Raw genomic sequence first — 57,671 nt, 5'->3', positions numbered from 1 at the left:
ATACCTTGCCAACGGTTCTCCACATCTACACCGTGCAATTCTAGGCGCAATAATAATGAAATTGCTCCTACTTGGTCTTTAGGAGATTGTTTGTTAGCACGTTCCCAAATATGCGTATCGTAGAGTTTGAGAACTTTTTCGTAGTTTTTTAACTGCAAATAATACAGTGCAATGTGCCACCAGTTATGAGTGTAGAGCATGGAGTTGCAGTTTTCCCAGGTATCTGCAAAACTCTCCATCCAAGTTATTCCCTCATCGACTCTTCCCTGAGTTTCCATGACATGAGCGATCGCATGATGCGCCCAAGGATCATATCTATTTAAGGCGATCGCTTGACGAGCTATCTTTTCTGCTGCTTTGAGTTGGTGACATTGTTCTAATCCAAAGGCCACCATGCCATATAAATAATGTTGTTGGGGATTGCTAGGTAAAACCTTCTGGGCAATTTCTAGTAATTTTTCTTTATTACCTGTATAAAAATAGTGATACTGTCCCTGCTGCACAGATATTAAATCACGGGGAAATTGATTGGCAATCTCTTCATGAGTGGCGATCGCTACATCAATTTCTTGATTTGCCCAAGCTAAAATTGCCTGCACATATAGCTGTTCTCTGACGGTAACCTTGGTGCAATACTGTTGTGCAGTTTGTAGATATGGTAGAGCTAACTGCCAAGCTTTGCGATTTTCTTGGGTGAGATAATAAGCAGCCGCATAAGCATAAGCTAATGCACAAGTGGGATCTGCTGCAATTGCTTGTAAAACTGCTGTTTCTGCATCTTTACCATAACCAAGCATCTGATCGATAAAACGGTTAATGGCTGCGATCGCATTGGCTGAATCTGTTGTAACTACTAGTCCTTGTGCATCTTTAAGCATGATTAATTCTTTGCAGCAAGATTTGTGAAGCAACCTATAAACTACGGTAAGTCTATAGGAATAATGTAATTGCAAGCTCAAGTATGTCATAGCCACCACAAAACCGCAAGCATTAAACTACTAAAACTCTACCGACTAACAGTATTTAGTTTTGTAAAGGTATTGCTTTGCTTAACTGGCTGTGCGATAGTCTAAAAGTGAATTAAATAATACGGTAGATTGATAAAATTACCGTATTTAAAGCACCAGGAAATATTGCAGCTACTCTGACATAGATATCATGCAGCTACTTTGGTTTATTCCAACTCACGGTGAAGGGCGCTATCTTGGTACTGCCATAGGCGGGCGGGCAGTCAACTTTGATTACTGGCGGCAGATAGCCCAAGCAGTAGATCATTTAGGTTTTGCAGGGGCATTACTACCTACAGGCCGTTCATGTGAAGATGCCTGGGTTTTGGCATCAACTTTGGTGACACACACCAAGCGGATGAAGTTTTTGGTGGCTATTCGTCCGGGGTTGATGTCACCGGGAGTAGCAGCACGAATGGCAGCAACCTTTGATCGCATTTCTGGTGGAAGGTTGTTGATTAACGTCGTCACTGGTGGCGATCCGGTGGAATTGGCGGGAGATGGATTGCATCTTTCCCATGACGATCGCTACAGATTAACAGATGAATTTTTGGCAGTTTGGCGAGAGATTGCAGCTGGAGAAACTGCTGATTTTCAGGGAGATTATCTGAATATCCAAAGTGGTAAGCTATTATTTCCCACAATCCAGAAACCTCATCCGCCTCTGTGGTTTGGAGGTTCTTCCCCGATTGCTCAAGAAATTGCAGCCAAACACGTAGATGTATATTTAACTTGGGGCGAACCACCAGAACAAGTTGCCCAAAAGATTGCCTCTGTACGTCGGTTAGCAGCAGCCCAAGGGAGAACATTACGTTTTGGGATTCGTCTCCACGTGATTGTGCGAGAGACAGAAAACCAAGCCTGGGATGCAGCTAACAATTTGATTCGCTACGTAGATGAGGATGCGATCGCCAAAACGCAACAAGCCTACGCCCGCATGGATTCCGAAGGACAACGCCGGATGAAAGAATTACACAACGGCTCTCGTGAAGCCTTAGAAATTAGCCCGAATTTATGGGCAGGAATTGGTTTAGTGCGTGGTGGTGCTGGCACAGCCTTAGTAGGCGATCCCGATACCGTTGCTCAGAGAATGCTGGAATATCAAGAAATAGGTATCGATACCTTTATCTTCTCTGGTTATCCTCATCTAGAAGAAGCATATCGGGTAGCAGAATTACTTTTTCCTCGTTTACCCCTAGACAATCAGCCAATAGTAGAACCACAACTACTAAGTCCCTTTGGCGAGGTTGTAGCCAACCAAGAATTCCCCAAACAGCAAATCGCCACCGTAGATTAAAAAACACTCCGCGTACCTCTGCGCTTCCCTTTGCGTACCTCTGCGTTTAAAAACCTCAAAGCCTCTTATCTAACATGACAAATATATTAGCGATCGCCGGCAGCCCCTCTCACCCCTCCAGAACCTACGCCATTCTTGAACACGCTGCTAAAACTCTATCGCAGCAAGGATTAAATCTAGATATAATCTCAGTGCGAGATATACCTGCCGAAGACTTAGCTTATGGACGTTACGATAGTCTCGCGTTAGAAAAACCAAAAGCCCTCCTAGAAAAAGCAAGCGGTGTAATTATTGCAACTCCCATTTATAAAGCAGCCTACACAGGTGTACTGAAAGCATTTCTAGATTTATTACCCCAGAAAGCTTTGGCAGGAAAAGTTGTGCTACCTATAGCTACAGGTGGGACAATTGCTCATTTATTATCAGTAGAGTATGCCTTAAAACCTGTGCTATCTGAATTAGGCGCACGGCATATATTGAGTACAGTGTACGCAGTCGATAAGCAAATTCAAATCCAGCCAGATGGTAGCGTGCAACTCGATGAAGAAATAAACCAAAGATTGCAAGATGTCCTCAAAGAGTTTGCTTTAGCGGTGAATCATTCCCAGAATGCTGCCAAAGAATTTGTCCATGCTGGCTAGTTAATCAGAGTTATCGTTACTCCCTTCTCACTAGCAGCTGGGTGATTTCTACCCATCTGCTATTTTTTATTCCCCACGCCATCCCTGGTTATAGATAAAATTTAAAAATTTTCCAGGTACGCCCCACCGTAGGCAATCGCAGATGCTGAATCATCCACTGCGATCGCTTTTTTATGCCTTTAAGTGCAACTCCTTTGTCTAAAGATATTTAGTGGCATTCTTAAAAATTATGAAAATAACACATTCTTGACCGGGATTATGGTGTTTCCTATTGCTATTTCATCTAGATATCTGTAGTATCTAGTACATACTAAATTTAGATCGACTAACTGTAGATTAAACCAAGGAGTCCAAAGTCAGTATGTGGGCGGATATCTGGAATCGATGGAAACACCATTCTTTGAGAACCTTTGTGTCACTGTTTTTAGTGTGAGTCATTTTGAGTGTAGCGATCGCAGAATATTCTTATGCCACAACAGAAGTTTCTTCAACTCACCCCAATTGACAAAGAGGCAAGGGAGCGGGGAGCAGGGGAGAAGGAACAGAAAGGGGGATTCGACCCCACCTGAACGAGAACCACTTAACATAAGTGGGGGACTCAGACCCATGTTCCGCTCCGCTCCACGGCTCTTGGATGGGGTCATTTCCCCCTGCTCCCTGCCCCTTTCCCCCTGCCTCTTCGTTGATAGCCGCATTCGTTACCTCAGCATTACCAGCGTCAACCTTTGATTTCTCGTTTGGTGTCCCGCTACAGTATCACGGTCAACATCACCGCGGCGATGCTCAAGCCAACAGAAAACTATGGTTGGTTTGATTTAGACCTTTGGGGTAAACCACAGCAACTTTTTTCTAGTTTCAATCACTTAAAAACGCTACAGTTACCACTGTGGTTAGATGCATCTTCTTTGCATGGACATCTCATTTAAATAAAGTGAATGTTTATCTATGATTTTATTTATTAATCAATGTAGCAGAATGAATCAACTGCGGGTGCGTTTATATATTCCTCAATATTACAGATAAGAATGGGTATTTTAGTTGAAAATGTTTCTAAGCACTATTGTTTCTCCCAGTGAAAAAGTATTTCTGCGCCCACACCATATCTTGATTAGGAAGAATCCCGACGAGGATACAACTGCTGCGATCGTTAATCGTTTACTTGGTTGGTAGATAGATGAAAATCAACGTCTAACTGCTAAAATACAATAAATTTATCAATTTACAGTAGTATTATGACAAATAGCTTAAAAAAACAAAACTATACGCTCTTGGATCTGTCTGCGAAAGTGGAATATGCGCTATTGGCACTTTTAGAACTAGCCAACCATTATGTTCACAAAACACCCACAACTATGAGTGACATATCTGCCAAGCATCCAATACCAGAGCGTTATCTAGAGCAGATACTTTCCAGTTTGCGGCGGGCGGGTGTTGTACAGAGTCAACGTGGCTCTAAAGGTGGTTTTGTTTTAGCGCGTGAACCTCGCCAATTAACGTTATTAGAGGTCGTGATTATGTTGGATGGAGAACAGAAAGAAAAAGAGTCTCCTTCTGAAGAAAATTTGGAAAAAATTTTGGTGTCGGAGATTTGGCAGCAAGCAGATGTTGCCGCACAAACTATTTTGAGTCAATATACCATCCAAGACTTGTGTGACCAGCGCGAAGCACGTTTACAGAAGAGTCAGATGTATTATATTTAGCAACATACTAGGTCAAAGTCTAAATCCCGCAAGGGAACAACTAGGAAATCTAAAAAGTGATTTTTAGAGAGCTTTCGTCCTTCAGGGCAAAGAGATGTCACCAGAGTTGGAAATAACTGCATTCAATTAGAAATTTCCAAATTCAAAAATATTCAACAGACATAGGCCAAATTCAAAAATATTCAACAGACATAGGAGTGAAAAATAACTTAGAGACGTAGCAGTGCTAAGTCTCTAAAAAGATTACAGGTAAATCTTTCACTCCAGAATATAACTACTCAAATAATCTAGAGGAACTGTGAACACATAGTATAGTACGCCCCCACCGAGGAGAACCACAGCTAGACTCGCCATAAGTATCCAACGGTCTGGCGGTTGATAGGTATCCTCATCAATATCTCGACGAACAGCGAAATAATGCTGAGTTGAAAGTAATACTGTTAACACACCAACTAAGGCAAATGCTAAACCTAACTTCCAACCATTACCAGGAGGTTGTGGTGCTAATGGAGGTCGAATGATTCGCAATCGCACAATCAAAACACCAAAACCCATGAGCGCAATACCACTCCGCATCCATGCTAGATAGGTACGTTCATTTGCTAAGTGATCCCGAATTCGGTCTGACCTATACTTCTTTTTTTCTAAATTCTTCACTTCTAATTTTTCTGCTTCTATCTTCATGCAATTTATGTGTTCAAATAGTTATTCAAGATTTTCACTGTTTAATTTATTTTACAAAAAATAACAACATTAAAAAAATAATGTGGACTTCTTTCTCAAAAGTTTACATCGAAGTAATTGATTTGCTTAAATTATTTGATAAATTGTTTTTATTGAATTAACAGCAATTAATATATTACTTACTTGCCTATATGTTTAAACATATAATAATATAAATTGAAAACAAAAGAGCCAGAACAATTCTGACTCATAGTTTTTATTCAAGAATCTATCTGAATTTACCTATTCCATCTGTACTAGTCACTTAATCCTCAATTTTCGCAGTAGTAATTCCAGCATCTAGTGCGGCTTTCAAATTTTCAGGAATAAGCCAGTTAACTTCACCTGATTTAAAAACTTTCGCAGGTGGAAGATTGAATTCAATTTCTCCAGTTTCGGGGTTGGTTGTCGCAACTAACCGAGTTCCATGAACAATCTTAAAAGCTTGAGCAGGTGTGGCTGCTTGTTCTTCTGTAGCAGCTTGTCCAGGAATATAAACACCTTGACAGTCCCACTCGTCATCCGTTTCTGCGCCACTAGGGAGCAGATATAATTCATTGTCGTAGGTTGAGGTAGATTTTTTGGGTTTCTCACCGTATATTAACAGTGTTTTATTGGTTTCATTGCGACAAATTCCTACAGGATCTTCACTATTTTCCAAAATATACTTTTGGTATTTCAAATTAGTAATTTTTTGCTCAATTTCTGGTGTAACTCCTTGGGCTTGTTTATCCTGTAAAGCAGATTCTAGTGATTTGGTGATTTCTATATAGTCTGGGTCATTAGCTAATTTTTTTCCTGCCCAAGATGGTTGAGCAATCATTAAGTTTACTAGTAGCAATAAGCAAACAAGCGTAATTTTAACAAGAGAGCTTTTGAAAAATTTCATGTGTTTCTCCTAAGAAATTATTTTTTCGGATACTAACTACCTAATTTAAGGTATTAATTGAGCATTATTTCATCTGTCTGTTGATGCAATTTGCACGTATAAAAGCTCATTTTTGTCTAACTCCAGGTATAACTTCGGCTTCAGATGATCCCAAAGAAAATCCATAATTTTCTCGCCAAATGTTATTGCCTAAAATTAACAGGTAAGAACCAATACTTACACAGGTAGCGACAACTAAGGCTGGAGTTTCTAACGTTTGGCTTTCTATTAAAATAGAAACACCTAATCCCATTAAAATAAAGGGAACTAAAGAATTACCATAGCGAGTAATTGCAGAAGCGATCGCCTTGATCTGAGTTAAGTGATAGGCTGTATAACACCACACACCTACCATCACGAAGAAAACTACCAAAATCACAAGTAAGTTATCCCATGTATTGGTAGCAAACATTGGCATATAAATACTGATATTGTCACTACCATTGGCGATGGTAACTGCCGCTACACCATAGGTTTGGGGTGAAAGGAAATTGCTCCACCAAGCTTGCGAAGATTCAAGAGGATTTAAATCCTCTGTATCGCTAGTCTCTTGATTTAGTAAACGATTGATGCCAATCATGATTGGAACAATACCGAGTAGACCAATCCAAGATTCTGGTAGGATAAACTTGCCAAAGAAGCTGGGTAAACTGGCGACTACTAACGCACTAAAACCTAAATACTGACCGATAACGATGTGACGTCGGCGAAAGCAAGTATTTACCTGTGAGAAAAACAGCGATAAAACAATGATATCGTCGAGATTGGTAGCAGCAAAAGCCGTGAGTGCTGTAGGAATAGCAGTCAGTATTTCTCTCATCGGTGCGTCGTTTCTCCTCAATGGTAGTGACTGTCAAACATCTATATCGGTGAGATAGAGGTTGCGAGTGGGGAAAATTCGGAATTTCAGAAAATCGTTAGTGTAGTTAGCACTTTCGCTAAAGCTATAGTTTCACTCTATGGCTACTTATCAATAAGAGCAAACAGTCTTTTTTGTTATATCCATAAACTGAGTTTATGGATATGCCGATATAACTGCAACCACGTAATTGTGAACATTGACAGTTATCTACAGTTTTCCGCTAAATTTACCGTATAATCTTTTAGGGTGTTCAAAATTACGCCACGTAATTTATGAAAATTGCGAGGATTGTTAATTTTGAATTTTGAATTTTGAATTCGGAGCGAAGCGACGTGACGCTGGAACAGTTGCGAATTTTTTTAGCCGTGGCGGAAATGCTGCACTTTACCCGTGCAGCGGAAGCACTTTATATTACTCAACCAGCAGTCAGTGCTGCTATTCAAACTTTAGAGACAGAATATGGTGTCAGGTTATTTCATCGTATTGGTCGTCATATTGAAATCACAGATGCTGGCAAATTATTACAAGGTGAGGCGCAAAAAATTCTTGACCATGTACAGTTAACAGAACGTGGCTTGAAGGAATTAAATAATCTGCAACGGGGGGAATTGAAGATAGGTGCAAGTCTCACGGTTGGTAACTATTGGCTACCCGAAAAAATTAGCCAGTTTAAGCAGTTATATCCAGGCATTTTTATAAATTGTCAGTTGGGAAATGCGGAAGAAATTTGTGAAGGAACTGCTGTAGGTATGTATGATTTGGGTTTGGTTACAGGGGATATTAAACCATCGTTACAGCAATCTTTAGAGCAAGACGAAGTAGGAAGCGATCGCCTGCAAATTGTTGTGGGTAAATCTCACCCTTGGTATCAAAGTGCGGAGATTTATTTAGATGAATTATTCAGCACAAGTTGGGTGATGCGTGAATCTGGTTCTGGTGCACAGCAGATGTTTGAACAAGCCTTACAAAGTTGGGGAATTGAACCTAGCAACCTGGATGTTGTACTTAACCTCAACACTAGTGAAATGGTAAAAGCAGTTGTAGAAAGTGGTGTTGGTGCAGCTGCACTTCCAGAATCAATGGTGAAAAAAGAATTACAACTAGGAACATTACACGCTGTGCAAATTACCAACCCGAAAAAACAATCTAAAAAAGAATTAGAAATTCTCCAGCCAATTTGGAAACTAAAACACCGTCAACGTTTTCATACACGAGTCATGATAGCTTTTGAAAATATGCTTATGCAAAAGAATGTACAAGCGGCTTAGTTTGATAATGGTTGCTTTTTTACTAAAATTGCTAAACAAATACAACTTGCTAATAGCTTTGTCAAGCTTAAAGCTTCTGTTTTTAAAATAATTATTCCACCCACTATTATTAATACAAAAGGTAAAATATAGCTGCTATACTGACTTAACTGATACGCTATTTTTGTTTGATAAGTAAATTTATAAGCTAGATAGCAGCAAATTGCTATTAATATAAAAAACACTCCAATAATAATTATAAAATCAACTATATTACTACTAGCAAATAATGGCACATAGACGCTGATATTATCACTACCGTTGGCGATGGTGATGGCTGCAACATTGTAAGTCCTTGCATTGAAAAAACTTGTAGTATTTGCATCTTGATATTCTGCTGATGCGAACGCCACCTCTAAAGTTTGATTTTCCTCTCGATTGATCAAACTACTGATACCCATCGTCATCGGCATTAATCCCAGCAGTCCAATCCAGTTGGGTGGTATGATTAATCCACCAAATAACCCAGGAAGGCTAGCAATAATTAACACTGTAAAGCCCAAGTATTGACCAGCAATAATGTGCCGAGACTTGAAGCTAGAATTTAGCTGAGAAAACAGCAGTAATAAAATAAAGATATCATCAATATTAGTGGCAAAGAAGGCTGAGATTCCCACTAAGAGTGTAGTAATTAACTCACTCATTACAGAGTATCCTGATTTGTTTGCTCAATTTTGATTAGTTAATCATTATTTTTGATTATCTCACATCAGTAATATTATCACAACTATTACAGACAGAGTTGTTGCTTTTACTGTCACCAATATTGATAATATTGTTTCCTAATTCTGTTAGGATTATCTATATTGATGAAAAGTGAAACGTATCTGCTATTACCTAGCATTGCCATGTTTTCTAATTAGACAAATGTGAAGCTCTTTGTCTAATAAACCAACTTTAAGCTCACCATCATTAATATAAAGTAAACCATAAACCGCAGTGGTTTTTGCGGCGCAATTTGACATATTTTAGATCCTAGCAATACTCCTGGTACTGAGCCGAGCCATATCGGTAGTACTAAACTCCAATCAACTGTTCCCAAGGTTAGATGTCCAACAGCAGTAAATAGTAAGAGAATTGCGGCTTGGGAAATATCTGTACCAACTAATTTACGTGCATCCAAACGGAAAAATGCAATCAGCGCCAAAGCAAACATTGAACCAGAAGCGACACTTGTTAGACCCACAATACAGCCTAAAAATGCTCCTACACTTACTGTCTGCAAACGTCCTAGTTGAGTGGTTAAGTCAAATTTGGGTAGTTCAGGTAGTTGTAATTGTGGAAAGAAGGTCAATAGCAGCATTTGCACTAATGCCAAAAGAGTGACTGATAAAATCGTCATACCCAACAAATGCAGCATAACGCTGTTCAGGTTATGCTCCGACTTGAGTTTAATCAAGTGCAGTATCCCTACTCCCAACAAAGAACCGGGAACACTCCCTAAAGCCAGCCATTTCACTACTTCTCTATCAAGGGTTTGTTGCTGCCAATGTTTGATGCTACCAACGACTTTCATTAATGTTGCTGCCACCACATCAGAACTTATTGCTACGGCAGGTGGTACTTGAAAAACAAAAATCAACATTGGGGTGATGAGAGAAGCACCACCAATTCCCGTCAAACCAACAACAATACCAACTAGAAAGCTGAAGAGAGGCAATAATAAAAAATCCATACTCCTGTCCTTAACCGGGGTTTTGCGAATGCAGCTTGGTTTAGCTGAAACTAAAAGACTGCTTGTAACGCTGGTGTGCAGAACGTTTCATGTAACTACAAGTTTTGAATGACTGCTGAAAAAACTCAAAAAGTACTAAACACTAATCGATTTACCGTATTTTAAAATTAAAAAGAGTAAAAGTCCACGTTTTAGTAAAGGCGTACAAAGTTACTGTATTAATAGGTACATTTAGGTAAAGATATTTTTTATAAAAACGTCTAATAACAAATATTTTGACTTCAGTAACGAAATTATAATAGTATTTTAAAAAACTACATTAATCGCAGCGTATTACCGTATTTGACATGCCAGAGTTAGAGAAAGTCAACAATGAAAATCAACAAACGCCTAAGCAGCGTTCGCCCATTGGGTTTGTGCAAAAATTGTTAATTACCTATTGGCGTTCTTTGTTGCTGCTGTTCGTAGGAATATATTTACCCCTGCAAATTTTTGGACTGCTGGCGTTAGAGGTGCGGTACAACGAGGGTGGTTTTCCTTGGGATTTACCGATTCTGGTGAAGGTTCACTCTCTAGCACAGCCACAGTTAGATGTATTCGCCACGATTTTGACAAAATTGGGTTCTTTTTGGACTGTGTTACCTGTTCTGAGTGCGATCGCACTTATTTTACTAGTGCAACGTCGCTGGCGATCGCTCACATATTTACTGATTACTGCTGCTGGTAGTGCTACGATCAACCGCACAGCCAAAGAATTTTGGCACAGAGTACGTCCTGATTTGTGGACTTCAGCTGCTCCAGAGTTTGATTATTCATTCCCTAGTGGTCATGCTATGACAAGTATGACCTTGATTGCTCTTTTGGTAGTTTTAACTTGGGGTAGTATTTGGTGCTGGTTAACGGTGATTTTGGGTAGTGTGTATATCTTGGCCATTGGCTGGACACGCCTATATTTGGGAGTACACTTTCCCAGTGACATTATTGCAGGTTGGATGGTAGCGATCGCTTGGGCAATTGGCGTGAGTTTAATTATTCGACCATTATCACAGTCAGCAAATATTACCAGTGAAAAACCAGTGAGTGAAACGAAGTTACTTCCTGAAGAACAGTAACTGCTCAATAAAGAATAAAAATTTTCAGTTGTGTATACAGAGTTCATTCATACAAAACATTTACGTATAATTAAGTATTTTTGTGATTCAAACTTTTGTCTGGCTCTAGACTTTTTGGAATTTTTATTCTAAAGTACGGTTAGTGGATAGAATTACCGTAAAACATGAATGAGATCAAAAAGAGTGATCAAGAGTTGTTATCACAAAGTCCAGAAAATTTACCCAAAACTTTATTGCAGAAGCTCAGAGGTGGATTTTTCTTAGTGATTGGATATTTATTATCACCATTATGCTGGTGGAATGATCTAGTATTCAATTTACCAATTGCTTATTTTTTCGGTTATATTTGTAGTCTTTTTGCTCCTAAATTACTTATGCCTTGCGTCATCATTGGTTACTGGTTATCTAACATTATTGGTATTCTGTTGATGCAAGCAGGTGCAATTGATGTATTACAAAAACAAACTCAAGAGCGTAACGTCAAAAAAGAACTATTGACAGGCTTAGTTTCTTCAACTGCCTATACCTTTTTGATTTTGGCATTAATCCATTTTAAAATTATCGATACTCCTAGCTTTTTTGTCGGTAGTTAATTAAAAACCCAGTTATCAAGACTGGGTTAATTTAGAGAAATCCTATTTTAGGTTAAAAAAATAGTACACCTTGGTTTCTGCTTGCTTATTTCTACTTCATTGAAGTATTCCAGAAATCAAAACGGATTGCTACATCATAGTCAATTATTTTAATTTTAAAATATCATTTATATTTAAAAGCTTAGGAGCATCCTTAGTCATAATCAAAGGTAATCTACCATCCCATTTTTCTATTGCCTGCCTTTCTAAAATCTCATTAGTCAAACTATCATGCAGTAATCTATTTATTTCTGCTTCTCCCTTAGCCAAATTAACCTTAGCTTCTGCTTCTTTAGCAGCTTTTATTGCTATAAAATCTGCCCGTTTGGCATCTTGTTTTGCAATTTGTTTGGACTCTACTGCTTCACCGAACTTATCCGAAAAATTGACATTAACCAATGAAATATCATCAACTGCAATATGGTATTCATGCAATCTCGCTGTTAATGTATCATCAATTCCAGATTTTACTTCTCCTCTTTTAGTAACTATTTCTTCTGCGGTATACCTTGCTATAATTGCTTTTAAAACTTCTTCTACCGCAGGATTTATAATTTTATCAACTATATCTTTTTCATCACCAATTTCTTGAAACATTATATTGGTTTCTTCAGGAATAACGTGCCAGTTTAATGCTATATCTGTAAAAATATCTTGCAAATCTTTAGAAGAGGCTTCAGCAGATATTTCTTGTTTTTGGACTCTCACACTGATTTTTTTGACTGTATTTAAAATGGGAACTATAATATGTATTCCTTCGCTTAATACTGTTTCTTGTACCTCGCCAAACTGCATTAACACCCCGCGTTCACCAGCATTTACAACCACAAAAGGTGTCAGTAAAATTGTAATTAAAAATAAAAATGCAGTTATTTTACCAGCATTATTTGTAAATTTAATTTGTTTCATATTTACCAAGACAATGGCTATACTATTTTGGTAATTTATTCATGAGTATTAATCATACTACATTAAATCGATAAAGATAGTCAAATTTATAAAAAAATATATGAATATGTCATATTGTTCAAGTGTAAATGCTTAGGATTACTTGTAATTGTAATTAAAATTTGTAGTATATACAGGACTTACGCAAAATAATGAAAAAACGAACCGCAAAGGACGCAAAGGACACAAAGGAATAAGAGTTTGAGAGAGTTATTGCGTAAGTCCTAATATATTCAAATACTTCTGAGTCATATCTAAAATAAAACAACCATAGATAAATGATTGGGCAGTATCATCTAGTCTTCTTTGAATAATAATTTCTACCCTGAATCAACGCATCATTCAGCAATTTCCTAATGGACTAAAAAGTGGTAGTGGCATCCGATGACTATTGAGGACGGGGAGGCTAATTTACAAAGACGGTTTGGACAGCAAGCTAGTTAAATAAGTGATTGTCGGTGAAACTTCACTGAAATTAAGCGATGTGTTCACCGACAGCTTGTGAAGAAAATTAACTGAACGGTTTCCAACCTGCTAGCAAATTCGGGTAAGCTGTTGGTGTGGGGAAAATTTTCTGGAAGCCAGTTTGACGCTCTTGGGGCTTTTCTTTGCTCATATTCCAGAGGGTTTCATAGAAAAAGAAAGAGACTCCGGCAAAGTTGCGATCGCGTACTTTTTGCACTTGTGTCTGAATTTGTTGCATCGGCACAGATCGATTTTTCAACCCAGCCAAAATGCCCACACTCACAGGAATATGGCTTTTTGCGGCTTTTACTTCTGGATACTCTAATTCGCTGATAAAGACATTCAAATCATCCCGATATATCTGCAAAACTAAGTCTTCAATGATTCCCATCCGTTCCCACTTCTGCCAGTCTGCTAAAAAGTAGTCATAGGAAAAACGTTGAGGATTAGGAGCAACAGAAACGAGGCAATCTTTTTTAGTAGCTTTAATGGCTGTAAATACCCGCTTCATAAACTCGGTGATTTTATTAGCTCTCCAGCGCACCCATTCTGGATCTTTAGAGTTTTTGGAGGGAGCTTTACCACGGTGTTCTTTTTTGTAAAGTGCGACTGTGTAAGCATCGTACCCTAACTCTGATGGCAAGCCAAAATGGTCATCAAATTGAATACCGTCAATATTGTAGTTTCTAACAATTTCAACGATTAAATCTTGAATGAACTGTTGTACTTCTGGGCGAAAGGGATTTAGCCAAACGCGATTATGTGTGCCTTCTTTGACAATCCGAGTTCCATCGCTGCGACTCGTGAGCCATTGCGGACGATTTTTAGCTAATAAAGAATCCGCTGGTGCCATAAAGCCAAATTCAAACCAGGGAATCACTGTTAAGCCTTTTTGATGTCCCGCATCGACAATTTCTTTTAGGATATCTCGTCCTTTTAGCCCAGGTGTGGGATCGAGCGATCGCCCAATAACTTTTTGTGCAACTTTGCTGGGATACAACGTATATCCCCAATTCCAAACCGCCGGATATATGGTATTAAAATTGAGTTCATCAAGGCGTTGCAAAGATCCCTTGAGGCGATCGCGCTCAAATAACACATCACTATCAATATTTGTTAACCACACCCCCCTTAACTCAGATGCTGGCGTTCGAGGCAGATTAGTTTGAGCGTTCAAGGGAAACGACAGCATCACCGTAGCTACCACGCTCAAGGTAACGATAACGGCAAACAAAAGAGACTTTCTGCTTTGGCGAATATTCCACCGAGAAGGGAACTCAACACACCACTTTACAAACCTTTTCATCATTTGGTTACAAACATCATCAAATTATGAACAATCAGCATGAATAGCGATCGTTTCGATTGTAAGCGCTAAAACAATCGCTATTTAATCTCATAGCTGAGGTTTATTATTGGGCGCTTGCTATCAGTTGATTCCAGGCTTTGACTGCTGCTTGTAAATTCGTTGGCAGGTTATTTTGAGAAATATCGTTGTACTGAACCGTACCCTCTTGGCTGGTGAGAGTGTAGGTGATATAGTCAGCAGCACCGCTGGGGGCTGGGTAGCTCAGATTTTGGAATTTACTAAATTTAGAACGTTCTAGCGATCGCACAAATTGTTGCACCTGTTGCACAGAAACGCTACGAACACTACGCTCAGAATCATTGGCATCACCAATCCGCACGCGAATCAATCGCCCATCTTTGAGTAAAACAGTCTCGTAAGTTCTGCCAGCAAAGCCACCACTGGAGATTTGCCGAAATACTATATCTCGATCTAACGGTGGTGGTAACTCGCTGGCTGGAATTTGCACAGGAGCTAGTGTAGTGTTGCTAGCTTTTTCATTCAGCCTGACTGCGGAACCTGTCTGATTGGTATGATAAACCAAAGTTTGGTCAACCGCACCGACAACCACCCGCCAGCCTGATACCAAAGCTTGGGTACAGAATTCATCAGCATTAGCTAATTCTAAACAGCCATCTTTCCAAGTTTGCTCTTGAGCTTGAATGATGGTTAGCTGAGAAATTGGCTGTTGCAAACGTCTGGATGCAGCTTGCAAAACAGCTTTTTTTACAGATGCAGGTAATTTATCTGGCAGATTTTCTGAGGGAGTGTTTGCCGAAGCTAAACGTAGCGATCGCCCATTGTTATTGGTATGATAAATCCACTTTTGTTTGCCATTAGACACCACAATCCGCCAACCAGGAACTAACGCTTGGGTACAGAATTCATCAGGTTGAGGCAGTTCTAAGCAACCATCGCGCCAAGTCTGTTGATTATAATCAATAATTTGCAGTTGTCTGGTAAAAATTCCCTGTCTGCGGGCTAAATCTCGCAGCACCGCATTAGCTACTGGACGTGGCAAGCGGTTTCGTTTAACATTGTCTTTGAGAACTTCATTGCTTGTTTCTAGGGAGAAGTTGGCAGAAGCGCCCGTAGCACCTTTGATAAGTGTTAAACCGCTAGCAACAGATAAAATTCCAGTCAAAATCAAAGCAGTGAAAATTCGCCTTTGATTGGTGTTAAAGTAGTTTTTCAGCATGATTTTCATAGTAATATAATGATGTTAGTCGGGAGTGATAGAACTCAGAAATAATATCCAGCGACTAACGGACAATAAAGCATATAATTCCCGAACTTCACCAGTTGGAATTGATTTAGTATCTATTTTCTGAAACAGATATAAAGGCAGACGATAATGTACTGATTGTTTGTTCCTTGTAGCGATTCTCATTTGAATGGGGGACACAGCATTGCCATGTTCCTATAAGTATATGTATTCATCTGTGCCTAATTATTTTTTCTGTACCTTACCCATGCAATAACCGCTATATAGAAATTCTGGATGAAAATCCACTCAATCAAAACGTCCTATAGTCCTATGGCAATCAAGTAAAAACTCAGAAGCTCAGGCTTTATTAGATGAAAAGTTCCTTGGAGAAGGTAATCCACCCGCTCTCTGGGAAAATCGCTTGCGAAGAAAGCTTGCAATATTCTTTGCCTCACCTTCGTCAGCAAGGGTTCAACAAAATTAATTTTAGAAAAGAATGCGACAGAATAGTATTTTAAGTATTGCTCGGTTCAACCTAGCGTATACAATATTTTTAAATTAATCTTAGGCAATATTACGCACTGATAGCTTGTTGTTCAGCTTCAACTAACTGATTGTGAGGTATATCAAATCTAATAGTACTGGCTGCCCAGTCTTTGAAATCGGGTGCTAGCCAGACTAGCTTGCAGAGAATTTCATCATTCACCCACAACACTAACGGAAACCGGAACTGTTTCCGAAACTCATCTCGCATGATGTTGGTACTGATGATTAGCTCGTTAATTTCCACTACAGATTCTAAACCCCGTACCATCAAAGCTTCGGGTTGAGTAGCACCAATTGCAGTTGTAATAGCTGTATACAATGTGTCTGCCGCAGGTGAGAGCAGGATTTCGTGGATGTCTGCTGATGAAAATTCTGTTAACACATTCAGCACTTGCTGTTGCCTTTCAACAGAGTTACAACAAGCTAATAATAGTGAAAACTCCCCAGCAGAAACCATCATCGCCCTTGCTAGCCTCTTAGTGGCTGCTGTGCTGCTAGCTGTGCCGTTTTCCGAATTACTTAGGCTGATCATTAAAAAATCCTGCTTTGAATTTTAAAAATATCTGAGCAATATTCAGTTATTCTACTCTATGAATTTTTACTTAAAAGTGTTACGTGCGTCATTTGGATGAGGTTTTTCTCTTATAGCAAGCATAATACTACGTATTGTCTAACGAAGAAGGATATCATGTATTATCCCACACTTACAATTAAAAGATGATGTAAAGGTAGTATCAAAATCATGTAAGCAAAAGATAATGCAAGCAAAAGGAAGCAGTTAGAGAATTAGAAAGTTAATTATCACTGTATTTTCATAGATTGATTTTGGCATCTCCCATTGGTTAAGTAATTAAAATTTAATATAAAGTTAAAAAGATACTCAGTATAAGATAGCAACAAACATTGGGAATTAAGCTCATCCCACCCCTAAAAGGGGATGGGATTTTATGTTGACGGTTGACGGTTAACAGTCACCAGTCAAGAGTTAACGGCGGGGCGGGTGTAGAGTCTGGAGTATTGAAATCGGATCAGCCCAAGATGCGACAATCTCCATCCATCTAAATTAGGGACTTCCAAATAAAAAAATATACCATCGCTATAGAGGCAGGGGGCAGGGAGCAGGGAGCAGGGGGAGGGATAGTCGTAGTGAAAGTCCAGAAATTGGATAATTTAATTTCTGGAAGTCCCTTAACTCATCCGTTTGATAGAACTGTAGATCGAAGATGTCGCCTCGTTAGTCAGAGGGCGCAGAATTTTTAGCTTTCTAAGATCAGTTCAGAACATCTGAAATATAACAAGTCATGCATTAAGACAAATCTAGAGGGAAAATGCAACACGATGAGTTTATTGGACAGGTGCAAAATCGCGCCCGTCTCAGTTCGCGTGGTGATGCAGAACTCGCAACCCGTGCTACTTTGGAGACGCTGGCGGAACGCCTAGCTGGAGGTGAACCTTTCAATGCTGCTGCCCAACTGCCAAGAGGTATTGCAGAATATCTGCGACATGAATATGCAGGCTCTGGAAAACGCTTCTCTCTAGATGAGTTTTTTAGGCGAGTCAGCCAAAGAGAAAGTGTAGACCTTCCAGATGCTGTTCATCATGCCCGTGTAGTCATTGAGGTATTGAGTGAAGCGATTAGCAGTGGCGAAATCAATGATATTCGCTCTCAACTCCCATCGGAATTCGATCCATTGTTTGAGGCGGGCAGCCAAGGGCGAATGCGTGTAAATACTTAATTTATTTGGAAAATAATCAGGAGTGTCACACCATGTTATTCAAAGACCGGAGGTTTGCGGGTCAAGTTTTGGCTAAGGAGTTAGCCGCTTATACTAACCGCCCAGATGTTGTAGTATTAGGTCTACCAAGGGGCGGCGTACCCGTTGCCTTTGAAGTTGCCGAAGCGTTAAATGCTCCCTTAGATGTTTTGGTGGTACGTAAATTGGGTGTGCCCGATCAAGAGGAATTAGCTATGGGAGCGATCGCTTCTGGTGGTGTGCGGATAGTCAATGAATATATTATCAGCCTAGTGAAGGTATCCGACGAAGTAATTGCCAGGGTTGCACTGCAAGAAGAACGCGAGTTAGAACGGCGGGAACGGCTTTATCGAGGGAATCGTCCCTTAAGAGATTTACAGGGACGCACCGTCATTTTGGTAGATGATGGTTTAGCCACGGGTGCAACTATGTGGGCTGCTATTGTGGCTGTGCGAAAACAGCAACCCGCTCAGATTGTGATTGCTGTGCCTGTGGCCGCACCCGAAACTTGCCAAGAGTTAGAAACTGAGGTGGATAAAATCGTTTGCGTCTCGACACCCAGCCCTTTCCACAGCGTTGGTCTTTGGTACGAAAACTTTCCCCAAACTACAGATGAAGAAGTCTGCGACTTACTTGCAAAAACTGCAAAGAACGGTGAAGCAATATCTTTCGGCATGTAGATAAGCTTTGATGCTTGGGAATGGCAAGATTAAGTTTCTGATATCATGTCCGCTTAAATAAGCATAAGAGCAATAGCAGAAAGACTACAACAAATTATCTGTGATGTCTCGCAATGAAAACAGATGGCGAATCTGGCTCATGGAAATTATGCCTAATCATATTGTCCGATTCGTTTAGACATACACTTAAGCCTAAAAGCCTTAAATATTTAGCTTTGATTATAGCCGTATGCCTGTTGAACTGAGGTTGCCTTCTAATAACCTCCAACCCTTGAAGAAAAAAATGGAGAAATATATGAGGGAAACAGGAATACAGCTAGGCTTGCTAATTAACCACAAGCATCGCCGAGTCTATATTTATCGTCCTGAGGTACCAGAGGAATGTCTGGAAAATCCCGCGGCTATTCGCGGTGAATCAGTATTATCTGGGTTTATTTTGAATATGAGTAAAGTTTGGTAGTGTAGGCATCGTAGGATTTTAGGCAAATCAGATGTGAATCATGCCACCGCTATAAGCCAAAATTTTTATAGATACTCACACAGGTACAGTCCAAATGGATATTAAAAATGGCTTCGTCGGCGCTGTTGGCAACACACCTCTGATTCGCTTAAACAGCTTCAGCGAAGAAACAGGGTGTGAAATCCTTGCTAAAGCAGAATTTCTTAATCCTGGCGGTTCCGTCAAAGACCGCGCCGCACTTTATATCATCGAAGATGCAGAAGAGAAAGGTCTACTCAAACCCGGTGGTACCGTTGTAGAAGGAACTGCTGGTAATACTGGCATTGGACTGGCGCATATTTGCAACGCTAAAGGCTACAAATGCCTAATTATTATTCCCGATACTCAGTCCCAAGAAAAAATAGACGCACTGACAGCACTCGGCGCAGAAGTTCGTCCCGTCCCTGCTGTACCCTACAAAGACCCAAACAACTACGTCAAGCTATCTGGCAGAGTCGCTGCTGAGTTGGAAAACGCTATTTGGGCAAATCAGTTTGATAACTTAGCCAACCGCCGCGCCCACTACGAAACCACAGGCCCAGAAATTTGGAAACAGACAGATGGTAAAATAGATGCATGGACAGCTGCAACTGGTACTGGTGGTACTTATGCTGGTGTGGCGTTGTACTTGAAAGAACAAAATCCGGCAATTAAATGCATTGTAGCCGATCCACTAGGTAGTGGACTTTATAGCTATGTCAAAACCGGCGAAATCAACATAGAAGGAAATTCTATCACCGAAGGCATTGGTAATGGTCGTGTCACAGCCAATATGGAAGGCGCGCCTGCTGATGATGCTATCCAAATAGATGACCAAGAAGCTTTGCGGGTAGTTTACCAACTACTGAGGAAAGATGGGCTGTTAATGGGCGGTTCAACGGGTATTAATGTTGGCGCAGCTGTTGCCTTAGCGAAGCAGTTGGGGCCAGGACATACCATTGTCACCATCTTGTGTGATAGTGGTTCCCGGTATCAGTCGCGGATATTCAACCCTGAATGGCTAGCCTCAAAAGGACTTTCAATAGATTAGTGATGGGTTATTGGGCATGGGGCAAGAGGACTTGGGGACAAGGAGAATTGGGGACAAGGGGAAAGACTTGTTTCAAGTTCTCACCTCATGTCCCTCTCTCCCCACCTCTCTCCCCTCTGTGTTCTCTGCGCCTCTGTGGTTCGTTAAAAAATGTCAAACATAACTCAATCATCAAACTTCCCCACAATAGACCAACCCTCTTCTCCTAGATGTGTGCGGGTTTGTCAAAATCGTACCTGTAAAAAGCAAGGTGCAGTTAAGGTTTTAGCAGCTTTTGCGGCTTTGCCAATTCCTGGTGTAACGGTAACGGCTAGCAGCTGTTTGGGACAATGTGGCAATGGGCCGATGGTACTGGTATTACCTGATATGGTCTGGTATAGCGGCGTTCAACCTGATGAAGTATCTCTACTGGTAGAAGATCATTTGCTAGGTGGTCAAAAAGTCAAACAGATGCTCTATTATCGGTTTCATCCCCAGAAATAAAGCTAAATTTTCAATATCAGGGTCTGCAATCTTGTTGACTGAAGTGAGGCATCCAATGAATATCCAGCAGTTGCGTCAATCCTTAAAACAAAAGTGGCTGATTTACTACGATCAAAATATTACTTGGCTGGTCAAAATGCGAATTTGGGGCACTTACGATGGTCTGCGGCGTCCTTTGTCCGGTTTTATTTTGGCAACACTCTCTGTTTTAGAACCCCAGTTTGATGAAATACTTTCTTTTATGCTGGATCTGAATAACGATCCAGATAAAATAGTCGCTGCTTTAGGTCTTAACTTCAATCCTGATGAAGAGTTACGTTTAATAAAATCAGAATATTCTATGGCTGCAAGCCAAATTGAAAGCGAGTCGCTAGATGAGAAGCATTCTGAGGATAAACATTTGTCATCGGCTGTAAGTACCAGCAAGATTGCGCTTCATTCTCTTGCCAAGACTCTAGACACCAACTTGTCACGCGCCGATCAACTTGTGCCATCGATTACAGCTACTGCTGAGGTAGTTCACACACGCAAACCTGAGTTGGTAGTAGCAAATGCAACTAAAATTGCTCCAGATACTCCGATAAAAACACCACCCTCCGGTTTTCTAAGGGAATATCAACCAATAGGATCGCGCTCTGCCCTGACAATGACTGCTGAGGTTAATAGCAAAGCCAAGACTATGCCATCTATGGCGTTAGCTACCGAGGTTAAGAACAACGCACTATCTGTCCGAATCCCTGTAGGCGCATTGCTGGCAATTACTACTGAGATTAACAGTAATGGCAAACCAGTGCGATCGCTAGCAATTACTACCGAGGTTAAAAGCAACGGCAAACAACCGAATATTCAACCACAAGATGTTAAAAGCAAAGTTAATTTACCAACCACTAATGCCCGTAGTCTAGCTTCTTGGGTAGATGAATTTTGTTACGGCGCTAGGAATAAAGAAGATGTTTTGACTTGAATTGCTTACGGGTACTCGTGAGAAACAAAGGGAATTTCTACTATTTCACCTTCAGTTTCTCCCACTTTAACTTTTAAGCCTACGCCACCAGCTTTGGTGCGAATGTAACCTAGTCCAAAATAACCATCAGCCGTTTCTGTGTAGCTGGTAAGTTTGCCGACCTTTTCATCTCCAACTGCGATCGCACTTCCAACTGATGCAGGGGCACTGAGCCGGATACCCAAAAGGTGTTGTTTTACACCTTTATATGTATTTAACCGAGCGATGGTTTCTTGCCCAATATAGCAACCTTTATTAAAAGAAATTGTTTGCCACAAACCAACTTCCAGAGGATTGTAATCATCTGTGAGTTCCGAATCTGGGGCGGGGCGACCTTGTAAGATTCGTAAAGCATCCCAAGCGCGATCGCTCATCTCTACCGCCCCGGCTTCTAATAGTTTGTTCCACACTGTTGCTTTGTCAGTATAGGGGAAAGTAAAGGTGTATCCAGGAGCAGCTAACCCACTACCCACAGCAATCCGCACTCCCTCAGCCGGAGCGATCGTGTATACTTTGTGACTACCGTAAGGTTGCCCGATGAGTTCGCCAATACCCAATTTTTCTAAAATAGCGTCACTTCCTGGGCCAATCAGACTGAAGGTGTTGGTGTATTCGGTGATATCAGATAATTCCACCTTGTCGGCAAAGAAAATATATTTATCCAGCCATTCCATGAGAAACTGGCGGCGGTTGGGTGAAACTAGCAAGATTACCGCATCTTCTCTAACGTAGGCGGTTGCTAAATCAATTGTTCTGGCTGTGGAAGTAACGAAAACTGTATCACAACCTTGTCCAGGCTTGAGTATTTGGAAATTGTTAGTACTTTGGTTGTGTAAGAAATTGAGGCGATCGTCGCCAGACACTTTGATGCGTCCCCAGGCGGTGCGATCGCATATTGCAACCCCTTCTTTTGCGGCTTGGATAGCTGCTGCGTCTTTATCGTCAATTGTAGATGTTGGCATGGTGATGAGAAGTTGCCCTGTTTCAATGTTGTCGCACTGGAAATATTAGCAAATAAGCGTTTGCGCCTTCAATGCACCTCCGATTTTCTTCTAGCGTAGAATCATATCAAGAGGCAGTGGTGAATAATAAAGACCTATTTAGATACAGCAGTTTACAAGTAAGTGAAGTACAAAATGCAGAACTCAAAATCAGAAGTTTATACCAGAATATATCAGTATTTTAACTGTTGTCTTATCCGTTAATACTTACTTAGGATGTAGCACAATATTTTTATTATCTCAGCCATTGTGAAATCTCTTCTACAGACTTACCTAGAACAAGAAATCTGGATACTAGTACGAGATAAGTGGTATTTTGCCACAGTTATTGGAGTTTGGGATGATTTGTTGTGGTTTAAACATAGAACTTACAACAAAGATACAGAAGAGGATACTCTCTGGGAAATGGTTGTGAAAATCAGTGAAGTAATTGCTATTGATAAAGTGAGGTCTGTTATTAGTAGAAAACCAGAGGTGCTTATTTCACGCTTACTAGAAACTGATCAAGGCAGAAGCGATCATCATCAAGATGATGAACATTAATTAGCTAAATAGTGAAGTATCTACACTAACCTTTCCTGTAGAATACTACTGCGAACGGTATAGTGTAGGCTTCCCATCTCATCTGCCATTGCCATATTAGGGACACCAGAAGGGTATTCGGGACTTATGGCTATTATTGTATAACTACCCTCAAGAGAGGCGATCCCTTCTCTACGAGACGCTACGCGTAGCTTGCTTCCTCGTAAGGGTACAATGGGCTACGCCTACGCTAAGACAATAAAGATGTTCGCACGATAGAGGTCTAATATTAATCTGATAGACTATCTTAAATTTGAAATTATAAAAGCTGGTAGCTCAGGGCTGATAACTAATTATGAGTGAAGCCTTATTCTGTATCGAAAATCTACGAGTTGCCTATCCTGGGCGGAGTGGAGAAGAAGCAACCTGGGCGGTTGATGATGTATCTTTTACCTTGCAACCAGGTGAAAGAATGGGATTGGTGGGAGAATCGGGTTGTGGTAAGTCAACTATAGGACGGGCAGTAATGCGTTTACTACCAGCCTCTAGTCGGGTTGAAGGACGGGTAACGTTTCAAGGACAATCGGTATTTGACTTGATGCCTAACCAGTTGCGGAAATTTCGCGGAGAGGCGATCGCCTTAATTTTTCAAGATCCCATGACACGCCTCGATCCGTTGATGACGATTGGTAAGCATTGTATCGAAACCCTTAAGGCGCACTCACCAGAATTATCAACGCGGGAAGCCAAAAAAAGAGCACTTGCTACCTTGGCAAAGGTGAATATTCCAGCTAGTCGCTGGAACCAGTATCCTCATGAGTTTAGCGGTGGAATGCGCCAACGGGTAGCGATCGCTTTAGCTTTACTCCTCAACCCCAAGTTGATTGTTGCCGATGAACCCACCACCAGTTTAGATGTCACCGTTTCCGCGCAGATATTGAAAGAATTAACTCGCCTGTGCGGTGAAGAGAACATGGGATTGTTGCTGATTTCTCATGATTTAGCAATGGTGGCTGAGTATTGCGATCGCATTGGCGTTATGTACAACGGCAAAATGGTCGAAATGGGTGCTACAGAAACCGTCTTTAGGCAACCTCAACATGAATACACGCGATCGCTCTTAAAAGCAGCTTTACATATTCAAGCAGTAAATGATGATGGAGAATTGATAATTGCCAATGATTCAGAAAAGCAATTACCGATTATTAATGATAAATCCCCAATTTTGAGTGTTACAGAACTAAAGCAACACTATACCATTGAACCTAACTTTATCGAACGACTGTTTAAGACAGAAGCGCAGACAATTAAAGCAGTAGATGGTATTAACCTGAATCTGTATCCAGGAGAAATTCTCGGTTTAGTCGGGGAATCGGGTTGTGGTAAAAGTACGCTATCACGAACAATCTTGCAACTAATTCGTCCCACTAGTGGCAAAGTAGAGTTTTTAGGACAGGATTTAACTACACTGTCGCGTCAAGAAATTCGCTCCTCACGGCGACAAATACAAATGATTTTTCAAGATCCCCATGCTTGTCTCAATCCAGCGATGACAGTGGGACAAAGTATCGCCGACCCTTTATTTATCCACAATCTAGCCGATCCTGTTAAAGCAAAAGAACAGGTTTTGTGGATGCTAGAGAAAGTTGGATTAACACCGCCAGAAGTGTATTATGAGCGTTACCCATCAGATTTGTCTGGTGGACAACAGCAAAGAGTTGCGATCGCTCGTGCTTTGATTACTCACCCTAAACTTTTAATCTGCGATGAACCCGTAAGTATGTTAGACGCTAGCGTGCAGTCGCAAGTGCTGGATTTGATGTTGCAATTAAAGGAAGAGTTTGAGTTAACTTATCTGTTCATCACTCATGATCTTTGGTTAGCTCGATTTTTGTGCGATCGTATTGCCGTGATGAATGGCGGTAAAATTGTCGAACTCGGACTTACAAAAACTATTTTTGCTAATCCTCAGCACCCTTATACCAAAACCTTACTAGCTGCTGCTCCGTTACTAGCACGCGCTTAACTAAACAAAATCAGGAGTTATGAGTTTAAGATTCTTAACTCCTAACTCCTAACTCCTAACTCCTAACTCTCTTCCCTTCCCTCAAGTAATTTAGTTGGTTCACCACTCGAACCATATAACTCAACGAATCTTTTAAACAGTAACGCAGTCTCGTGATTTGAAGTCCTGCTTAAGTTGAATAAACGCCCTATATTTTTCTCAGCTAAAGCTCTTAGATACGGTAAATCTTCAAATAGTGTCAAACAAGAAGCAAAATGCAAGATTATTTGTAATAATGGCTTTGGCCACTCTAGATCACTATAAATATCAATAAAGAACTGATGTTCTGAGTCATTTAACGGGAAAGCATGAAATATAACAATTATCCTTTTGTTATTGTAGACTGGAATACTCAGTTCAACAGTGTAGGGAGTATGTAATATTAAATCCACCTCTACAATCGGTTGTCGCCAAATTCTTAAAGGATTAGCTGGCGAGTCTAATATTGTTTGGAATTTGATTATTCCACCAGTATTTGTCGGCTGAAAGTGGCTAATTTGAAAAATTCTCAGGTTATTAAGGCTAAAGTTATGAACTGTTTCCAAATGCCTTAAGTTCAATAGATGATAAATTTGGCAAATATAAGGAAACGGTAAAATGTACTCCTGGCTAATCATGTGCAGCTTTTTAACTTGAAGTTTGTTAGCTTGAGTACGAGCGAGATATTCTTGATATTGGCTGGGCCCTAGATCATTGCTGTTGAAACTTTCATCAGGCTTGAGATATAGCCAACTAACAAAAAAGAAAAAGGCTGTAAATAGCTGAAATATTTCTATGGGAGATAAATAACCATCAGCAAATGCAGCTATACTTCTATCGGTTATTCCAAAAAGCCAAGATGGAATTCCAAATAGCCAGATATTACTTTTAATTTGATCTATTAAAAGTGCTATCTCAACATTTGAGATATTACTACTTTTATTTATATTTAATTCATCATTGTTTTTTAAACAATTATTAAACATAATATTGTGATTTTACTTGATACTAGTAATGGATAAAGAAGATTTATATTAATTTTAAATACCAACATATAGTCACAACCTCTATCTTGAGCTGTATATACAAGTTTGATTTATTCATATCCACTTAGAATAAGTTCTCATGAGTCTGGCTAAAAAATTCAAGGCATTGCTACACATAAACCTAAAATTTATGCATAATACAATACGGTTTAGTTAAGCATTTGCTTCTTCTCTCTGCGTCCTCTGCGCCTTGGTGGTTCGTTAAAAAATTGACTTTAATAACAGAGTTTTAGCCTTAACTGAACTGTATTAATGCATAATATCCAGCCATCGTAAAATTCTTTGTAAGCTTTGCTATTAAAGAATTTCATATTGTATTCTCTGATGCATAAACTAAAAGTAACAACTTTGCTAAAATCTTTCTGCTTGCTGAGTGCAAAAATTGAAATTATCTAATTTTTACAAAAGTTGTATATAGATATCTAAATAAAAAGTTGATTTTTACTGACATGATTTATCTAAGTAGGGCGGCGTGAAAAAATCAAACTATGTAAATACGAATAAATAAAATTGCTATATCTACCGAGGTAACTCAGATATAGGCGATTGTATATCAAAAGATTGGCAAGACAAAATACTGTTGAACCTGACAATTGCGGATATAGCACAGAAAGTTGCTAAATCGAATCAGGAGGAATAATTTGTTCTGCGTTAGTTCCTACCAGTTTCGCTTGAAAACTTTTAATGCTCAGTAACCGAAAAATAAAATAATTTATCTTGTTTGATGCCAAGCTATCTGAGGAGAATATATCGAAACTCCAGTGAGGTTAAGCGATGGTTAATCAGACATACACAGCTGATGTCTTAGTTGTCGGTGGGGGAACCGGAGGCACTGCCGCTGCTATCCAAGCGGCGCGACGGGGAGCCAAAACGATTCTGGTGAGTGAATTTCCTTGGTTAGGGGGAATGCTGACTTCGGCTGGAGTATCCGCACCCGATGGCAACGAATTAGAAGCCTTTCAAACAGGATTATGGGGTGCGTTTTTGCAGGAATTGCGACAACGACAGCCAGGTGGATTAGATAACAGTTGGGTAAGCTTTTTTAGTTACGATCCTCAAATTGGGGCAGAGATTTTTGCCGATTGGGTGCGCGAATTACCAAATTTGCACTGGATTTCTGGAGAAGTGCCAATAGAAGTGTTCCATCAGGGTGATTCTATTACTGGTGTGCGCTTTGATGATTTTGCTGTCATGGCCAAGATTATTCTCGACGGCACAGAATTGGGAGATTTATTGGCTTTAGGTGAGATACCTTACCGCTGGGGCTGGGAATTGCAATCTGAGTGGGGAGAACCCAGCGCTCCAGTCTCTTTTAACTCTCTAACCAAGAGATATCCGGTGCAAGCGCCCACTTATGTAGTGATTATGCAAGATTTTGGTGAAACGATGTCTACGACGGGCGTAGCTGCGGCACCAGAAATTCCGGCTGCGCCTAACTATAATCCATCCCAGTTTACAGGTGCTTGGGATAGCTATGGAGCAGAGACGTTTTTGAACTATGGACGTTTGCCTGGTGGCCGATTCATGATTAATTGGCCAATCTGTGGCAATGACTACGGCGAAGGAGTAGGGCGGTTGATAGAGTCAGGTGTAACCAGAGGTGAATTCATCCAAGAATCTCGCTGGCATAGCCAAAATTTTGCCCATTTTATCCAAAATCAGCTTGGTCGTCGCTATGGTTTAGCAGAAAAAGTATTTCCTCACACCCCTACTGCTTTTGCACTACATCCCTATTACCGGGAAAGCCGCCGCTTAGTAGGGCTAACTACTGTCCGAGAACAGGATATTTTGCCGATTGCTGGAGGCAGAGTTGCATCTATATTTAATGATGCGAGGTTTTGCGTACCATTTCGTGGAAGCAAGCTACGCGAAGCGTCTTCGATAGGAGAAGCGTTCGCCCTACAGCCCTTTGGGCATCCTACGGCAGGCGTTTGCGAAGCGATCGCTGTTGGTAACTATGCCAATGACCATCATTATCCTGGTGTTCAGTTCCCACTGCAACCTAAATCTATCCAATGGGGGGGACGTTGGACTGGAACTCCCTTTACAATTCCCTACAGTTCCTTAATTCCAGCCACAACAGATGGTTTCTTGGTTTGTGAAAAAAATATTTCTGTCTCCCACATTGCCAATGGGGCCACCAGATTACAACCCGTGGTTATGGGCATTGGTCAAGCAGCAGGGATGGCAGCAGCGATGTGTGTTGAGTTAAACTGCCAGCCAAGGGATTTACCTGTTAGGGCGCTGCAAACAGCTTTATTGGAAGATAATCGCTCAAAAACAGCAATTATTCCTTTGTTTAATCTTCCACCCAATCGTTCGGATTGGCTGCATTGGCAACTGTATTACTTAAATAACCCACAAGCCTATCCAGCTAATGGTAATTGCCCTTGCCCATCGTGGGATGAGAACCCTGACTCTGCTTTTGGCAAGGCATTAATTCAGGAAAGTAACTGTTTTAAAGGCATTTTTTACCGCTTGGATCAGCAGGAATACAGATTCACTGTCACAGCACCAACCGCATATCAAGGTCAAAATTGGCAGCTTGTGACTTTGCGATCGCATATCGACGAGCAATTACGCGCTTATCCTCACGAACAATTAGTTACATTGTGGGGTCGTCAGAACCACTTTGGTAATTGGTTATTAGTCGAACATTTAAACGGAGGATAAGAAGAGTTTATTTTCAGTAAAACACAATACTTTTTGATGAATTGTCCGGATATTAATCAAAAAGCTAAGTATCAGTGAAGTGGAGAGTTCCAAAATAGACATCTGCTATGCGTGCTGCCATTTCACTTTTAGTCTCGAGTCTGGTGTTCGGCCCCTTAGCTTCTAACTACCAAGCAATGGTCAATCACTTATCCTATGGGCTGCTTTCCACGCCTGCTTCGGAACAGTGGCTCTCGGCGGCATCTGAACAAAATCCAGATGATGCGCCACGTCATCGCGGTAGTGGACGCAGAGAAGTGACGCAAAAATCCGGAAATATCTATGCTGTGGTTTAACTACCCTAGGGTAATGCCTTTTTTTTCAAAGGAACCAAATTACCAGAAAACACGATGTTGTGCTAAAGTCTTTTGCACAGCTTTTCTGGCAGAGATATATACAGTTGACACACGAAAATCTTCAGCAATCGCTTAGTATTTCAACTGCAAGCTTTGTATATCATAAGTTGGTCTCAATCCTAGTGATCAAAACGCAAATTAAATTAAGTGCCTTGATCAACAGCATTACCAACTCCTCAAAAGCTACACCACTGTTGCTCATATTTCTGAGAAGCTCTGTGTCTCAATCCTCAACGGCTTTAGAAATAGATGTTACTTAGGTTATCAGTTAATCTAAAGCACATCTAATTCAAACATTTTGCTGGTTGAGGAAACAGCCTTAAGCCAACTCCACTTTATTCCCTAATAGGTTTTCTCATACATTAAGTAGCTGGTTATCTACATCAGCAACTAATTGCTCTTCGCTCCGACACCTGTTTAGCGTCTTTTACCGAAGCATAAAATCCCTTTCGTTTCATCTGAGCTTATCTAGGGCATGGACTTGCATAAGTAGTACAAGTTTATTGCATTTGGCAATGAATCTTACTATTCCTGACCTACTCTTACACCCTAGTTCGTTCTCCTCATAGATGGCTGCCGACACAATAAATATTAAGAGGGATCTGCTAAATCATCATAGTCATCTTAATTATTCTACACCCAAGGACAGATGCAAAATTTTGCATCTGTCCTTTTTAGATGAATTTTATTTAAAGAAAAGGAGATGGGGACTTTTAAGAGGCAGAGAGAAAGGGGGCAACGAGCAGGGGGAAACTATTTTCTCTTCTTTGCTTCTTTTGTCCCAATGCGCAATTTCTTTCACACGGATGTTTTCTTGCGGTTATTTTCTCTTCCTTGGATGCCGTTAAGGAACATCGGCACAAACTTCTCGATAAATATCTGTGGATCGCGTTGCCAAGCCTTTTGTGCAGCCTGAATCCTAGTAAATTGCAACTCAGGCGCTAGCAAAGTCTGGGGTAAGCGTTCCATCAGGTACTGGGGACGTTGCCAAAGCGGCATGGTATTTGCCACTTCCACCAAGTTGGCAACTCGTCGCAGTTCTGCACCCAAGGTGATATCCATTCCAGCTTCAAAAGCCGCTTGTTCAATTGCGGTATATTTTTGCTTGGCTTGCTCTACTTTCTGCTGATGTTCTGGACTCTTACGTGCAAGTTCTCCTAGCCAGCGATTACCCCACCGGACATGTCCTGCTTCCTCTGGGAGAATTTTTTCAATCGTTTCCCGAATTTTGATGTTTTCTTCTGTCTCCGGTGCTTGCTTGAGTGCATAAATGTGGGCAGAAAAATACTCACAGCCCCGTTTTTCTGTGGCATTAATTGCAGCAAGGGAAGAAATCACAAAATCTTCAAGGTTTTGGACAGGATCTTGTTGTTCGTGGTCGAGCAGGCGTTCAAATTCATTGATATAGGAAGAACCGGGCGGCTTACCAATATCTGCTCCCAGTTCTGCTAACAAGTCAGTCAGCCACATGGCATGACGAGCTTCATCCGAGATGTGATGAGACAAATCCCGCACCAGTTCCCGTGGCTGTCCATTCAGTTTTTCAATTAGGTCAGTCAGGTCTTTGCAACTGCGTTGTTCACTGTAACGGTAGCGGTTTAGGGTAATTAGATGGATTTCGCGATCGCATACTACCCGTTTCAATACCTCTCTGGCACCCAAAACATTCTGAAATTTACGTGGGTAGGTAACTGTCATAGATTATGTAAATTTTTGTAAATATGTATTTGATCGTAACTTAGTTTTTTGCAACTGCTGTATTTGTGCCGCGTCAGTGAAAAAAAGAGTAAAGGTTACAAAAACTAATCACTTGAGTTGCACTTAAGTCTCAGACCTTTTAAGTGTAAATAAAAGTAACGAATAAAGGTTCAGTCTTCGGAGAGGTGTGTTTTTTGAGGTGAGATAAATCCGAAGTCAGATGTTTTTAGCCATTAAAGGTAGATTAGGGAAGATTTTTCCAGCCTTGGGAAAAAATAGCTGATATTGTCAACAAAAGCAAATATAAATTTATGTAAAAAGTAGCCTATGTTACAGAATTTTTGTTATAGTAGTTTATAGAAAGAACCAAAAATTATATATTCACGAAATAGAGAGGACTATGGTTATGTCTATTGCAGATAAATCTCGTGCATTAATGGTGCGTGAACATCAACAAGTCAAGAATCGCCAACAATCAATGCTGATGCGTGCGGCACAAGAACTTGGTCTTCCTGAAGAAGCATCCCACTACTGGAACCCGATTCAAGGGAAGGTAGATGCTAACAGTCGGATGATTTATGGGCCAAGTCATGCTTCCATGAGCTAAGTTTGAAGAGTTTTAATGTTGATTTTTTAAGTGAATATTTCAACTGACGACTCTGGAAAAAAAGCCACCCTCTAGGGTGGCAAAACTTATCTACTTAGATAGGTATGGTACTTAATTAAGCATCGTAGTAGAGGTAAAACTCATAAGGATGAGGACGCAGCTGCAACTGCTTGGATTCATTAAGCTTGTAGTCAATCCAGTTTTCGATAAAGTCTTCCGTGAATACGCCTGATTCTGTCAAGAAACCGTGATCGTTTTCTAGTGCTTGCAATGCCAGTTCTAAAGAACTTGGAGTTGAGGGAACCTTTGCAAGCTCCTCTGGAGAAAGTTCATAGATATTCTTATCTAAGGGTTCACCAGGATGTATTTTGTTCTTGATGCCATCGATACCAGCACAAAGCATTGCAGCAAATGCCAAGTAAGGGTTAGATGTAGCATCTGGACAACGGAATTCTAAACGCTTGGCTTTGGGGTTCTTACCAGATAGAGGAATACGGATAGAAGCAGAACGGTTCCCTTCGGAGTAAGCCAAGTTAACAGGAGCTTCATAACCAGGTACTAGGCGCTTGTATGAGTTGGTGCTGGGGTTGGTAATTGCCAACAGCGCTGGCGCGTGTTTGAGAAGACCACCAATGTAGTACAACGCCATATCGCTCAAACCAGCATACTTATCACCTGCAAACAGAGGTTGGCCGTCTTTCCAGATAGACTGGTGACAGTGCATTCCCGAACCGTTATCGCCAAAAATCGGTTTTGGCATGAAGGTGACAGTTTTGCCGTATTTCTTGGCAACGTTCTTGATGACATATTTGTAAATCATCAACCAGTCAGCCGCTTCGATCAATTTACCAAAGCGGAAACCTAGTTCGCACTGACCACCAGTGGCTACTTCGTGGTGATGCTTTTCAATGGGCACACCTAATTCTGCCATTGTCAACAGCATCTCTGTACGGATATCTTGGAAAGAATCCGTTGGTGAGACTGGGAAGTAACCTTCTTTGAAGCGTGGTTTGTAACCCAAGTTGGGTTTTTGCTCTGTACCGGCTTTACCAGAATTCCAAGCACCTTCTTCGGAGTCTAAGAAGTAATAGCCTTCGTTAGCAGTTTGGGCAAACCTAGCACTATCAAAGATAAAGAACTCAGCTTCAGGGCCAAAGAAGGCTGTATCACCAAGACCACTGGAAACTAGGTAATCTATTGCTTTTTGGGCAATAACGCGTGGGCAACGGTTGTACGGTTCACCCGTGCGTGGGTCTTTAATACTACAAATTATACTTAGTGTTGGCACTTCCATAAATGGGTCGATCCAAGCAGTGTTGGGGTCGAGCACCATTGTCATGTCCGATTCGTTGATCGCTTTCCAACCCCGAATGCTGGAACCGTCAAAAGCTACGCCATCAGTGAATGCAGTCTCATCGATTTGATTTTGGTACAGTGTGAGGTGCTGCCAAGTCCCTACTGTATCGATGAATTTGAGATCAATCAGTTGAATTTTTTCATCTTGAATTTTCTTCAAGAGTTCTTGGGGTGTCGTCATTGTTACTCCTTCTCTACCAATTTCCTAAAGTAAACCCAGAATCTTACATTGCATCCTAACCCTGCTGATCTCAATCAGACCGTGACACACCAGAAATATCTTAAATACTAGACATTAGCTGATTTTGTAGTTTGTGCTACAGATATCTGGATTATCAGGTTATATTAACCTTTCAGGGATCATCTGTACAAAACTGGAAAGTTCATCATATAGGGGTCAACTTTGGCATAGAATCCATAGATAGTGGATAAATTGTTTTTGTGCCGAATCTATTTTTAATAGCACAAAAATTTACTGGTGCATAAGTGCAGCCAAATAAATATCAAACCATAAATAGTAATGATTGGGAGAAGAAGGAATGCGCGATGCGGTAACAAGTTTAATTAAGAATTATGACTTAGCTGGTCGGTATTTTGACCGGAATGCGATCGATAGCCTGAAGTCTTACTTTGACAGTGGTACAGTCCGAGTACAAGCGGCGGCGGCGATAAATTCTAATGCGGCTGCACTTGTCAAGCAAGCTGGTTTGAAGTTATATGAAGAACTGCCAGAATTGATTCGTCCTGGTGGAAATTCTTATACAACTCGTCGTTATGCGGCTTGTCTGCGGGATTTAGACTACTACTTGCGCTACGCTACCTATGCGTTGGTTGCTGGAAACACAAATGTGTTGGATGAGCGTGTGCTACAAGGGCTGCGGGAAACTTACAATTCTCTAGGAGTACCTATTGGGCCTACTGTTCGTGGTATTCAGATTCTCAAGGATCTAATTAAGGAGCAAGTAGCAGCAGCAGGTGTGGTTAATACTGCTTTTGTAGATGAACCATTTGATCACATCACACGCGAGTTGAGCGAGACAGATATTTAGATTTTAAGTGGGCAAGGTGTCTGCCCCACAAGAATTATAAATAGCGATCGCACTTTTGTCTGTGTTGGGAAAAGAGCGATCGCTTTTTTATGAACCCTACCAGGCGTTGAAAAGGGCGTTCCCAAGCGAGTTTATGAAGGTATATTTTCCGAACGCTTTGGTCAGCGAATTCTTCATAGTATAGGAATAAACCTAATTGTCTTTGACGAGCAACTAGAAAGTTTCATCAGTATCGATTTCCCAGCCACCTGTCTCGATGTCGATTGCAACAATTTTGCCATAATTATTTGCTTCGACTTGTGGGCGCACTTGAGAGTCGTAGATTTCATCACCGCGACGAGCAAATTCTTCTTTGCTGTAATGAGGTTGTCGTAATGGCATAATAAATCTTTCGTAGTCTTAGACGACTGGTTAGGAAAAAAATCCTCTAGCGTTTATTGTAAGCTGGATAGTTGAATGAGACTGGCTAAGGAATGCGATCGCTCCTAGATGAAATGCATTAGCCTATCTTATCTGGACTAGAACCGCTATAAGCCACAATAGAAGTTGCCGATGTTTGAGGCGCTGATTATGGAAGAATTATTAACCCTAAAAGACTTGCTTGTTAAGGGCGATGTTCAAGGAGCACTAATTATAGTTGAAGAATTAACAGAAATGAGCCGAAATGACATAATTAAGACGATTCGTAGCTATGCAGTTATTTTGCTGTTGCATCTGATTAAACAACAAGCTGAAAACCGCACGACTCGCTCTTGGGAAGTCTCAATTCGGAATTCGGTTCTGGAAATTCAACGAGAAAATAAGCGGCGTAAAGCTGGAGGCTATTATCTCACGCCAGAAGAATTGTTAGAAATCTTAGCAGAAGCCTATTTAAATGCCAGTAATGAAGCTTCCCTAGAAGTAGAAGAAGGTCGTTATGAAGTCCAAGAATTAGAAAAGCTGGTTAACCGCGAAGAAATTATCAATCGTGCTTTGGCTTTAATCTTACCAGGAGAGTCTAATTAATTGGCTAAACAGCGACTCGATACATTATTAGTAGAGTTAAATTTATGTTCTTCTCGCGCCTTAGCACAGCGGTTAATTCAGGCGGGGGAAGTTACTGTTAATCAGCAGTTAGTTGATAAACCTGGGACTGAAGTTGATATTGCATCTCAAATAAATATTAAAGAGCGATCGCCTTTTGTTTCTAGAGGCGGTGAAAAACTCTCCAAAGCTTTATCAGTATTTGCCATTCCCGTAGCAGAACGCATTTGTTTAGATGGTGGGATTTCTACTGGTGGTTTTACTGATTGCCTCTTACAAGCTGGAGCAAAACAAGTTTACGGAATTGATGTCGGTTACGGGCAAGTTGACTGGCGGTTACGAAATGATTCGCGGGTGATTTTGCGGGAACGCACCAATTTACGGCAACTACGACCAGATGAGCTATATGGCAACGATGACCCGATTCCTGATTTGGCGGTGGTCGATGTATCGTTTATTTCTTTAACCAAGATTCTGCCTGCTTTATGGCAGTTAACTCAAGCGAACCGGGAAGCTGTGTTATTAGTCAAGCCGCAGTTTGAAGTTGGCAGATCCCGTGTGGGTAAAAAAGGCGTTGTGCGTGATCCAAACGACCAAGCTGATGCCATTTTCCAGGTGTTGCAAGCAGCGCACCAATTAGGATGGAAATACAAAGGCTTAACTTGGTCGCCGATCACTGGCCCGGCTGGGAATATCGAATATCTTTTGTGGTTGGGAATGGAAAGTGAAACACCACTACCTGATTTAGAAGCAATTAAGCAAATAACGCAGTCAGCAACAACTGATTTACGGAAAAGTTAAACTTCATAAATTAGACATTCTACGGAATCTGGATGGCGATCGCAATAATTATCCAAAGAGGTTTTCTTTGATTTTGCTTGCTGTTGATCAGCTTTTTCAGCTTGTAATTCTTCCACAATATCCCAGGCTACGGCACAACCAGCAGAATCACTGCCATTTAGCTCACAAGTTGTCCGGGCTTCAGTAATGGCTTCAGTAATAGCTTCTTCAAGATTTGTCGCCCCAGCAGTTTCAAATGAGTTTAGGGTAGTTGTCATGATACTTTTACCTTTAATTTACAGAGTATAGATATTCACTGTGAGCTTTCAATGACCCCAGGAACCTCACATTTCCAGTTTAGATAGGCTTCCCATAAGAGGTGGTGGTAAACACCGTCATCTTTTTAGGTAATTTGAGTGGGAATTGCCCTCTTGTCACCCTTGATTTAAAAAGCTAAGGGAATTCCACTAATTGGAATCACTAGTAGAGGTGGTCATGTTTTCAGTCTTGCATTCCAAATTCGGAATGTCAGTCAATTGTCAGAAGAGTTTGATAGAAGTTGATAATCACTTATAAACGGCAACAAAAAGGAAACAATTCTTATTTATTCTCAATATTTTATGCCTAACTCTTGTCGCAAGCGATACAGAATTGTATTTTGGTCAACTTGAGAGAGAATTTCTTGAATGACGCTGCTAGCGCCCAACTGTCCCCAAGTGCAGCCTTTTTCGAGATAGACTTGGGCAGCTTTACCAACGGAGTATGCGCCATAACCAGCGATACCAGCTTGAGCGATCGCACTGCCAGCAAAGGCAGTAATATTGCTGGGATTGTCAGCACTAGTTATTGCAGCCGTACTTTTACTTAAACCTAGAAGAAAACTGCTACCTAATTCTCCCAGTAGCAAGCCACCAGAACTAAATAAAATCGTTTTTAAAATTTTCCCGGCTTCATAGCTAGTCATCGGCAAACCATACAATCTAGCTAGAGCGCGAATTAAAGCCAAATCAGCAACAGTTCCGCCAAGAATATCTAAGAAGGCAATGGGATTGAGCATTACTGCCAAAGCTTTGTATTTGGTAAATTGCCAAATGATATCTTCGGCTTCTTGTTCGCGTAAATCGATGGTTTTTTGAGCGATCGCGGCTTCTGCATCTCGTGCTTGAATGAGTGCATTTAAAGCCAGAAGCGATCGCCCTTCTCGATTGAGAATATTCAGAATTGTCTCCTTGAGTTCGTCTACTTGTGGCGGTGGTGTCTCCCATTCATAACTAACACGCCCATCAGCCCATTCAACCCGTACTTCCATTGGTGCTGGTTCCGCCGCCACCATCACAATTTCATCCGGTAGTAGAGGTTTTGCTTGAGGATGTCCAGCACCCAGTTGTTGCAAATTTTGATAAATCGCTCCCTGGTCTGTATCTGGGTAAAGGTCAATTTTGTTAAACACCAAAATCAGAGGTTTTTGTGCTTGCCTTAATTCCAGGAGTGCTTGATACTCAGTGCGCGTGATATCACCAGACACAACAAACAAAATCAAATCAGCTTGATGCACGACTTCTCGTGCCATGTCCGCCCGTGACTCACCCTCAATTTCATCTAATCCTGGGGTATCAATTAACTCTACTACTACCTTACCTCCTGGCTGCCAACGGACGGAACGGGGCCATTGAGTGACACCGTTCAGAGGCCCAGTTTGCAGAATCTTATCTCCTAGCAAGGCATTTAAAACTGCTGACTTTCCCCGACTCACCAAGCCAAAAGCGGCAATTCTAATGACGTTAGAATCCAGTTTGTTGAGTGTGGAATTCAAAGCTTCCAATTCTGGTTTCATCAAACCTACTAATTCTGGGTTAGATGACAACTGCCCTGACTTGCGAAGATATCCATACCAAGACAGCGCTTGTCTGAGACTGGCGCGGGCACGATTTAAATGAGTTTCTTGCAGATTGCGCACGAAGTTAGGTTGATTCAAGGTTGGACAAACAACAGGCTACATATCCATTTTGATCTAATTCCTCGGCTGTTTGCCTGTTTTGTCAAATTAGGCAATTGTCAAAAGAGTTTGTATGTCATTTTAGTACATGGGATTATGTTGATGATCCCAACACTTGCGATCGCGCCAGTTTCTGCCAGTATGTTCACATTCAGATGCATCATCTATCCAAGGAATCGATGTAGAGTGGTGCGAGGTTCCAATGGGAGCGAATAAGCTAGCAGTTAATAAGGGCAATAATAAGGATAAAGTTAACAATGTACAAATCGGTAAAGTGATTAAATATCCAGTTAGCAGCACAATATTACTATGAGTCCAAAAACTTCTGCATATTTTATTGTTTTTTTGGCTAGTTTTTAAGCTAGTTGGTGAATTGAAAAAAAGCATAATGCAACCCTATTAATGCCACTTGATATAGCAATCTCATTTGATTTGTAAAAGCCAAGCTGACTGAGAGCTAGCCGGGGTTTTGACTCTCAGTATATTTAGCAAAATCAAATAGGATTTTTATATGAGTATGGATTTTTACGTAAAAACATTATTGAAGCTATATATTCTGATGTCAAATGTGCAGGTGACGACTTCTTAAAAGTTTTAATATTTGGGCGCTAAAAAGCATTTTTGATGAAAATATGTTGAAGTTGTAGCAATCTACCTTGCGTAAATTCTGGCAAATTTAACTCATAGCCTTCCGGTAACGATGCTGCTTCGTTTTATTGCGATCGCTATAAACGATAGATCCGAAGCTTCACAAAGGGGCGCATCTGCGATCGTAGGCTATGAAGATTTTTTCAGTTAATTAAACTAAATATTGTTTAAGAGCTTTTATTTACCGCCTTCTGTCGCTGATGCCGTAAAAACCACTCATACAACTCTGGATTATTATATGTCTGCGTCCACGAGTCGTGATTGGCTTCTGGGTAAACTGTAAATTTTACATTCCCGTCACAGGCTTTGAGTGCAGAAACCATGATTTCTGACTCACTTAAGGGAACTACATTATCTTTGGCTCCGTGAAACGCCCACACAGGAAGATTTTTCAGTTTACGTGCTGCTTGTGGATTACCACCGCCACAGATAGGCGCGATCGCAGCAAATCGTTCTGGCTGAACTGCTGCTAAATGCCATGTTCCGTAACCACCCATGCTTAAGCCGGTTAGGTAAACTCGATTTGGCTCAACACGATAGGATGCAATAACCTCATCCAGAAGGGTACCTAATCGCTTTACATTCCAATATTCACCCTGCGGACATTGGGGTGAAATGACAATAAAAGGGAAATCCGGCTGTTGTTCTACAATCTTGGCGACACCGTGCCTTTTCACATTATCTAAGTTAGAACCTCTCTCACCTGCGCCATGTAAAAACAGGATCGTTGGCAAAAGTAGCTCTTGTGTTTCGTTGCGTAGGCGTAGCCCGTCGTAGGCATCGTCTACGGTGGGCGGAACGCCATCGCCACCGTCTGGATGTACCCCATCGGGCAAGAATAGCAGGTAGTTATAGCTGTCGCTAGAAGTAACTTGTCGTTGTAGTAGTGGCATAGCATTAAAAAATTTTGTTAGTTCAACGTTTGCGAACAGCAATGGTATAACTTGGCCGCTGTGTTGCTTCTCGTTGACTCTTAACTAACCGAAAGTCATTATCTATATATATATGCTCTAAAAAAGAAGTAGCTAGGTAAGCTTTTTCAAATTTTTTGACAGTATTTCTGTCCATATCTTTTAATTTGAGTTCTTGCTGTAAGTCTATATTTGGTGTTGCTTCTTTAAATTTCGATTCGACAATTGTCGTAAACCATTCGTCTGCATCATCAATTGTCAATGGAATCTCTCTATTCTTCAATGCCTGGAATATGCCAACATTTTTAATATCCCACTGCTCATCTCGAACTGAATACTTTTGCAACACCATTAAGTCATAAGCTGGTAGTCTTGATACAAATTTTTGCCAAAAACCAGACTGATATCCTGGTGCATAGCGGGCAATATTTGCATAGTAACCATCATTATGAAAAATTTGGTAAGACTGATCCTGTATCCTACCAGGTAAAATATCTTGATAGGGTATTGTAGACCATATTGGCACCCATACTCCCGTGACGATCGCCACTTGCTCTGCAACCTTATCAAACGGGTTACGTCGGCTCAACTCTGTAAAATATGGCGCTAATTCATTTTTATAAAATTCTACTTTGACTTTTAACGGCTCTACATTGTGGCCCTTAACAAGTTCTAAAATTTTATTTTTGATTTCTGGCGTACTCCAATATTTCAACTCTTTGGTAGTTGTGACATTTGCCATCACCATCCATCCTGGCAGAATTTCCAGATTTGTTTGCTTCACTAAATAGACTAACTTGCTCAAAAAAGACAGATACGGGGACGCAAAGAAAGAACTCTCCATGTCCCTGTGTCCCCGTTTCTCTTCAATGAAGGGCTACCACCAAATTCGATTTCCATTTTCGTCAACTCGTGCTTGCCGAATTACGTCAGAAATCTCTTCAGCATCTTTAACGTGGTGGAGTGCTTTCTTTTCGCCGTCGGGTTCATCTACAACGAAATAAGTTGGGACTGTAATCTTGTCACCTGTAATGTCTGGTACATCATCCACAGCTACCTGTTGAGCCTTTTCTTCAATAGATTGAGACTCATCAGCGATTCTATCTCCTGGATTCGCTGTTAAGTTTCTTTCTTTGACGTTCGGTTCTTCTCGTAAATGTGTATCTTCACTTACTGGTTGATTAATTTGATTTTCTTGATTTTTATCAGTCATGGTTTTTCAGGTATTCAACAATGTAGCTTTACTAATAACACTGTAGAAAATCGAAGTTACATATAGTTCTTTCTCTGGAGAGACTTTGAGAATAGATTTGAGTAAAACATGTCTTAGGTTAGATATTAATTCTGATGAATTTACTTCTTTAGTTGAAATGGCGTATATTTCCCCCCCAATGCTTCTACAATTGTGCGAGTATTAGCCTCCATCATTTTGATGTAAGAATCTCCTGGACTTCCCTTGGCACCAATTGAATCAGAATAGAGTTGATTTGGCGCTAATTTCACCCCTGCTTCTTGGGCAACAGTTTTAATTAAAGCGGGGTTAATTGTAGTCTCAGCAAAAATTGCAGAAACACCGATTTTTTTAATTGACTCTACCAATCGCTGGACTGTTTGAGCGCTTGGTTGTTCTTCGGTACTAATGCCAATTAAAGTACCTGCGATCGCAATCCCATAAGCACGTCCATAATATTGGAATGCATCATGGGTTGTCACTAGTTTTCGCTTATCTGTGGGGATAGTTTGAATCTGTTGATTTATCCAGCTATGCAACTGTTTTAATTCATTAGTAAGTTGCGATGCCTTTTGAGTAAATTTTTCTCTATCTTCAGGTGATAACTCAATCAACCCATCCCGAATCGCATTCGTCATTGCGATCGCATTTTCTGCACTACCCCAAACGTGCGGATCTGGCACAACTTCTCCTTTACCTTTATCAAGCTGCAAAGATTTGACTGCTTCCCCCACAGCTAATTTTTGCGCCTTACCACCAGAAGCATTCATTAATTTAATCAACCCCGGTTCCAGGTTGTAGCCGTTATACAAAATCAAGTCAGCTTCTTCCAAAACTCTACTGTCTGCTGGTACTGGTTCGTAAACATGAGGATCAGTACCCGGTTTCAAGATTGCACTTAGTTGAACTTCATCTCCTGCAACCTCTTGTGCCAAATCAGCAATGATAGTACTAGTTGCAACTACTCGCGGCTTATCTCCCTTGGCAGTGTTGAAGTTAGAGTCTTTCTGGGTACAACTGAGTAATGCCAAAGGCACAAGTATTCCCAAACAAAGCCGGAAAAGAATTTTTCCCTTCATCCTGCTGATTATTTCCTTGCCGTAAGGATTAGTGGTGTCTATCTCTAGTATTAGTTTCATTTATCTTGGATATTACATCTAATTATAGATTTTTTCATATTTCTCTCATTTTTATAGTAAGCTCAAGAAATAAATATTTAAACCAGATTATGAAAAACGTCTCTTTTCCTGCAAAATCTCGCTTATCCCAGACAAAAATAGAGGAAATGCCTGCAAAAAGTATTAAAGCTTTTGATATGAGTTCCAAAGCAGCAATTAGCGTTGCCCATCTAGGGGTATACTACCGGACACAAGAAGCCTTAAGGGACGTTAACTGTATCGTCAAACCTGGAAAACTGACGGGTATTTTTGGCCCCAACGGTGCCGGTAAAAGTACGCTAATGAAAGCAATGTTAGGCTTGGTTCCTGTCAGTAGTGGTACGGTGCTATGCCAAGGCAAACCCTTGATGCAACAACTAGAGAAAGTTGCTTATGTACCACAACGTAGCCAAATTGACTGGACTTACCCCGCCACCGTCTGGGATGTAGTCATGATGGGACGAGTAAAGAAGACAGGCTGGTTGCGTAGCTTCTCGGCAGTTAGTCGCCAAGTAGCAAAAAATGCCATAGAAAGAGTTGGAATGAGCGAATATTGCGATCGCCCCATTGGACAATTATCAGGAGGACAACAACAACGGGTATTTTTAGCCCGTGCTTTAACACAGCAAGCAGAAATCTTCTGCTTTGATGAACCTCTAGTAGGTATTGATCAAAAAACCCAGTCAGTGATTTTTGAAGTGTTCCATGAACTCGCCGCCGATAACAAAATTGTGCTAGTAGTCAACCATGACTTAGGGGAATCAATCGCTCACTTCGATGACTTAATATTATTAAATCGTGAATTAATCGCCACAGGTTCACGGCAACAAGTACTCACAGAAGAGAATGTACATCGTGCTTATAGCGGTAAAGTAATGTACTTTTCGGATGCTGCATGAATAATTCGTAATTCGTAATTTTAAGACATTTTATGTTACAAGCATTAATTGAGCCGTTGCAGTATGGCTTTATGCAGCGCTCGCTCGTGATTGCGATTTTAGTTGGGATGTTGTGTGCAGTTGTAGGCAGCTACTTGATGGTGCAGCGACTAGCATTGCTGGGTGATGCTATTAGTCACTCAGTTTTGCCTGGACTAGCGATCGCTTTTATGGTAGGAGCAAATATATATGTTGGGGCATTTATTGCCGGAGTTTTGAGTACAATGGCGATCGCTTGGATTAGAGTGCGATCGCCAATCAAAGAAGATGCGGCAATGGGCATAGTATTTTCAGCATTCTTTGCCCTTGGCATCACCCTAATTACTGTTATTCAAAAAGATAACAAAATAGACTTAAATCACTTCCTTTTTGGGAATATTCTCGGCGTTACCATTGATGAAGTGCGCGATACTGCTATTATTGCCGTTATTGTTTTAATAGTTGTTGTTTTATTATATAAAGAACTTTTATTTTACACCTTTGATCCTTTAGGCGCTCAAGCCGCAGGTTTGCCCGTCAATCGGCTGAACTTTGGGCTTATGGTGCTAATAGCTTTAACAATAGTCGCCAGCATGAAAGCTGTAGGTGTAATTTTAGTATTATCACTTTTGATTACACCAGGAGCCACCGCCTATTTATTAGTTAAACGTCTCAACTACGTAATGATTTTGGGTGCGGTAATTGGCGTAGTTTCTAGTATTAGCGGGATGTACCTCAGCTACTTTTATAACCTGCCCTCTGGCCCTGCGATCGTTTTAGTAGTATCGGGATTCTTTATTTTGGCGTTGTTATTCAGTCCTAGATACGGTATTTTTACTTTGAGCAACAGAAAGCTCACACCATAATCTTTGAATTACAGTGATTTTTCGGCGTGTAGAGACTTTGTATTGGAAAGTCTCTACACACATTTGCTAACCATGAGGCGCTGCGTTATTCAGTACCTAACAAGACGATGCTGGCAGCACTCCAGCAAACTTCAGGAAATCACTAATCACGCGAATTTCACCACCATTTGGTAGCTTGACACCTTTGGAGGGGTTCCAAACACGATCGTACTTGTGAGCAAATTCGTGCTCATGGTCATGCCCATGCTCACGCTCGTTGAGGTAGGAAGATCGGTCGTTCTTAATTAGGCCGATGATGGTTTCAGCAACAATGTGGCTACCAACTTCGCCCAAAGAGTCACCCTTTGCACGAACTTCGGATTCTTTGAGGACGTAATACCACGCTGGAGTCTTTTCTAGGAAAGGTTCGAGGGCTTGATTTAATTCTGGTGAATTGCCTTGTTTAAGTTCCTCCACTGTCAGTTTTTTGATACCAAGTTTTTTAGCTAGGCTCTGTCCGGTGGGAATGCTGAGGAAATATCCACGTAATAGGTTCCGTTTAGCAAGGTGCTTCAGAAGTTGTTGAATAGGAGGTTGTGCATCGTTGCCTTCATTAAGTAGTTCTGACAAAGGAAATGCAAGATGCGTGTCGATTTTTCGTGCAGAATTTGTCTGCCTTTTGGCAGCGCTTTCTTTGTCAACAAAGCGATCCCACTCAATAATCCAGTTAAAAGGTAGAGTATTGGATGGGCCAGGGCCTGGCGGGCCGCCTATATCACGTTTTCCCGTAAAAGCAAAAAGTAAAACAAACGTTGCATCTGTCAGCGCTCCTGGTTGGTCTGTAAAATTGCGGTTGTAGTCATAAGCAGCCCGCACCATACTGTGTCCAAAACGGTAAGCTGCAACGGAAAATTCTAGAGGCATGAAAAGATTTCCATGCCGGGGATGGTAGAATTTCAGCCCATCGCTGAGAATGCTGTCCACTGTCCCTTTTGCAGTCACTGTTTTAAGGAAATCATTGACGACAAGCCACTGGTAGTGCCAACGAACCAGAGTCTGCGCCCGAACAAATAGTTTTTTATTGTCTTTGGCATTCTTCGGTTCGTTCTTCCGCACCCAGTCAACTACTGCGTTGTGGAAACGCAGAAAGGCAGTGTGGAACTGTGCCACAATCAGATTTTCGTCGTTGCGACTGTCGGCGATCGCAGCTATTCTGTTATTACGTGGCAGGTCGCGCGATAAATCGTTTTCTGGTGGAATTTTGGCACCAGGAATTGGGTCGCCGTTAGCATTTTGTTCAGCGTTTTGCCCAACTTTCAGTTTTACTGGGTCGTCTTCTTGATAAAAGTCTTTTGCTTCCGTGGGGTTTTTAGGGTCTAGAGTTGGCCCGTCACCATAAACACTGTCAAGATCGAAAGTGGGGCGACGCAGATTCTTGAGTTTATCGGTTATGAAGTCGGGTGACAGAGGCTTGAAATCGTCTTTGGTAATATCAGTTTGGAGGTCTGTGACAGTCCGATCAGTGTTGGCAGTAATATCATGATCGATAAATTGTCCCCAGTAAGTATAAACCGGAGGTATTTTTGAGTTAGCGTCCTCAAGCTCAGGGCCTTCTCTGTCAATTATTGCATCGCCTAGCTCTTTGAGTTTTTTAATAATATCTTGGTTATTGTCTGCCGGAAGCAGACTATTTGGATCTCTGGCAATATCTGGGAAGAGATAATCGAAATCTGTCTCCACATCAATCGCCTCAGTCGTTGGCGGACGTAAGGCTATTCTCTGTTGCACAGTCTCTTCCTTGATATATCCGCCGTGGCTAAATTCAAAAGGGAGATTTTGCATCGTTTTTTCCTTTAGGAGTCCGGTAATTCCCTCTGATATGTCAGTGGAGTTCCACTGAGAAATCTGAATTTAAATAATGACATTGCGGATTATCAAAGTAATAGTACCCGCAGGGGTACCATTGGCAAGCAAAAGGTCGAGGCAATTTGGAATCATGAATGCGATCAAGAGTTACTCACTTAAGAGTGGTAGAGCGATCGCCTGCAATCATCCAGACTATTTTTCCTGCTTACAGTTCTGATACAACAAATCATTGCTAGTTCAGTTAAGCTGGCAACAGCAGTTTCATCCTCAAAACAATGACAGCAGGTAGTCCCACAATTTTAGCCCTAGACTTTGATGGAGTCATTTGCGACGGACTAATTGAATATTTTGAGGTAGCATGGCGTACCTACTGTGAAATTTGGTCTCCTGCTAACGATGCACCACCAGATGATTTAGCTTTGAGATTCTATCGCCTACGACCTGTAATTGAAACAGGTTGGGAAATGCCTGTTTTAATCAAAGCGTTGGTAGATGGAATTCCTGATGAAAAAATTCTTCATGAATGGGTAAGCATCGCCCCACAACTTTTGTTAACTGACAAGATACAAGCAAGAGAAATTGGTGCAAAGCTAGATAAACAACGGGATGAATGGATTACCACCGATTTGGACGGTTGGCTAAGTCTGCATAGATTTTATCCAGGTGTCATAGAAAAAATCAAATTAACTCTTGACAGTGGGGTTAAGCTATATATTGTGACAACTAAAGAAGGGCGTTTTGTACAGCAGTTGTTGCAACAAGAAGGAGTGAACTTAGCACCAGCAGCAATTTTTGGTAAAGAAGTCAAGCGTCCTAAATATGAAATTCTGCGAGAATTAATCCAGGCAGTAGGAGATAACCAAGTTAGTCTTTGGTTTGTAGAAGATAGACTCAAGACTTTGCAGTTAGTCCAACAGCAATCAGACCTTGAACATGTGAAACTCTTTCTTGCTGACTGGGGTTATAATACCCAAGCAGAACGGGAAGCCGCCCAAAATGATCCACGAATTCATCTGGTATCACTGTCTCAGTTTGCCAAAGATTTCTCTGCTTGGCATTGAAAAATGAAGATAATCTCACGCCAGATATAAAAGTACATAGACGCAGAGGTTATCTTTGCGTCTTTGTGTGAGATTTAAACGCCGAAATTTGCAATCTTATCTTAATATTAAATTTAAAATCCTATGCTTGACCTGACAAAACTGGCGCGACAAATGCAGGGCTTAAGTCAGCATCTTACCTTAGAAGCTGCTGCTAGTCGCCAGCGTTTAGAATTGGCGCAACAACATCTCAAAAATGCTTACGAGTCTCAACAAGATTTAATCGATCGCCAAGAAAAATGGCGCGATCGCATTCTCTTTGCTAATGCTACCCCAATTGAGCCGCTAGAAACCTGCATAGATATCCCAGTTCCTCCAAAAATCCATACTGTCATCGCTACTGACGGTTCACAAATTGCCCCTAACCATCATGAAATTGCTTACTGCTATCTCCTAAATATTGGCAGAGTAGTTTTACACTACGGACAAAATCGCCATCCGTTACTCGATAGTTTGCCAGAGGTATTTTACCGCCCGGAAGATTTATACATGTCTCGGCAGTGGGGAATTAGAACCGAAGAATGGATGAGTTTCCGTCGCACTGCTTCAGAAACAACGGTGTTGGCAGAACTTGCCTGTGCAGCGAAAGGGGAAGCACCAGCATTGGCGATGGTAGATGGTTCCCTAGTTTACTGGTTTTTAGAACAGTTGCCAGTGGATGCACGCGATCGCATTTTACCCCCTATCCTCGAAGCTTGGCAGCAGATGCGTGAGGCTAAAATTCCTTTAATGGGCTATCTTAGTGCCTCTCGTAGCATCGAAACAATGAACTTTTTACGGTTGTTAGCTTGTCCTCATCCAGTGCCAGACTGTAAAACTTATTGCCCAAACCAGCTAGAAAAAGTAGCTTGTAAAATTTTTGAACAGTTGCGAGATACTTCTGTTTGGGCAACCCGACTCAAACCAGGACAACGCAGCACCCTTTGGCGCAGTAATTCCCCCATTCTCGAACTCTACGGAGACCAAACTATTTACTTTTGCTACGTCCACGTTGGCACTGAAATTGCCCGAATCGAAGTTCCGGCATGGGTAGCAGAGAATGCAACTATGTTAGACCAAGCATTGGGGCTAATGCTAGCACAAGTGCAAAAAGGATATGGCTACCCTGTAGCGATCGCAGAAGCCCATAATCAAGCAGTCGTAAAGGGTGGTGATAGAGCACGCTTTTTTGCCCTCCTCGAACAACAAATGATTAAAGCTGGTCTGAAAAATGTGGGAACTTCCTATAAAGAAGCCAGAAAGCGGGGCAGTATTGCTTAGGAACTTCTAGAGTGATCTAGGGTTATCGTTTGAATATACGGGTTTTGAAATTGGCGATCGCAGCCATCCCAATTCATAGTGTTTACATTTGTCCTGTTAATAGCGCTGACACGTTAGCCAAGCTAGAGATAGCAAAGCACGATACCCTGGCAAACGATCTTAAGCAGATTAAAGGATTGATGCAGTTAAGTAAAAGTTGCTGCTCTTACGTAACACTTCTTATCTTTAATTCAAAATATAAATGTTTACTTTACACCTTTTTTGGGAAACCTTTATTTAGTAGGGAATTAAGTCAATAACTAGCTAGCTTTTTCAGTAAAAACTACTAGATAATTCTTGCCTCTGCTATCACGTTTATTACGTATTTATTCGTAAAATAAACAGTCTGCATGGGAACTCATATTAGGTAGTTTCTTGCTCGATGATATCCCATTGAGATGGTTATTAAATTTCCGAAAAGCGTATTAACTTATTTTATCTATAACCAAAAAAGTTTGATATCTATACAATTTATGAAACTAGTAAAATCTGGGTACAAACAATCTGAAGAAAAATACTCTCGATTTTTCTCACTTTCTATAGATTTATTGTGTATTGCTAATTTTGACGGTTATTTTAAGTATCTAAACCCAAAATGGACAAAAACGCTAGGTTGGTCTGAACAAGAACTCATTAGCAAACCCTTTATCGAATTTGTTCACCCTGATGACCGTGAATCCACTATTGTTGCAGCCCAAAAAATTACACAGTCTGTAGATGCAATCAGCTTTGAAAATCGCTATCTTTGTCGGGATGGTTCTTATAAATGGCTTTCATGGAATGCAACTGGCTTCAGCGAAGAAAAGTTGATTTATGCAGTAGCTCGTGACATTGATCGTAATAAAGAGAATGAGATAGAGTTACAAAAGTCTATCCGAGAACTAGAAGCTTTTAAATTTGCCTTAAATGCCCATTCACTAGTAGCTATTACTGATAAAGCTGGAAGAATAACCTATGTCAATGACCAATTTTGTGAAATTTCTCAATATTCTAGAGAAGAACTTCTAGGGCAAGATCATCGCATTATCAATTCTGGACATCATACAAAAGAATTTTTTGCAAATTTATGGAAAACTATTGTCCAAGGAAAAATATGGAAAGGAGAGATTAAAAATAAAGCCAAGGATGGCAGTTTTTATTGGGTGGATACTTTGATCGCCCCAATGTTGAACCCAGATGGAAAACCCTATCAACATGTATCAATTCGTACAGATATTACACAACGTAAGCTCTCAGAGTTAGCTTTATTGGAGCGATCGCGCTTGTCAGTTTTGAGTGCAGAAGTCAGTTTAGCTTTATCTCAAAGTGGCACACTTCCAGAAATTCTACAAAACTGTACAAATACTATTTCCCAATATCTTGATATTGCCTTTGTTTGTATTTGGACATTTGAACGACAGACAAACCAGCTACAATTACAGGCTGGTGTTCATTGTACAGATGTTACTTGCAGTGCTTTGAGCGATACACAAGATTTCCCAAATCACATGGTTGTAGCTAATAATATTATTGGCTTAATGACTCAAAATCATCAACCTATTATTAACGAAGAGTTATCAATTAATAATTCCGAAAAATTTCTCGATTCTACATTCTCAATTGTTCGATTTTCTGCTTATCCCCTGATAGTAGAGCAGCAGCTAATCGGCATAATAGCTTTATTCAGCAAGCAATTATTTACCGAACCAACTCATAACCTATTAAATTGGATTGCTAATAATATTGCTGTAGCTATTGACCGCATCTTGGCGCGAGAAGAACTCCTCAGCCGTCGGGAAGCCTTATTACTGCGTCTAGCTAGTCAAATCCGCAGTTCTCTTGACCTAGATATGATCCTAGAAACTGCGGTCAATGAAATTCGTAGCTTATTACAAATTGATCGTTGCTACTTTCTTTCTTACTTATCGCACCCATCCCAACCAAGCCTCACTATTAGTTATGAAGCGCGAAACCCTAACTTACCAACCATGTTAGGCAGTATTCCGCTGCAAAAAAGTACTTTTTTAACAAAAATACTTCTCTCTCAAGAGTTAATTTGCATTGACGATATTAAGAGCAACTTACATCTCGATTATGATTTGCAAGAATTTTTAACTGAATTTAGCATCACATCTCAACTACTGTTACCAGTTAAGAGTAATTCCGGTGAGATTGGGGCAATTGTGTGCAGTCATTGCAGTGGCGATCGCATTTGGACTAACAGTGAAATTAGCCTGCTACAAGCTGTTTGCGATCAACTAGCGATCGCCATAGATCATGCACAACTTTATACCCAAAGTCGCTCTGCTACTTTAGTTGCTCAAACTCAAGCCGAAAAACTCACCGAAACCTTGCATAAATTGCAGCAAACTCAATCTCAACTGATCCAGAATGAAAAAATGTCTAGCTTGGGACAATTAGTAGCTGGAGTTGCCCATGAAATCAACAATCCTGTTAATTTTATTCACGGCAACTTAACCTATGCTAACGAATACTTTCAAGAGATGTTAACCCTATTGCACCTTTATCAGCAACACTATCCCACCCCCCAAGCAGAAATTCAAGATTTTGCTGAAAAAATTGATTTAGAATTTATTACCGATGATCTTTCTAAACTCCTGTCTTCAATGAATATGGGTACTAATCGTATCCGTGAAATTGTTTTGGGATTGCGGAATTTTTCCCGTCACGATGAAGCAGATAAAAAACTAGTTGATATTCATGAAGGAATTGAAAATACACTATTAATTTTGCATCACCGTTGGAAAAATAATGGTATTGGGCTAGATATATCTATTGTTAAAAAATATGGCAATTTACCCTTAGTTGATTGCTATCCTGGGCAGCTTAATCAAGTATTTATGAATATTTTGACAAATGCAATCGATGCTTTAGAAGAGTCAATGGTCAAGTTAAAAACAACTGATAAACCGCAAATTATAATTCGTACTGAAATTTTAGACAGGAAATTTGTGGTCATTCGAATTACTGACAACGGATTAGGAATGGAGGAAGACGTTAGAAAACGGTTATTCGATCCCTTCTTCACGACAAAACCAGTGGGTAAGGGAACAGGACTAGGGCTATCAATTAGCTACCAAATTGTAGTAGAAAAACATGGTGGAATTTTGAATTGTCTATCAGAACCAGGAAATGGTACAGAATTCTGGATTGAAATTCCAATTTAAACAGGAATTTAATAAGCCCCGCAGAAAAAGTCTGGCGACTTTGCTTGCATTGTTTTAGACTGAGAACCTCAAAAAATGAGAGATTACGCTAATTTTGCAGCGGAATTATTCGGCTTATTTATTTAAAGTACAATCCTCATACTCAAATCCAACCACTTCGACTGAGTAATCGGCGCACTACTAGAAATATAGTCAACACCCGCCTCTGCTACACCGCGAATCGTTTCCAAAGTCACATTCCCCGAAGCTTCAATTTTCACTCGCCTATCCTGCTGGCGAATCAACTGCACCGCTTGACCCATCATATCCAAAGGCATATTGTCCAACATAATAATGTCAGCATTGTACCGCAAAGCTTCTTTCACCTGCTCTAAACTTTCCGTCTCAATCTCTATAGTCAAGGGATAAGGAATCTGAGAACGAATACGGGTAACAGCTTCTCCAATTCCCCCAGCCGCCGCAATGTGATTATCCTTAATCATCACTGCATCATCCAACCCCATGCGGTGATTAATCGCTCCACCCAAAGCAGTCGCGTACTTTTCCAACAGTCTCAGCCCTGGTGTAGTTTTACGCGTATCCACCAACTGAGCAGGTAAATCAGCAATTTTCTCTACATATATATTAGTCAGCGTCGCAATCCCACTCAAGCGCATAGCCAAATTGAGCGCAACTCGTTCCCCCATCAGCAGCGCATCCAGCGAACCATAAATTTCAGCTACTACCTGTCCCGGCTCACACCATGCACCTTCAGCCGCAACCGCCACAAAGCTAACTTTTTCATTCAAAATCTGAAACACTCTAGCAGCAACTGGTAAGCCAGCAATTATCCCTGAAGCTTTAGCGATCCATTTAGCAGAGCCTAGCGTCACATCTTCTACTAGTAGTGTATTTGTTGTGCGATCGCCCCTGCCAATATCCTCCATCAACCAGCCACGCAACAGTGGATCTAAAACCAGCCAGGGCGGCAAAACACCAGAATTTCTCACAACTTTATTGCTTCCTTAGTGACTTTTAGGAATACTATAGCCTAAAACTCTTACTCTCTAAGGCTTTGATAGTGATAGGAAAGCCGTCCAAAATAATATTGGAAAAAATAGTTGACACAAAGAGTTGGGTTCGCTATATTGAATAAGTGCCTGAAGCGGAGAGCGAAAACGCGACGCATTCAGGGAACCGAACCTTGAAAATATTATAGTTTGAAAGCCACTATACAGCAAGTGGTCTGCGTCAAGAAAATAAAGATAACTAAGCTGAAGTTAAAAAAGAGCAGCTAATTGAGCTAATAAAGCAAACACTTCAAAACGGAGAGTTTGATCCTGGCTCAGGATGAACGCTGGCGGTATGCTTAACACATGCAAGTCGAACGGTGTCTTCGGACACAGTGGCGGACGGGTGAGTAACGCGTGAGAATCTGGCTTTAGGTCTGGGACAACCACTGGAAACGGTGGCTAATACCGGATGTGCCGAGAGGTGAAAGGTTAACTGCCTGAAGATGAGCTCGCGTCTGATTAGCTAGTAGGTGTGGTAAAGGCGCACCTAGGCGACGATCAGTAGCTGGTCTGAGAGGACGATCAGCCACACTGGGACTGAGACACGGCCCAGACTCCTACGGGAGGCAGCAGTGGGGAATTTTCCGCAATGGGCGAAAGCCTGACGGAGCAATACCGCGTGAGGGAGGAAGGCTCTTGGGTCGTAAACCTCTTTTCTCAGGGAAGAACACAATGACGGTACCTGAGGAATAAGCATCGGCTAACTCCGTGCCAGCAGCCGCGGTAATACGGAGGATGCAAGCGTTATCCGGAATGATTGGGCGTAAAGCGTCCGCAGGTGGCTATGTAAGTCTGCTGTTAAAGAGTCTAGCTCAACTAGATAAGAGCAGTGGAAACTACATGGCTAGAGTGCGTTCGGGGCAGAGGGAATTCCTGGTGTAGCGGTGAAATGCGTAGAGATCAGGAAGAACACCGGTGGCGAAGGCGCTCTGCTAGGCCGCAACTGACACTGAGGGACGAAAGCTAGGGGAGCGAATGGGATTAGATACCCCAGTAGTCCTAGCCGTAAACGATGGATACTAGGCGTGGCTTGTATCGACCCGAGCCGTGCCGTAGCTAACGCGTTAAGTATCCCGCCTGGGGAGTACGCCGGCAACGGTGAAACTCAAAGGAATTGACGGGGGCCCGCACAAGCGGTGGAGTATGTGGTTTAATTCGATGCAACGCGAAGAACCTTACCAAGGCTTGACATGTCGCGAATCTTCTTGAAAGGGAAGAGTGCCTTCGGGAGCGCGAACACAGGTGGTGCATGGCTGTCGTCAGCTCGTGTCGTGAGATGTTGGGTTAAGTCCCGCAACGAGCGCAACCCTCGTTTTTAGTTGCCAGCATTAAGTTGGGCACTCTAGAGAGACTGCCGGTGACAAACCGGAGGAAGGTGGGGATGACGTCAAGTCAGCATGCCCCTTACGCCTTGGGCTACACACGTACTACAATGCTCCGGACAGAGGGCAGCAAGCATGCGAATGCAAGCAAATCCCGTAAACCGGAGCTCAGTTCAGATCGCAGGCTGCAACTCGCCTGCGTGAAGGAGGAATCGCTAGTAATTGCAGGTCAGCATACTGCAGTGAATTCGTTCCCGGGCCTTGTACACACCGCCCGTCACACCATGGAAGCTGGTAGTGCCCGAAGTCATTACTCCAACCTTTCGGGGGGGAGGATGCCTAAGGCAGGACTGGTGACTGGGGTGAAGTCGTAACAAGGTAGCCGTACCGGAAGGTGTGGCTGGATCACCTCCTTTTTAGGGAGACCTACACCCCTTACATATCGAAAAACACACAGTTAAATAGATAGTAAGTTGGTCTAACCTAGGTCGGTCGCAGACATTTGCAAATGTTGAAAGCTTTCAAACTATGATTTGGTTCGATATGGGCTATTAGCTCAGGTGGTTAGAGCGCACCCCTGATAAGGGTGAGGTCCCTGGTTCGAGTCCAGGATGGCCCACCTGAAAGTAATTAGTAATTGCTAATTCGTAATTCGTGATTAACTACGAATTAAGAATTATGAATTACGAATTATAATCTGGGGGTTTAGCTCAGTTGGTAGAGCGCCTGCTTTGCAAGCAGGATGTCAGCGGTTCGAGTCCGCTAACCTCCACCTGTGGCGATTGCCATTGATAAAATTTTGTGAGAGTTCAGCAACATGACTTAATTGAGTCAGACTGCTGAGTTGATCTCAGCCAGAACCTTGAAAACTGCATAGTAACGCGAAATTAGCAGGCAGACACAGACATTCTGAAAGAATGTTGAGTGAATGCAAAATGTGAAACACCAAATGTATTGAGTGGTCAAGCTAATAAGGGCTAACGGTGGATACCTAGGCACACAGAGGCGATGAAGGACGTGGTTACCGACGATATGCTCCGGGGAGTTGGAAGCAAACATTGAGCCGGAGATTTCCGAATGGGGCAACCCTATATACTACCTGCTGAATATATAGGCAGGAGAGAGCCAACCCAGCGAATTGAAACATCTTAGTAGCTGGAGGAAGAGAAATCAAAACAGAGATTCCCTAAGTAGTGGTGAGCGAAAGGGGAAAAGCCTAAACCAATTGGTTTACCGATTGGGGTAGTGGGACAGCGATATCGAATCTGGAGGCTAGACGAAGCAGCTAAATACTGCACCAAAGAAGGTGAAAGTCCTGTAGTCGAAAGTTAAAGGATAGTAGCTGAATCCCGAGTAGCATGGGGCACGAGGAATCCCATGTGAATCAGCGAGGACCACCTCGTAAGGCTAAATACTACTGTGTGACCGATAGTGAACCAGTACCGCGAGGGAAAGGTGAAAAGAACCCCGGAAGGGGAGTGAAATAGAACATGAAACCGTTAGCTTACAAGCAGTGGGAGGACTATTCAAAGTCTGACCGCGTGCCTGTTGAAGAATGAGCCGGCGACTTATAGGCACTGGTAGGTTAAAGCGAGAATGCTGGAGCCAAAGGGAAACCGAGTCTGAAAAGGGCGATAATCAGTGTTTATAGACCCGAACCCTGGTGATCTAACCATGGCCAGGATGAAGCTTGGGTAACACCAAGTGGAGGTCCGCACCGACTGATGTTGAAAAATCAGCGGATGAGCTGTGGTTAGGGGTGAAATGCCAATCGAACCAGGAGCTAGCTGGTTCTCCCCGAAATGTGTTTAGGCGCAGCGGTAATGATTATATCTGGGGGGTAAAGCACTGTTTCGGTGCGGGCTGGGAGACCGGTACCAAATCGAGACAAACTCTGAATACCCAGAGCACACATTGCCAGTGAGACAGTGGGGGATAAGCTTCATTGTCAAGAGGGAAACAGCCCAGACCACCAGCTAAGGTCCCCAAATCATCGCTAAGTGATAAAGGAGGTGAGAGTGCACAGACAACTAGGAGGTTTGCCTAGAAGCAGCCACCCTTGAAAGAGTGCGTAATAGCTCACTAGTCAAGCGCTCTCGCGCCGAAAATGAACGGGGCTAAGCGATGTACCGAAGCTGTGGGATTAATCAATTGATTAATCGGTAGGGGAGCGTTCCGTCGTAGGTAGAAGCAGTAGCGGCAAGCAGCTGTGGACGAAACGGAAGTGAGAATGTCGGCTTGAGTAGCGCAAACATTGGTGAGAATCCAATGCCCCGAAACCCTAAGGTTTCCTCCGCCAGGTTCGTCCCCGGAGGGTTAGTCAGGGCCTAAGGCGAGGCCGAACGGCGTAGTCGATGGACAACGGGTTAAAATTCCCGTACTGATTGTAGGTTGTGCAGAGGGACGGAGAAGATAATTGTCAGCCGGATGTTGGTTACCGGTTCAAGCGTCAAGATGTTGAGAGACGGCGAAAACGTTTCGAGTTGAGGCGTGAGTACGACCCACTACGGTGGGGAAGTGGCATAGTCTAGCTTCCAAGAAAAGCTCTAAACACGTTAACTTACAGTTACCTGTACCCGAAACCGACACAGGTAGGGAGGTTGAGAATACCAAGGGGCGCGAGATAACTCTCTCTAAGGAACTCGGCAAAATGGCCCCGTAACTTCGGAAGAAGGGGTGCCCACCTCAGACGTGGGTCGCAGTGAAGAGATCCAGGCGACTGTTTACCAAAAACACAGGTCTCCGCAAAGTCATTAAGACGCAGTATGGGGGCTGACGCCTGCCCAGTGCCGGAAGGTTAAGGAAGTTGGTCAGGGGGAAACCTTGAAGCTAGCGACCGAAGCCCCGGTGAACGGCGGCCGTAACTATAACGGTCCTAAGGTAGCGAAATTCCTTGTCGGGTAAGTTCCGACCCGCACGAAAGGCGTAACGATCTGGATGGTGTCTCAGAGAGAGACTCGGCGAAATAGGAATGTCTGTGAAGATACGGACTGCCTGCACCTGGACAGAAAGACCCTATGAAGCTTTACTGTAGCCTGGAATTGTGTTCGGGCTTGGCTTGCGCAGGATAGGTGGGAGGCGATGAAGTATTCCTTGTGGGGAGTATGGAGCCAACGGTGAGATACCACTCTGGCGAAGCTAGAATTCTAACCCATGACCATTATCTGGTCAGGGAACAGTTTCAGGTGGGCAGTTTGACTGGGGCGGTCGCCTCCTAAAAGGTAACGGAGGCGCGCAAAGGTTCCCTCAGCACGCTTGGAAACCGTGCGGCGAGTGTAAAGGCATAAAGGGAGCTTGACTGCAAGACTGACAAGTCGAGCAGGTACGAAAGTAGGCCTTAGTGATCCGACGGCGCAGAGTGGAATGGCCGTCGCTCAACGGATAAAAGTTACTCTAGGGATAACAGGCTGATCTCCCCCAAGAGTCCACATCGACGGGGAGGTTTGGCACCTCGATGTCGGCTCATCGCAACCTGGGGCGGAAGTACGTCCCAAGGGTTGGGCTGTTCGCCCATTAAAGCGGTACGTGAGCTGGGTTCAGAACGTCGTGAGACAGTTCGGTCCATATCCGGTGCAGGCGTAAGAGCATTGAGAGGAGTCCTCCTTAGTACGAGAGGACCGGGAGGAACGCACCGCTGGTGTACCAGTTATCGTGCCAACGGTAAACGCTGGGTAGCCAAGTGCGGAGCGGATAACCGCTGAAAGCATCTAAGTGGGAAGCCCACCTCAAGATGAGTGCTCTCACCACGTAAGTGGGTAAGGTCACGGGAAGAACACCCGTTCTTAGGCGGTAGGTGGAAGTGCAGCAATGTATGTAGCCGAGCCGTGCTAACAGACCGAGGGCTTGACCTCATAAATCATTTGGTTTCGCGTTACTGTGCAGTCTTCAGGGTCTCTGACCCAACAATATTTCCTGGTGTCTATTGCGCGGTGGAACCACACTGAACCCTTCCCGAACTCAGAGGTGAAACGCTGCTGCGGCCACGATAGTTTAGGGGTAGCCCTACGCAAAAATAGCTCGATGCCAGGATTCATTTTTATATCAAAGCCCCCTAGCTCATATCACAGCTAGGGGGTTTTTGATTTCAGGTATCTACTGCTAAAACAACACACTATCACC

General features: G+C 41.8%; 49 protein-coding genes, 2 tRNA genes, 3 rRNA genes and 2 pseudogenes (1 of these 56 running past the window's edge). 32 read left to right on the top strand and 24 right to left on the bottom strand.

The window, feature by feature from the left end:
- Positions 1-878 carry the 5' portion of a tetratricopeptide repeat protein gene (locus F8R90_RS25125; protein ID WP_196512935.1) on the bottom strand. 373 nt of this gene lie to the left of the window's left edge, so 878 of the gene's 1,251 nt are visible here — the first part of the coding sequence; the start codon lies at positions 876-878; the stop codon falls past the left edge of the window.
- Positions 879-1,158: 280 nt separating this feature from the next.
- On the opposite strand from F8R90_RS25125, the gene ssuD reads away from it, so the two are divergent.
- The 5 genes and pseudogenes from ssuD to F8R90_RS25105 all read left to right on the top strand — a co-directional run bounded on the left by ssuD (position 1,159) and on the right by F8R90_RS25105 (position 4,645).
- Positions 1,159-2,304, top strand: coding sequence for an FMNH2-dependent alkanesulfonate monooxygenase (gene ssuD, locus F8R90_RS25120; RefSeq protein ID WP_196512934.1), 1,146 nt, complete (start codon positions 1,159-1,161; stop codon positions 2,302-2,304).
- Between the two features lie 74 nt (positions 2,305-2,378).
- Positions 2,379-2,945: an NADPH-dependent FMN reductase gene (gene ssuE, locus F8R90_RS25115; RefSeq protein WP_190897221.1), complete on the top strand. Its 567-nt coding sequence runs from the start codon at positions 2,379-2,381 to the stop codon at positions 2,943-2,945.
- A gap of 713 nt (positions 2,946-3,658) precedes the next feature.
- Positions 3,659-3,871 (top strand): annotated as a pseudogene (locus F8R90_RS25110) (NIL domain-containing protein); the annotation flags it as partial.
- A gap of 118 nt (positions 3,872-3,989) precedes the next feature.
- Positions 3,990-4,115: a hypothetical protein gene (locus F8R90_RS33560; protein ID WP_269141797.1), complete on the top strand. Its 126-nt coding sequence runs from the start codon at positions 3,990-3,992 to the stop codon at positions 4,113-4,115.
- Positions 4,116-4,177: 62 nt separating this feature from the next.
- Positions 4,178-4,645: an RrF2 family transcriptional regulator gene (locus F8R90_RS25105; RefSeq protein ID WP_190897225.1), complete on the top strand. Its 468-nt coding sequence runs from the start codon at positions 4,178-4,180 to the stop codon at positions 4,643-4,645.
- A 258-nt stretch (positions 4,646-4,903) separates the two neighbouring features.
- On the opposite strand, the gene F8R90_RS25100 is transcribed toward F8R90_RS25105, so the two are convergent.
- The 3 genes from F8R90_RS25100 to F8R90_RS25090 all read right to left on the bottom strand — a co-directional run bounded on the left by F8R90_RS25100 (position 4,904) and on the right by F8R90_RS25090 (position 7,116).
- Positions 4,904-5,329 (bottom strand): YidH family protein, encoded by a 426-nt coding sequence (locus F8R90_RS25100; RefSeq protein ID WP_190897227.1) that lies wholly within the window; start codon positions 5,327-5,329, stop codon positions 4,904-4,906.
- A 304-nt stretch (positions 5,330-5,633) separates the two neighbouring features.
- Complete coding sequence (locus F8R90_RS25095) at positions 5,634-6,191, bottom strand: hypothetical protein (protein ID WP_230966815.1); 558 nt, start codon at positions 6,189-6,191, stop codon at positions 5,634-5,636.
- 172 nt (positions 6,192-6,363) lie between these two features.
- Positions 6,364-7,116, bottom strand: coding sequence for a cadmium resistance transporter (locus tag F8R90_RS25090; protein WP_196512931.1), 753 nt, complete (start codon positions 7,114-7,116; stop codon positions 6,364-6,366).
- Between the two features lie 374 nt (positions 7,117-7,490).
- On the opposite strand from F8R90_RS25090, the gene F8R90_RS25085 reads away from it, so the two are divergent.
- On the top strand, positions 7,491-8,426 hold the full coding sequence (locus F8R90_RS25085; protein WP_190897233.1) for a LysR substrate-binding domain-containing protein: 936 nt from the start codon (positions 7,491-7,493) through the stop codon (positions 8,424-8,426).
- On the opposite strand, the gene F8R90_RS25080 is transcribed toward F8R90_RS25085, so the two are convergent.
- On the bottom strand, positions 8,423-9,109 hold the full coding sequence (locus F8R90_RS25080; protein ID WP_196512930.1) for a cadmium resistance transporter: 687 nt from the start codon (positions 9,107-9,109) through the stop codon (positions 8,423-8,425). The genes F8R90_RS25085 and F8R90_RS25080 overlap by 4 nt on opposite strands.
- Positions 9,110-9,348: 239 nt before the next feature.
- Positions 9,349-10,140 carry a sulfite exporter TauE/SafE family protein gene (locus F8R90_RS25075; protein WP_196512929.1) on the bottom strand — a complete coding sequence of 264 codons (792 nt, stop codon included), beginning with the start codon at positions 10,138-10,140 and terminating at the stop codon, positions 9,349-9,351.
- A 347-nt stretch (positions 10,141-10,487) separates the two neighbouring features.
- On the opposite strand from F8R90_RS25075, the gene F8R90_RS25070 reads away from it, so the two are divergent.
- Positions 10,488-11,252 (top strand): phosphatase PAP2 family protein, encoded by a 765-nt coding sequence (locus F8R90_RS25070; RefSeq protein WP_196512928.1) that lies wholly within the window; start codon positions 10,488-10,490, stop codon positions 11,250-11,252.
- A 164-nt stretch (positions 11,253-11,416) separates the two neighbouring features.
- Positions 11,417-11,845, top strand: a complete 429-nt coding sequence (locus F8R90_RS25065) for a hypothetical protein (RefSeq protein ID WP_196512927.1) — start codon at positions 11,417-11,419, stop codon at positions 11,843-11,845.
- Positions 11,846-11,989: 144 nt separating this feature from the next.
- Here F8R90_RS25065 and F8R90_RS25060 read toward each other — a convergent pair whose 3' ends face one another.
- The 4 genes from F8R90_RS25060 to F8R90_RS25045 form a co-directional block, all read right to left on the bottom strand.
- The gene (locus F8R90_RS25060) at positions 11,990-12,793 is read right to left on the bottom strand and encodes a prohibitin family protein (protein WP_196512926.1); all 804 of its coding nucleotides are present in this window, start codon (positions 12,791-12,793) and stop codon (positions 11,990-11,992) included.
- A gap of 550 nt (positions 12,794-13,343) precedes the next feature.
- On the bottom strand, positions 13,344-14,603 hold the full coding sequence (locus tag F8R90_RS25055) for a glycoside hydrolase family 10 protein (protein WP_196512943.1): 1,260 nt from the start codon (positions 14,601-14,603) through the stop codon (positions 13,344-13,346).
- Positions 14,604-14,709: 106 nt separating this feature from the next.
- Positions 14,710-15,852, bottom strand: a complete 1,143-nt coding sequence (locus F8R90_RS25050; protein ID WP_196512925.1) for a hypothetical protein — start codon at positions 15,850-15,852, stop codon at positions 14,710-14,712.
- A 574-nt stretch (positions 15,853-16,426) separates the two neighbouring features.
- Positions 16,427-16,930, bottom strand: coding sequence for a hypothetical protein (locus tag F8R90_RS25045; RefSeq protein ID WP_190897249.1), 504 nt, complete (start codon positions 16,928-16,930; stop codon positions 16,427-16,429).
- A 796-nt stretch (positions 16,931-17,726) separates the two neighbouring features.
- Here F8R90_RS25045 and F8R90_RS25040 point away from each other — a divergent pair.
- The 6 genes and pseudogenes from F8R90_RS25040 to F8R90_RS25015 all read left to right on the top strand — a co-directional run bounded on the left by F8R90_RS25040 (position 17,727) and on the right by F8R90_RS25015 (position 21,808).
- Positions 17,727-18,134 (top strand): DUF2267 domain-containing protein, encoded by a 408-nt coding sequence (locus F8R90_RS25040; protein WP_196512924.1) that lies wholly within the window; start codon positions 17,727-17,729, stop codon positions 18,132-18,134.
- Between the two features lie 32 nt (positions 18,135-18,166).
- Positions 18,167-18,832, top strand: coding sequence for a phosphoribosyltransferase (locus F8R90_RS25035; RefSeq protein WP_196512923.1), 666 nt, complete (start codon positions 18,167-18,169; stop codon positions 18,830-18,832).
- A gap of 235 nt (positions 18,833-19,067) precedes the next feature.
- Positions 19,068-19,292: pseudogene (locus F8R90_RS25030) on the top strand (Uma2 family endonuclease); the annotation flags it as partial.
- Positions 19,293-19,386: 94 nt separating this feature from the next.
- Positions 19,387-20,361 carry a cysteine synthase A gene (locus F8R90_RS25025; RefSeq protein ID WP_196512921.1) on the top strand — a complete coding sequence of 325 codons (975 nt, stop codon included), beginning with the start codon at positions 19,387-19,389 and terminating at the stop codon, positions 20,359-20,361.
- Positions 20,362-20,511: 150 nt separating this feature from the next.
- Positions 20,512-20,844: a (2Fe-2S) ferredoxin domain-containing protein gene (locus tag F8R90_RS25020; protein ID WP_196512920.1), complete on the top strand. Its 333-nt coding sequence runs from the start codon at positions 20,512-20,514 to the stop codon at positions 20,842-20,844.
- Between the two features lie 55 nt (positions 20,845-20,899).
- Positions 20,900-21,808: a DUF5331 domain-containing protein gene (locus F8R90_RS25015; RefSeq protein ID WP_196512919.1), complete on the top strand. Its 909-nt coding sequence runs from the start codon at positions 20,900-20,902 to the stop codon at positions 21,806-21,808.
- 5 nt (positions 21,809-21,813) lie between these two features.
- Here the strand turns inward: F8R90_RS25015 and ygfZ are convergent, their stop codons facing one another.
- Positions 21,814-22,809, bottom strand: a complete 996-nt coding sequence (ygfZ, locus tag F8R90_RS25010; RefSeq protein ID WP_196512918.1) for a CAF17-like 4Fe-4S cluster assembly/insertion protein YgfZ — start codon at positions 22,807-22,809, stop codon at positions 21,814-21,816.
- A 288-nt stretch (positions 22,810-23,097) separates the two neighbouring features.
- Between ygfZ and F8R90_RS25005 the strand changes: the two genes are divergently transcribed.
- Positions 23,098-23,391, top strand: a complete 294-nt coding sequence (locus tag F8R90_RS25005) for a hypothetical protein (protein WP_196512917.1) — start codon at positions 23,098-23,100, stop codon at positions 23,389-23,391.
- 334 nt (positions 23,392-23,725) lie between these two features.
- Positions 23,726-25,396: a dipeptide ABC transporter ATP-binding protein gene (locus tag F8R90_RS25000; RefSeq protein WP_196512916.1), complete on the top strand. Its 1,671-nt coding sequence runs from the start codon at positions 23,726-23,728 to the stop codon at positions 25,394-25,396.
- Between the two features lie 62 nt (positions 25,397-25,458).
- Here the strand turns inward: F8R90_RS25000 and F8R90_RS24995 are convergent, their stop codons facing one another.
- Positions 25,459-26,400: a hypothetical protein gene (locus tag F8R90_RS24995; RefSeq protein WP_196512915.1), complete on the bottom strand. Its 942-nt coding sequence runs from the start codon at positions 26,398-26,400 to the stop codon at positions 25,459-25,461.
- An 834-nt stretch (positions 26,401-27,234) separates the two neighbouring features.
- Here F8R90_RS24995 and F8R90_RS24990 point away from each other — a divergent pair.
- Positions 27,235-29,133 (top strand): FAD-dependent oxidoreductase, encoded by a 1,899-nt coding sequence (locus tag F8R90_RS24990; RefSeq protein WP_196512914.1) that lies wholly within the window; start codon positions 27,235-27,237, stop codon positions 29,131-29,133.
- Between the two features lie 107 nt (positions 29,134-29,240).
- The gene (patX, locus tag F8R90_RS24985; protein WP_190897276.1) at positions 29,241-29,468 is read left to right on the top strand and encodes a heterocyst-inhibiting protein PatX; all 228 of its coding nucleotides are present in this window, start codon (positions 29,241-29,243) and stop codon (positions 29,466-29,468) included.
- 858 nt (positions 29,469-30,326) lie between these two features.
- On the opposite strand, the gene F8R90_RS24980 is transcribed toward patX, so the two are convergent.
- Complete coding sequence (locus tag F8R90_RS24980) at positions 30,327-31,226, bottom strand: ferritin-like domain-containing protein (RefSeq protein WP_196512913.1); 900 nt, start codon at positions 31,224-31,226, stop codon at positions 30,327-30,329.
- A 406-nt stretch (positions 31,227-31,632) separates the two neighbouring features.
- Here F8R90_RS24980 and F8R90_RS24975 point away from each other — a divergent pair, with 406 nt between their 5' ends.
- A complete protein-coding gene (locus F8R90_RS24975; protein ID WP_109008028.1) occupies positions 31,633-31,833 on the top strand; it encodes a hypothetical protein in 201 nt (66 codons plus the stop codon).
- 115 nt (positions 31,834-31,948) lie between these two features.
- On the opposite strand, the gene glnA is transcribed toward F8R90_RS24975, so the two are convergent.
- Positions 31,949-33,370: a type I glutamate--ammonia ligase gene (gene glnA / locus F8R90_RS24970; RefSeq protein ID WP_196512912.1), complete on the bottom strand. Its 1,422-nt coding sequence runs from the start codon at positions 33,368-33,370 to the stop codon at positions 31,949-31,951.
- Between the two features lie 358 nt (positions 33,371-33,728).
- Here glnA and apcB point away from each other — a divergent pair, with 358 nt between their 5' ends.
- Positions 33,729-34,238, top strand: a complete 510-nt coding sequence (gene apcB, locus F8R90_RS24965) for an allophycocyanin subunit beta (RefSeq protein WP_196512911.1) — start codon at positions 33,729-33,731, stop codon at positions 34,236-34,238.
- Positions 34,239-34,451: 213 nt separating this feature from the next.
- Here apcB and F8R90_RS24960 read toward each other — a convergent pair whose 3' ends face one another.
- A complete protein-coding gene (locus tag F8R90_RS24960) occupies positions 34,452-34,619 on the bottom strand; it encodes a hypothetical protein (protein ID WP_196512910.1) in 168 nt (55 codons plus the stop codon).
- A 189-nt stretch (positions 34,620-34,808) separates the two neighbouring features.
- On the opposite strand from F8R90_RS24960, the gene F8R90_RS24955 reads away from it, so the two are divergent.
- A complete protein-coding gene (locus tag F8R90_RS24955; RefSeq protein WP_196512909.1) occupies positions 34,809-35,243 on the top strand; it encodes a DUF29 family protein in 435 nt (144 codons plus the stop codon).
- A complete protein-coding gene (locus tag F8R90_RS24950) occupies positions 35,244-36,062 on the top strand; it encodes a TlyA family RNA methyltransferase (protein WP_196512908.1) in 819 nt (272 codons plus the stop codon).
- On the opposite strand, the gene F8R90_RS24945 is transcribed toward F8R90_RS24950, so the two are convergent.
- The 7 genes from F8R90_RS24945 to F8R90_RS24915 form a co-directional block, all read right to left on the bottom strand.
- Complete coding sequence (locus F8R90_RS24945; protein WP_196512907.1) at positions 36,059-36,319, bottom strand: Calvin cycle protein CP12; 261 nt, start codon at positions 36,317-36,319, stop codon at positions 36,059-36,061. The genes F8R90_RS24950 and F8R90_RS24945 overlap by 4 nt on opposite strands.
- Before the next feature lie 332 nt (positions 36,320-36,651).
- Positions 36,652-37,998, bottom strand: a complete 1,347-nt coding sequence (locus F8R90_RS24940; protein WP_196512906.1) for a GTP-binding protein — start codon at positions 37,996-37,998, stop codon at positions 36,652-36,654.
- Between the two features lie 120 nt (positions 37,999-38,118).
- Positions 38,119-38,424 carry a hypothetical protein gene (locus tag F8R90_RS24935; protein WP_196512905.1) on the bottom strand — a complete coding sequence of 102 codons (306 nt, stop codon included), beginning with the start codon at positions 38,422-38,424 and terminating at the stop codon, positions 38,119-38,121.
- Positions 38,425-38,852: 428 nt separating this feature from the next.
- The gene (locus F8R90_RS24930) at positions 38,853-39,578 is read right to left on the bottom strand and encodes a prolyl oligopeptidase family serine peptidase (RefSeq protein WP_196512904.1); all 726 of its coding nucleotides are present in this window, start codon (positions 39,576-39,578) and stop codon (positions 38,853-38,855) included.
- Positions 39,579-39,600: 22 nt separating this feature from the next.
- Positions 39,601-40,380, bottom strand: a complete 780-nt coding sequence (locus F8R90_RS24925; RefSeq protein WP_331000708.1) for a hypothetical protein — start codon at positions 40,378-40,380, stop codon at positions 39,601-39,603.
- A 93-nt stretch (positions 40,381-40,473) separates the two neighbouring features.
- On the bottom strand, positions 40,474-40,809 hold the full coding sequence (locus F8R90_RS24920; RefSeq protein ID WP_190897299.1) for a hypothetical protein: 336 nt from the start codon (positions 40,807-40,809) through the stop codon (positions 40,474-40,476).
- Between the two features lie 140 nt (positions 40,810-40,949).
- A complete protein-coding gene (locus F8R90_RS24915; RefSeq protein WP_196512903.1) occupies positions 40,950-41,966 on the bottom strand; it encodes a metal ABC transporter substrate-binding protein in 1,017 nt (338 codons plus the stop codon).
- A gap of 146 nt (positions 41,967-42,112) precedes the next feature.
- On the opposite strand from F8R90_RS24915, the gene F8R90_RS24910 reads away from it, so the two are divergent.
- Positions 42,113-42,883, top strand: coding sequence for a metal ABC transporter ATP-binding protein (locus F8R90_RS24910; protein WP_442946760.1), 771 nt, complete (start codon positions 42,113-42,115; stop codon positions 42,881-42,883).
- A gap of 32 nt (positions 42,884-42,915) precedes the next feature.
- The gene (locus F8R90_RS24905; RefSeq protein ID WP_196512901.1) at positions 42,916-43,767 is read left to right on the top strand and encodes a metal ABC transporter permease; all 852 of its coding nucleotides are present in this window, start codon (positions 42,916-42,918) and stop codon (positions 43,765-43,767) included.
- Between the two features lie 96 nt (positions 43,768-43,863).
- Here F8R90_RS24905 and F8R90_RS24900 read toward each other — a convergent pair whose 3' ends face one another.
- A complete protein-coding gene (locus tag F8R90_RS24900) occupies positions 43,864-45,588 on the bottom strand; it encodes a peroxidase family protein (protein WP_196512900.1) in 1,725 nt (574 codons plus the stop codon).
- Between the two features lie 299 nt (positions 45,589-45,887).
- Here F8R90_RS24900 and F8R90_RS24895 point away from each other — a divergent pair, with 299 nt between their 5' ends.
- From F8R90_RS24895 to F8R90_RS24885, 3 genes are all read left to right on the top strand, one after another.
- Positions 45,888-46,673: an HAD family hydrolase gene (locus F8R90_RS24895; RefSeq protein WP_196512899.1), complete on the top strand. Its 786-nt coding sequence runs from the start codon at positions 45,888-45,890 to the stop codon at positions 46,671-46,673.
- A 123-nt stretch (positions 46,674-46,796) separates the two neighbouring features.
- A complete protein-coding gene (locus F8R90_RS24890) occupies positions 46,797-47,972 on the top strand; it encodes a DNA double-strand break repair nuclease NurA (RefSeq protein WP_196512898.1) in 1,176 nt (391 codons plus the stop codon).
- Positions 47,973-48,484: 512 nt separating this feature from the next.
- The gene (locus F8R90_RS24885; RefSeq protein WP_196512897.1) at positions 48,485-51,178 is read left to right on the top strand and encodes a PAS domain S-box protein; all 2,694 of its coding nucleotides are present in this window, start codon (positions 48,485-48,487) and stop codon (positions 51,176-51,178) included.
- 122 nt (positions 51,179-51,300) lie between these two features.
- Here the strand turns inward: F8R90_RS24885 and nadC are convergent, their stop codons facing one another.
- Positions 51,301-52,167 carry a carboxylating nicotinate-nucleotide diphosphorylase gene (gene nadC / locus F8R90_RS24880; RefSeq protein WP_196512896.1) on the bottom strand — a complete coding sequence of 289 codons (867 nt, stop codon included), beginning with the start codon at positions 52,165-52,167 and terminating at the stop codon, positions 51,301-51,303.
- Between the two features lie 312 nt (positions 52,168-52,479).
- On the opposite strand from nadC, the gene F8R90_RS24875 reads away from it, so the two are divergent.
- The 5 genes from F8R90_RS24875 (at position 52,480) to rrf (ending at position 57,581) form a co-directional block, all read left to right on the top strand.
- Positions 52,480-53,968, top strand: a 16S ribosomal RNA gene (locus F8R90_RS24875).
- A gap of 129 nt (positions 53,969-54,097) precedes the next feature.
- Positions 54,098-54,171, top strand: a tRNA-Ile gene (locus tag F8R90_RS24870).
- 80 nt (positions 54,172-54,251) lie between these two features.
- Positions 54,252-54,324: transfer RNA gene (locus F8R90_RS24865), tRNA-Ala, on the top strand.
- Positions 54,325-54,512: 188 nt separating this feature from the next.
- Positions 54,513-57,403 (top strand): 23S ribosomal RNA (locus F8R90_RS24860).
- A 60-nt stretch (positions 57,404-57,463) separates the two neighbouring features.
- Positions 57,464-57,581 (top strand): 5S ribosomal RNA (gene rrf / locus F8R90_RS24855).
- The 16S, 23S and 5S rRNA genes sit together here with 2 tRNA genes alongside, the layout of an rRNA operon.
- The last annotated feature ends 90 nt before the right edge of the window (positions 57,582-57,671 follow it).

This window comes from Nostoc sp. NZL (assembly GCF_015714705.1).
In the GTDB taxonomy this organism is placed as follows: Bacteria; Cyanobacteriota; Cyanobacteriia; order Cyanobacteriales; family Nostocaceae; genus Nostoc; species Nostoc foliaceum_A.
This window is presented reverse-complemented; position numbering and strand designations above follow the sequence as displayed.

Coding starts and splice junctions, on each gene's coding strand:
- ssuD (WP_196512934.1), top strand. CDS start 1,159: ATGCAGCTACTTTGGTTTATTCCAACTCACGGTGAAGGGCGCTATCTT.
- ssuE (WP_190897221.1), top strand. CDS start 2,379: ATGACAAATATATTAGCGATCGCCGGCAGCCCCTCTCACCCCTCCAGA.
- F8R90_RS33560 (WP_269141797.1), top strand. CDS start 3,990: ATGTTTCTAAGCACTATTGTTTCTCCCAGTGAAAAAGTATTTCTGCGC.
- F8R90_RS25105 (WP_190897225.1), top strand. CDS start 4,178: ATGACAAATAGCTTAAAAAAACAAAACTATACGCTCTTGGATCTGTCT.
- F8R90_RS25100 (WP_190897227.1), bottom strand. CDS start 5,329: ATGAAGATAGAAGCAGAAAAATTAGAAGTGAAGAATTTAGAAAAAAAG.
- F8R90_RS25095 (WP_230966815.1), bottom strand. CDS start 6,191: ATGATTGCTCAACCATCTTGGGCAGGAAAAAAATTAGCTAATGACCCA.
- F8R90_RS25090 (WP_196512931.1), bottom strand. CDS start 7,116: ATGAGAGAAATACTGACTGCTATTCCTACAGCACTCACGGCTTTTGCT.
- F8R90_RS25080 (WP_196512930.1), bottom strand. CDS start 9,109: ATGAGTGAGTTAATTACTACACTCTTAGTGGGAATCTCAGCCTTCTTT.
- F8R90_RS25075 (WP_196512929.1), bottom strand. CDS start 10,140: ATGGATTTTTTATTATTGCCTCTCTTCAGCTTTCTAGTTGGTATTGTT.
- F8R90_RS25070 (WP_196512928.1), top strand. CDS start 10,488: ATGCCAGAGTTAGAGAAAGTCAACAATGAAAATCAACAAACGCCTAAG.
- F8R90_RS25065 (WP_196512927.1), top strand. CDS start 11,417: ATGAATGAGATCAAAAAGAGTGATCAAGAGTTGTTATCACAAAGTCCA.
- F8R90_RS25060 (WP_196512926.1), bottom strand. CDS start 12,793: ATGAAACAAATTAAATTTACAAATAATGCTGGTAAAATAACTGCATTT.
- F8R90_RS25055 (WP_196512943.1), bottom strand. CDS start 14,603: ATGAAAAGGTTTGTAAAGTGGTGTGTTGAGTTCCCTTCTCGGTGGAAT.
- F8R90_RS25050 (WP_196512925.1), bottom strand. CDS start 15,852: ATGAAAATCATGCTGAAAAACTACTTTAACACCAATCAAAGGCGAATT.
- F8R90_RS25045 (WP_190897249.1), bottom strand. CDS start 16,930: ATGATCAGCCTAAGTAATTCGGAAAACGGCACAGCTAGCAGCACAGCA.
- F8R90_RS25040 (WP_196512924.1), top strand. CDS start 17,727: ATGCAACACGATGAGTTTATTGGACAGGTGCAAAATCGCGCCCGTCTC.
- F8R90_RS25035 (WP_196512923.1), top strand. CDS start 18,167: ATGTTATTCAAAGACCGGAGGTTTGCGGGTCAAGTTTTGGCTAAGGAG.
- F8R90_RS25025 (WP_196512921.1), top strand. CDS start 19,387: ATGGATATTAAAAATGGCTTCGTCGGCGCTGTTGGCAACACACCTCTG.
- F8R90_RS25020 (WP_196512920.1), top strand. CDS start 20,512: ATGTCAAACATAACTCAATCATCAAACTTCCCCACAATAGACCAACCC.
- F8R90_RS25015 (WP_196512919.1), top strand. CDS start 20,900: ATGAATATCCAGCAGTTGCGTCAATCCTTAAAACAAAAGTGGCTGATT.
- ygfZ (WP_196512918.1), bottom strand. CDS start 22,809: ATGCCAACATCTACAATTGACGATAAAGACGCAGCAGCTATCCAAGCC.
- F8R90_RS25000 (WP_196512916.1), top strand. CDS start 23,726: ATGAGTGAAGCCTTATTCTGTATCGAAAATCTACGAGTTGCCTATCCT.
- F8R90_RS24995 (WP_196512915.1), bottom strand. CDS start 26,400: ATGTTTAATAATTGTTTAAAAAACAATGATGAATTAAATATAAATAAA.
- F8R90_RS24990 (WP_196512914.1), top strand. CDS start 27,235: ATGGTTAATCAGACATACACAGCTGATGTCTTAGTTGTCGGTGGGGGA.
- patX (WP_190897276.1), top strand. CDS start 29,241: ATGCGTGCTGCCATTTCACTTTTAGTCTCGAGTCTGGTGTTCGGCCCC.
- F8R90_RS24980 (WP_196512913.1), bottom strand. CDS start 31,226: ATGACAGTTACCTACCCACGTAAATTTCAGAATGTTTTGGGTGCCAGA.
- F8R90_RS24975 (WP_109008028.1), top strand. CDS start 31,633: ATGTCTATTGCAGATAAATCTCGTGCATTAATGGTGCGTGAACATCAA.
- glnA (WP_196512912.1), bottom strand. CDS start 33,370: ATGACGACACCCCAAGAACTCTTGAAGAAAATTCAAGATGAAAAAATT.
- apcB (WP_196512911.1), top strand. CDS start 33,729: ATGCGCGATGCGGTAACAAGTTTAATTAAGAATTATGACTTAGCTGGT.
- F8R90_RS24960 (WP_196512910.1), bottom strand. CDS start 34,619: ATGCCATTACGACAACCTCATTACAGCAAAGAAGAATTTGCTCGTCGC.
- F8R90_RS24955 (WP_196512909.1), top strand. CDS start 34,809: ATGGAAGAATTATTAACCCTAAAAGACTTGCTTGTTAAGGGCGATGTT.
- F8R90_RS24945 (WP_196512907.1), bottom strand. CDS start 36,319: ATGACAACTACCCTAAACTCATTTGAAACTGCTGGGGCGACAAATCTT.
- F8R90_RS24935 (WP_196512905.1), bottom strand. CDS start 38,424: ATGCTTTTTTTCAATTCACCAACTAGCTTAAAAACTAGCCAAAAAAAC.
- F8R90_RS24930 (WP_196512904.1), bottom strand. CDS start 39,578: ATGCCACTACTACAACGACAAGTTACTTCTAGCGACAGCTATAACTAC.
- F8R90_RS24920 (WP_190897299.1), bottom strand. CDS start 40,809: ATGACTGATAAAAATCAAGAAAATCAAATTAATCAACCAGTAAGTGAA.
- F8R90_RS24915 (WP_196512903.1), bottom strand. CDS start 41,966: ATGAAACTAATACTAGAGATAGACACCACTAATCCTTACGGCAAGGAA.
- F8R90_RS24910 (WP_442946760.1), top strand. CDS start 42,113: ATGCCTGCAAAAAGTATTAAAGCTTTTGATATGAGTTCCAAAGCAGCA.
- F8R90_RS24905 (WP_196512901.1), top strand. CDS start 42,916: ATGTTACAAGCATTAATTGAGCCGTTGCAGTATGGCTTTATGCAGCGC.
- F8R90_RS24900 (WP_196512900.1), bottom strand. CDS start 45,588: ATGCAAAATCTCCCTTTTGAATTTAGCCACGGCGGATATATCAAGGAA.
- F8R90_RS24895 (WP_196512899.1), top strand. CDS start 45,888: ATGACAGCAGGTAGTCCCACAATTTTAGCCCTAGACTTTGATGGAGTC.
- F8R90_RS24890 (WP_196512898.1), top strand. CDS start 46,797: ATGCTTGACCTGACAAAACTGGCGCGACAAATGCAGGGCTTAAGTCAG.
- F8R90_RS24885 (WP_196512897.1), top strand. CDS start 48,485: ATGAAACTAGTAAAATCTGGGTACAAACAATCTGAAGAAAAATACTCT.